The following is a 57,671-nucleotide window of genomic DNA, read 5'->3' as shown; positions in this document are numbered from 1 at the left end:
TTTATATTAAGAGAGCGATATGAAGTTAAAATGGATGGGATTATCTTTGGGGTTATTGCTGTTGCCTAAAGTGCAAGCGGCTGAAGTACCCGTATCAGATACCATTCCGCAGGAAACCCCTGCTAAGGTACAAATCACCTATGATGATCCCCGCGACCCGTTCGAAGGCTTTAACCGTGCGATGTGGGATTTTAACTATCTCTATTTAGATAGATATTTATATCGTCCTGTTGCCCATGGTTACAACGATTACGTTCCTATGCCTGCTAAAACGGGCATCAATAATTTTGTACAGAATTTAGAAGAACCGAGCAGCTTAGTAAACAACGTGCTGCAGGGAAAGTGGGGCTGGGCGGCGAATGCGGGTGGACGCTTTACGATTAACACAACTGTTGGTCTATTAGGTGTCATTGACGTCGCAGATATGATGGGCATGAGCCGTAAGCAAGATGAGTTTAACGAAGTGCTTGGTTATTATGGCGTACCCAATGGACCTTATTTCATGGCACCGTTTGCGGGTCCTTATGTCGTGCGAGAACTCGCGTCTGATTGGGTTGATGGTCTATACTTTCCCTTGTCTGAGCTAACAATGTGGCAAACCATTGTTAAATGGGGACTTAAAAATCTTCACTCCAGAGCATCTGCGATCGATCAAGAGCGACTCGTTGATAATGCACTCGATCCCTATGCCTTTGTCAAAGATGCGTATTTACAACACATGGATTATAAAGTCTATGATGGTAATGTTCCTCAAAAACAAGATGATGATGAGTTACTCGAACAGTATATGCAGGAGCTAGAGTAACCAATAGGCCGTACTTGACAGCATTTGTCTTTAGTATGCAAGTGTTCGCCTTATCGAATAACGTTATCGGTATGTTCACTTGAGTAATGGCAATGCGATGAATTCTATTCAGGAACTTTTATGGCGTTAAATGGTGTCGCGGTTCTTTTAGTTGAAGATGATCCTGTGTTTAGACAGATTGTTGCAAGCTTTCTTGATAGTAGAGGCGCGCAAGTTACACAAGCCTGTGACGGTGAAGAAGGATTATCATTTTTCAAATCGCAGCACTTTGATGTTGTTCTTGCAGACTTAAGCATGCCTAAGCTTGGTGGGCTCGATATGCTTAAGGAAATGACAAGGTTAGCGCCACTGGTTCCTTCAGTTGTGATCTCAGGTAATAATGTCATGGCTGACGTTGTTGAAGCCCTAAGGATTGGCGCCAGTGATTATCTCGTTAAGCCAGTATCCGATTTATTCATCATCGAACAAGCCATTAAGCAAAGCCTGCATAATTCCTACATTGATGATACCCAAGCCGCGGATTTTGAAGCCCTATCCCATCAAGAGTTAAGTGATAACCTCGCTTTACTTGAGCAAAGTGTTGCCGCGGCCAAGCAAGTGCAGCAACAATTATTCCCCGCTTCAAACATCAGTTACCCTGCCGCCAAAGTTGACTACAGTTTGTATAAAAATAGTGACATTAGCAGTTACTTTATTGATTCAACAATGGTCGGCACTGATCACTTGATCATGTATATGGCGCATTTATATCCCGAAGATAATCGAGCCGCTTTTGCCTGTGTTCTGCTGAGAAGTTTTGTTAATCAGAAGCTTAAAGATTTTCGAAATGGCCAAAGCCAAAGCATTATTGAACCATTCAATATGATGAGCTATTTGAACGAACGTCTAGTTAAATCGGGGCTCGATATCAAAGCGGATATGATTTATGTCTCTATTGAGCTAACTAAGTACCGTGCTGCTATCGCACAGGCTGGGAAGGGACTGCGTTGTTATCTGCGTAATGACGAGGGATTAAGCCCGCTAGCGCTTTCAGAGAGCCTACAGCTGGGCGTATTAGATTGGGGTAAGCCGAGCATTCAGTTCCGCAGTATTTTACCGCAAGAGCAGTTGTGTATTGCGACCAGTGAGCCTGAACATAAACAGGCTTTGCTTGATAATAAATTTAAGGGATTGGTTTACGATGCCGCAATGCCCGAAGGTGGTTTCCTCCAGTTGAGTCTTTAGCTCGTCGCTTACGTAATTATGAAGTTAGTATTCAGTTCAAACAAGACACAACGAAAAACGCCTTACTATTGGTAGTAAGGCGTTTTTGTTTTTACGGTCGAATAGCTAATTAGCGTTTTATTGCTTCATGCTCAGCAGTTATAGCAATTTCACTTTCTAATATTTCAGCTTCAGTCTGATGCTTGCTTTCAGCGCCATGCATCCAGTCCACTAATTTATCAGCCATAAAATACAGAATAATGCCTGAAAGTGCCGCTGTAATGGCAATGCCAGAGAAGATCGCCATTGCATTCGCCAGTTGTTCTTCTTTTGCACCGCCATGGCCGATGAATGAGCCAACCACACCGCCAATCTTGTTGGCAGCAGCAACGAATAGGAACCAAGCGCCCATCATCAAAGATGCGATACGCAGTGGAGCCAGTTTAGTCACCATAGACAGACCGATAGGTGATAAACAAAGTTCACCCATAGTGTGGAAGAAATAAGCGCCCACTAACCACCACATGCTCGATTTGACTGATGCATCACCGCCCATCTGCATTACAGCGCCTATCATAAATAGGAAACCGATCGCGAGTAGAAACAGACCAAGTGCAAATTTCACTGGCGAGTTAGGCTCATTCTTACCTAAGCGGATCCAGATAGAAGCAATCACAGGGGCAAATAATACGATAAAGATAGCGTTTAATGATTGGAACCAAGTTGTCGGAACTTCAAAGGTACCGACCATACGATCGGTGAACTCGTTAGTGAACAAGTTCATTAAACCGCCCGCTTGTTCAAAACCAGCCCAGAAGATAATAGTAAATAAACCCATTACCATGATGACCTTAATACGGTCACGCTCGACTTTTGTGAGTGGTTCTTTACGTATTTCGCCTTTTTCTTCCGCTTTTTGTTTTTCAAGCTTAGCGGCTGGCACTCTGCCTATATCGCCTAAATACTTCTGTGCAAACAAGAATTGGATAATTAGAGAGAAGATCATACCTACACCAGCACAGAAGAAACCTGCTTGCCAGTTGTTAACAAATACTTCTTGTCCGTCTACGATAGCCGCGTGTCCGAAGCTAGTGTAAGCCCAAGCCACAATAAAGCCTGAAAGTGCAGCACCTAAGTTGATACCCATGTAGAAAATTGTAAATGCGCCATCACGACGGTGGTCGCCTTCTTCGTATAGATCCCCCACCATAGTGGAGATGTTTGGCTTAAATAAACCGTTACCTAAGATAAGAGTGCCTAGGCCGATATAGAACACCGTTGTTTCTAAACCTGGGATCCAGCTATGCGGCGCGGCAAGTAAGAATTGGCCGGCAGCCATTAAAGCACCACCCAAATAAATGGCTTTACGTTGGCCCAAAATGTTATCGGCTAACCAGCCGCCGATAAGTGGCGTTAAGTAAACTAAACCTGTGAAGGTACCATAAAGTGATAATGCTTCAGCTTGAGTCCAACCTAGACCATGCCCGCCGTCACTCTGTACTTTATCAACTAAATACAGCACCAAAATGGCGCGCATTGCATAATAACTAAAACGTTCCCAAAGTTCTGTTGTAAACAGCAGGAACAATCCCTTAGGATGCCCAAGCATCGTTCCTTGTGGTTTTGCTACGCTCATGAAGTCTTCCACCTTAAGCTCGTGATTGCCTGTGGGCCCCTGAAACAGGATGATGTCACCACAGAAAAATGGTTGTTGCTCGTCCCAATATCGCCTGCTGGTTTAATCAGCAATCAATTAACACAAATGCATTCATTAATTGTTGAATAACCGCTAGTTACGTATGGGTTATTGTTACGTTCTTATAATAAAAGTAATGTATTTAGCTGTAAAATGAGTATTTTCGCTAAAATCCCACCTTATATACCCCTTAAAAGCAACCAAAGTCAATTTTGGTAAGCTAAGTGGTGACATTATCAGCAATATAGTGTTGCTGTGATTTTAGATGTGAACTCGCTAATGTAAGTAGGCGTTGTATGCATACCGAGCGAGAGGCTGGAATAGGCGAAAAACTACTTCCATCGACTTAAGCATCTTTGCTATGATTGCGACCCGTGAATGGACGTCACTTAAAATAGGGTAGTGAGATTAGCGTATGAAGGCATGGTACCTTTTGTATTGTAAGCCTCGTAGTGAAGCGAGAGCGCAACAAAACTTAGCACTTCAAAATTTAGAGACGTATTTACCTATGGTCTCTGAAGAGAAATCTCAACGCGGGCGGAAACAGGTCTGTCGTGTACCACTATTCCCTAATTATTTATTCATCAATTTCGACCCAAGCCAAACAAGCGTTAGGCAGGTCCACTCTACTCGTGGTGTGAATCGAATCGTTAATTGTCAAGAAAAAATGACGCCCATTGACGACAGAATTATCCATGCCATTCGCATGAAAGAATTAACGCCTTCCCAAACGGTATTAGCCGAAGCATTAGAGCTAAAAACTGGGGAAAAAATTCGTTTTACAGATGGGCCATTTGTTGATCTAGAAGGTATTTTTCAAGAAAAATGCCCCAATAAGCGTTGTCATGTTCTATTCAACATTATGGGACAAATAAAGACAGTTACAGTGCCAGAGCAAAGCGTTGAAAGAGTTTGCGGTTAAGTAAGTGATGCAAGCGACATTGTAAGAATTACGATGATGTGTTTGTAGGATATTAGCTATTTTTGCGGTTCATGTTTTTTGCCTGCAATTTATGTAGGTCATTTAAGACATTATAAATCAATGGTTTATTTTGAAGTTGTTGTCTTGTTTGGTTGCAAACTGATGTTTGAAATTTGAACAAGCAGCTTGTTTTTGTTTGTTAATTAACCAGCTAAAACTGAAAGTTTACAGTAAACTTGTAAAACTCAATGTTGTGATAATGTTTTAATTATCTGGCTAGCCCACAGTGGAGGCTAGCTTAGTGTTTAAAGTGGGTATTGAGGCGAATACGATAATTAGTCTAGTTAAGCTATTTTGTTTTTGCTTACCCAAAGTAGAAATTGCTCGGCGTGTTTTCTCAAAAGTTTGATGATGTTACTCGCTAGGAATACTAAAGGATTAGAGCCTTACCATTCTTTACAGTAAAGAATGCTATAGCTTTATTGCTTGAAAAATATGAATTTTCGCATCGCGAAGGGCAATATAGAAGCCGCAATCTATGGGCGGTAGCGTGCCTGAAAGGCATTATGTATTTCAGTTTATGTAAAGACTTCAAGCTGTTTACTGCTCAAATGTAGAACGAATTGTGCTACATCTAAATTCTAAAAAATAAGTTTTGCCCCCATTTTTATAAACGGAGATATCTGGTGCTACGACAAGTCAAAAAATTCATCATACTAGGCATAAGTGCCGCGATTTTGATGGGCGCGCAGGCTAATGCCATTACGCCATCTCCGCAGATGATCGAGCAGTTCAAAGCATTACCTAAGTCTGAACAAGAAAGATTAGCACGCCAATATGGTGTTGACCCTTCAATGATAACTGGGGCCGCTGCTACAGCGACAGTTGTTGAAAATCCTACAGTAGTGACTCCGCGCGCGGCGAAAAATAACGTGGTTGACCAATCGGAAAGCGACCAGCTAAATCAAGCGACTAAGTCAGAATCTACGGTTGAGGCAATCGAAGACAAGAAAGAAAATCAACTCAAACGTTTTGGCTACGACCTCTTTGCGGGTTCACCAAGTACATTTGCGCCAGTTAGCGATGTGCCTGTGCCCGCTGAGTATATGATTGGTCCTGGTGATAGTCTGAATGTTCAGTTGTTCGGTAAAGAAAATAACCAATACACATTAACAGTGGGCCGTGATGGTGCCATTCAGTTTCCTAATTTAGGGCCTATATCGCTAGTTGGTTTGAGTTTTGCTGAGGTGCGCGAATTATTACAGCAAAAGATTAGCCAAAGCATGATCGGCATTGAATCAAATATCACTATGGGCGAATTACGCTCAATCCGTATTTTCGTTGCTGGTGATGCTTTCCAACCAGGCTCTTACACAGTTTCAAGTTTATCGACAATTACTCAAGCCCTATTTATCTCTGGTGGCGTGAACCAAATTGGTAGTTTACGCAACATTCAAATTAAGCGTGCTGGCAAAACGGTAGGCCACTTAGACTTATATGATCTTCTGCTTCGCGGGGATGCCTCTGGGGATATTCGTTTACAATCTGGTGATGTCGTGTTCATTCCCTCTTCAGGTGGTTCAGTAAGTGTGATGGGGGAGGTTCGTCGTCCCGCTATTTATGAACTCAAAAATAATGAAACAATGGCCGATGTTATTCGCATGGCGAGTGGTCTAAACCCAGGCGCTTATCCTAAAGCAAGTACGGTTGAACGTTTCAGTAACGAATCAGTTAAAACCGTAATCAGTGTTGATTTAACCGAAAATGCGGGTTTAAACACCTTAGTTAAAAATGGTGATCTTTTAAATGTAAGATCGGCCTCAAGCCGTATCGATAATGCGATTACTGTCGCTGGTGCTGTCGTTCGACCTGGTAAGTATCAATGGACGAAAGGTCTGACAGTTGCGGATTTACTTCCTTCAATTTGGGGGGATCTCACCATTTCTGCTGATTTAGATTATGCCTTACTAGTACGTGAAATAAATCAGCGCGGCGATATTCAAGTTGAGCGGATTGCCCTCGGACGAGCAATAGGTGAGCCTAAATCACATTACAATCCTCAATTGAATCCGCGTGATTCAATCATAGTGTTTGATTATGCAGACCGCGAAGCGTTACTAAAGCCAATAATTCAAAAACTTAGAGAACAAAGCCGTTTTGGCGATGCTGCTAAGTTGGTCAGTATTAATGGAAATGTACGTTTTCCTGGCCAATATCCCATCACGATTAATGCTGATGTTAAAGAGCTACTTATCGCTGCCGGTGGTTTAGAGGAAGGCGCTTATACACTTGCAGCGGAATTAACTCGCCAACAAGTATCAGAGCAAAATGGGGTGTCAGTTGAGCATGTGCAGCTGAGCTTAGACCGCGTAATGCAAAATGATCCATCTGCAAATATTAAGCTACAAAGCCGCGACATTCTAACTGTTCGCACCCTTCCAGATTGGCAAGATACTCGTTGGGTAACCATTAAAGGGGAAGTCAAGTTCCCCGGTACCTACAGCATTCAACGCGGTGAAAGCTTAAAGGATGTTCTTGCTCGTGCTGGCGGCTTAACGAGCGATGCGGCTCCTCGCAGTGCGGTATTTTTACGTAAATCGGTAAAGGATAAAGAGCAGCTTGAGTTATCAAAACTCGCAGATGAATTGCGCCGAGAGATAGCTGCGAAAGCGTTGACCAAAGATACGCCAACTATTGGCTATAACGATTCACAGCAGATGCTCAATGAGCTCGAGAATGTCAAAACGGTAGGTCGATTAGTTGTTGATATTAATGCCATAGAATTAGGGATTGATAGCGCAAACCTTATGCTTGAGGATGCCGATGCTTTGTACATTCCACCGACCAATCAAACGATTTCAGTTATGGGTCAAGTTCAACACCCTAGTACGCACAGATATAAGCAAGGCTTAACTTTCGACCAGTATCTCGCTTTATCCGGCGGAGCACGTAAACGTGCCGATGAATCACGCTCTTATGTACTGAAAGCTGATGGCTCAGTCCAAATGCCTGAATCATCTTTTTGGTTTAATGGCGGAAGTGCCATGGAACCAGGCGATACCATAGTTGTACCATTAGATACTGAATATAAAGATAACCTAACACTTTGGAGCCAAGTCACTGGGATTATCTACAACACAGCTGTCGCAGTGTCTGTAATCTCAGGGCTGTAGCAAAGTTTGAGGGCGTTGCTCCGCAACTTCTAGGGCGCAGTACAAAACGCTGCTGCTAGCAGCGAAGCGCCCTTGCTTCTAGCAATCGCTCTGCTTTTCCACGGAGGTACCATGACTGAGCAAGAATTTAACCGTTGCAAGATGCAGTTGTTGAAATTGGCTGATGCAGATAAGCAAATAAACGCGCTTTGGCTATACGGTTCGCACGCTAAGGGATTGGCTCATGAGCACAGTGATTTAGATTTAGCTGTGCAGTTTACCTCCTTTGAGCCAGATATTTTTGCTCGGCGTATGCGTCCCGAGATGCTTCTACTGGATTGGCAGCAAAGTTTACAGCTACGTGATGGCCAATTGTCGGTGATTGACCTTATGCAAGCACCCATTCTGCTTGGTATCGAAGTTCTACAAGCCAATACCCTTTGGTATTGCCGTGAGCGAGGTTTAATGCTGCAAGGTGTGGGGAAAATCATGTCGCGATATGAAACCGACTATCTACAGCAGGTAAAAACTACAGCAGTGGGTGATACATGAGCGATAACATAAAACATGACGGGTATTTAGCGGCAATGCGTGTCCATGTGCAGCAGTGCCAAAGTGATTTAGAAGAATTGCGTAACCACTTTTTGCAGGCACCACTTGATAAATATCAGCGTTTAGCTTTACAACGTTTAATGCAAATAAGCATTGAGTCAGCAATTGGTATTGCCAAACATTGGGCGCAACAAGTAAATCAACGTCCAATATTGGAGGCCTATCAAGCCTTTGATATTTTAAATAACGCAGGCTTACTTAAAGGCAATGCGCCTTGGCGTCAGATAATCGGCATGCGTAATGTGTTGGTGCATGATTATTTGAATCTGGACGAACCATTGCTAGAAGTTGTCATCCGCCAGCAGTTATACGCGGTAATTTTTGATTTTTGCTATCAAGGATTAGCGGCGCTAGAACGGCCTTCGGCCTGCTAGTACGCCACTGCATGTAGGCCCTAGGCCCTAGAAGCGCAGCGTCCTAGTTTCTGCTTTTAAGGAGCCCCAATGCGATTCGAACAACTGGATGTTTGGAAACGCGCTTGTCGCCTTTCATGTGATGTATATAAGGAACTTAAAAATTGCCGAGATTATGGGCTCAGAGATCAGATGACCAGAGCGGCAGTTTCTATTCCCTCAAACATTGCTGAGGGGGAGGAACGTGAGTCGAATGCAGAGTCCGCAAGATTTCTTTATTTTGCAAAAGGCTCATCTGGGGAACTGATTACTCAGATATATATTGCGATAGAAATTGGCGTGATAGACAAGCAAAACGGAATGACTCTTATCAAAGAGGCTAAAGAAATTTCAGCAATGATTGCTTCTTTGATAAAAATACGAAAAGGCAGTGTCCGAGAAGAGTCCGCAGATTATAAAAGTACTTAAAAACTAGGACGGCCTTCGGCCTCTAGGACGCAGCAAAAAGCGCTGCTGCTAGAACGCTCGCAAGCTCGCTCTAGGCCCTAGCAACTAGCACTTAGGACGCTTCGCTCTCGGTGCTAGCCCCTAGAAGCGCAGCGCTCTGCTTTTCCTAACACCTTCTTTAAATATCTTTAAGCTTTCCTAGGGCCTAGCACCTAGGGCCTAGAACCTGAAGAACCAATGAACACACAAATTACTCAAAATCCAAATACATACCAATCCGACGCTAGATTTCCTCAAGTGCAGGAAAACGAAATAGATCTCCGCGAGCTTTTTTCGGTTATCTGGCAAGGCAAGTGGTTAATTATTGCTATTACAGTACTATTTGCTATTGCTTCTGTGGTATTTGCAATAATGCAACCCAATATCTATAAGTCCGAAGCCTTATTAGCCCCAGCGGGTGAAGAACAAGGTGGGGGCTTAAGTGCATTGGCCTCGCAATTTGGGGGCTTAGCCAGCCTCGCTGGGGTAAATTTAGGGGCTAAGGGCGGTACCGATAAAACCCAGCTTGCTATTGAAGTATTAAAATCCCGTCAATTTACCAGCGATTTTATCCAAAAACACAATATCCTTGCTGATTTAATGGCGGCTGAAAAGTGGGATAGAGATCAAGATAAAGTTATCTATGATGAAGATGCCTATAGTGAAGCCAGCAATGCTTGGGTGCGTGAAGTTGAGCCACCTTTTAAACCTGAACCCTCAATGCAGGAAGCTTATAAAGAATTTAGTAAAATCTTTTCTGCAAATAGTGATAAAGAAACGGGAATGGTGACGCTATCCGTAGAACATTTATCCCCAACGGTTGCAGAGCAATGGGTCACTTGGTTAATTGAAGATATTAATAAAGTGATGAAAGAGCGCGACGTAGCAGAAGCCAATCGCAGCAGTGAATTTTTAAATAAGCAAATCGCCTTAACTAATGTCGCTGATATTAGAACCATTCTGTATAAGCTAGTAGAAGAACAAGCTAAAACCATAATGTTTGCCGAAGTACGCGATGAATATGTGTTTAAAACCATAGACCCTGCGTTTGCACCAGAAGAAAAGGCTAAACCTAAACGTGCATTAATTTGCGTATTAGGCACTATGCTCGGCGGTATCTTAGGTGTGATGTTGGTATTGGTCAGGCATTTTATTAGAAAATAATATAGCCTAGTGTTTTCTTTTGTCTGCCTATTGCGAGTTTTTTTAGAAAAGTGCCAAAAAAGGTAAAACCTTAGTTTTACAAGTGATAACGCTTACTTAGAAACAAGATTGCTTGTCTCAAAATGGATAAAAAGTGTCTCAGCCAGCTTTAAAAGGTTAAGATATAAAAGTGTAGTATTTCAATTTCTTTTTAGAAATTATTTTAAATTAGGTGTGAAGTAATGATAAAAAAGAAAGTTCTTACGGTTTTTGGTACTAGGCCAGAAGCAATAAAAATGGCGCCATTGGTACATGCATTAGCCTTAGATCATCGTTTTGAAGCGAAGGTATGCGTTACGGCTCAGCATAGGGAGATGTTAGATCAAGTTTTGTCATTATTTGATATCACCCCAGATTATGATTTAAATCTGATGAAGGCTGGGCAGACGTTAAACGATATTACCGCCCGTATTTTGCTTGAGTTAAAACCAGTTCTGCAAGAATTTAAACCTGATGTTGTGCTTGTTCATGGTGATACCGCAACGACTTTTGCGGCTAGTTTGGCAGCATACTATGAACAAATTGAAGTCGGTCATGTAGAGGCTGGATTAAGAACTGGTAACATCTATTCGCCTTGGCCTGAAGAAGCTAATCGACGTTTAACGGGAGTGTTAACAAAATATCACTTCGCACCTACTGAAACATCCAAACAAAACCTAATCAAAGAGAATTTTGGAACTGAGGATATCATCGTAACGGGTAATACTGTTATTGACGCGTTATTGATGGTGAAAAATAAAATTGAAAAGGATGAAGATCTTAAGCGAACGCTTGCGTTACAGTTTCCATTCTTAGATAAAGAAAAGAAGTTAATATTAGTCACTGGCCATCGGCGTGAGAGTTTTGGCGGTGGTTTTGAACGAATTTGTGAAGCTTTAGCTATCACCGCTAAAGCCAATCCTGATGTGCAGATTCTTTATCCGATGCATTTAAATCCCAATGTTCGCGAGCCTGTGAACCGCATTTTAGCTGATTTCGATAATATTATTTTAATTGAGCCGCAAGAGTACCTACCATTTATTTATCTGATGATGCGCAGCCATATTATCTTGACAGATTCGGGGGGCATTCAAGAAGAGGCCCCTTCACTGGGTAAACCTGTATTAGTCATGCGTGATACCACAGAAAGGCCTGAAGCAGTAGAAGCGGGTACCGTTAAGTTAGTTGGAACAGAAGTCTCCAAAATTGTAGAGGAATTAAACATATTGCTTACAAATAGTGGTGAATATGAAATAATGAGTTTTGCACATAATCCTTATGGTGATGGGATGGCGTCAAAAAGAATACTCGAATTATTGGTATGATAAGAAATTATGCATACTCGGGATTTTCATTTTCGTTTCGATTAGTTGCTAATACAGTTGTTTATTTAATAGCCGCAAGAATATATGGTCCCGTTTTATTTGGTGAGTTAAGTATTGCTTTATTAGCAGGTAGTATTCTCACTCTTGTTTCTGATTTGGGCGTCCATCAGCGTTTTTTTAAAAGTGTTGCAATAACAGACGATGTTGAAACTAAAGAAAATATTAATTTAAAGTTTTTATTTACGATTTTTTGTATTGTCTGCTTGATTATATCCTTTATCTTTTCTATTAACTATGTGGTGTTGCTAGTCGGTATGTCATTTATAATAAATGCATATTATGATTTCATATTAACGGATATGCGGGCTAAAGGTAAGTTTGCAGATGAGCTAAAGTTTTCATTATTAAATAATATGATTTTTACTTCATTATGTCTTTTTGCTGTTTTGAGTAAAAGTAGTTTAACGGTTTTTGCATTTTGTATTTTTATATCAAGAGTATTAAGTTTTACTTTTATAATATATAAGCTTAGGTTGTCTAGTTATTTCTCTTTGAGTTATTGTTGGAGTTTTGCAATACTTTCGAAGCAATTTAGCTATACTGTAGATTTCTTATTGACTAATGTCTGGCAGGTATTGGATGGATATTTAGTTAGTTTGTATTATAATTCAATATTCGGTATATATAGCTCATACACACGAATTACTAATGGATTGAGTACTTTATCTGCTGTTGTGGTTAATGTTATATTTAGAGAAATAGCTAATGAAGCAAAAGTAGGTAAGCATAAATCTTTACTTATTGGAACCGCGTTTTTTATAGTTATTAGTTTTTTATTGTTTTGGCTATTAAGTGTATTTGATAAGTATTTGATCTTAGCTGTTTTAGGTGAGGAATATGTCGCGTATTCATATTTGTTACCGCTGATGTTTGTTCCCATTTCCTTGAAATGGATATCTAGTTGTCTGGGAATTTACATGGTTGTAACAGGAAGGATTAAAAAAAGAGTCGTAGTTCAATTGCTAGGTTTGACAGCCTTTTTTGCATTGACTATTTTTGGTCTATTTTACGGTTTAGACATTTCCATAATTGTGTATGGCATAATATTATATTATTCAATAGTTCTATTGGGTTATTTGTTTTTGTTTTTGAGAATCATTAAATGAAAGTAAAAATAGGTTTTTTGTGGCATAATGTATCTTCAGGTAATTTAGGTGTTGGTGCTCTTTCTATAGGTAATATGATTTTAGTTAATCAGGTTTGCCGAAATTTAGGAATTGATGCCGAGTTCTTTACTATTGGTGATAATGAAGTCACTTGTGAGACGAATAAAGAGTTAGTAGAGCTTCAAATAGGTAGAAAATTTGAGCATATAACAATAAGCGTTAAAGAGTTGATTACTAACCCTATAAAGTTAAAATCGTATATTAAAATGATAAAAGATTTTGATCTGGTTTTAGATATAGGGGCTGGTGATAGTTTTTCTGATATATATGGTAATCGCCGATTTTTTATTCAAGTATTCACTAAAATCGTTAATGCAGTATTTGCTCGTAAATCCGTTTTGTCACCTCAAACAATTGGTCCATTTAAATCTAAATTTGCTGGAATGATATCTAGATTTATTGTCAGAAATACAAATTTAGTATTTGCAAGGGATGATATCAGCTTTCAGGTAGGTAAAGCGTTTGGTGTTTGTCATTTAGGCACTGATGTAGCATTATCTATGCCTTATTCTACTGTTCATGAAATTACAGATAAGATTAAAGTTGGGATTAATGTTTCTGGATTACTTTGGAATGGCGGATATACAAGAGATAATCAGTTTGGATTGGCTCATAATTATAAAGATTATATTAAGGGGCTAATAGAGAATTTCTTATCAATTGAAGGCGTTGAAATTCATTTGGTTTCTCATGTAATCGCTACTTCACCAGTTCAGCAAATTGAAGATGATTATACTGCCTGTAACGAAGTTGCTGAATTATTTCCAAGCTGTATTGTAGCTCCAAGATTTACTAATCCTATTGAGGTGAAAAATTATATAAGTAACTTTGAGTATTTTACTGGTGCAAGAATGCACGCTACGATTGCAGCTTTTTCAAGTGGTGTACCTGTTACTCCTTATGCTTACAGTCGTAAATTTAAGGGCTTATATACGACTTTGGGTTATAGTAAGGTTTTAGAAGCTAAAGAATTATCATTGCAAGATGCAATAAAAATGAATATTGACCATTTCATTAATCGCAAAAAAATAAAGTTAGAGCTTCAAGGTTCAACAGATAAAAAGAATCAGTTGACTGGAAAATATACAGATGCTTTGGAAGGGATGTTAAAATATTAATATGGATGTGATTCAGAAGGTTTTAAAGAAAGATTTATGCACAGGCTGTGGTCTGTGTTCATCAATGTTTCCTGATAAAATTATTATTAATAAATTAGAATATAATCGTCCTGTATGTAGCAGCAAGTTGAACAGACATGAGCAGGCTATTTTCAAAATGGTTTGCCCAGGCATAAATCAGGCAAGTATAAAAACTAATTTTAGCCACCCAATCTGGGGTCCAATTGAGCAATGTTATATTGGCCATTCAAATGATAAAGAGATCCGCTATTTAGGTTCATCTGGTGGTATTGTTACTCAAACGCTACTTTATGCGCTGGATAATAATATAGTCGATATTGTTATTCAGATAGGCGTCGATAAGCATAATCCGCTAGAGAATATATCTAAAGTCAGCAGGTCTAGAGATGATTTACTTGAGGCTACAGGATCACGTTATAGTCCTGCATCACCATTGGAGCATTTTTTGCAGACTTTAAGCGATAATCCTAACAAAAGGATTGCATTTGTTGGTAAGCCGTGTGATTGCGTAGCTCTACGTAATTTAATGTCAATAGACAATAACGTAAAAAATGCTGTTAAATTAGTTGTCAGTTTCTTTTGTGCAGGAACACCTAGCCGTTTTGGAGTTAGAAAGGTCGCTGATGCTTTAAATTATAATATTGATAGGCCCGTTGAAAATTTCTTTTTTAGAGGTAAAGGCTGGCCGGGAAAAACAACTTTAGTACAAAATAGTATCGCTACAACAATGGAGTATTCTCGCTCTTGGGGAGAAATTCTTGGCCCAACAATCCAAAGCAGATGTAAACTTTGTGCAGATGGTACCGGAGAGGTTGCCGATATTGTAAGTGCTGATGTATGGCATTCTGACGACAGGGGTTATCCTTTGTTTACCGAATCAGATGGACAGGGACTTGTACTAGCAAGAAGTGAGGTCGGTAAATCTATCGTAACTAAAATGATAAGTGAAAATATAATAACTGTTGATGACTATAATATTGAACAATTATCTAAAGTTCAAGTGACACAATTTGAGAGAAAATCAACAATTTTAGTGCGTTATTTGGCTAAGCAGCTAGGTAGCCTAACTTTTATTAATATGCCAAATCAAAGAGCATTAAAAGCTGCAAAATATGCAAAACTATATAAACACTTACGAGTTTTTGTTGGTTCATTCCTTCGTGTAATAAAGGGGCGAATGTGATTAATATAATGATTTTAAATTGGAATAGTTCTGCGGATGTATTAACTCTTTTATCCTCTATACAAAAATCAAATTATAAAGAATTTAGGGTTATTATTATTGATAATTTTAGTGATGACTCTAATGCCTTAAATTCAGTAAAAAAAACTTTTCCAGAAATAGAAGTCCACCTGATTTTTAATGAATCAAACTTCGGATATGCTAAGGGAAATAATTTAGGGTTCAGTTATCTCGAAGCTAACGAATTAGACGGTGATGTTTTAATTGTAAATCCTGATGTGAAAATTAGTGTTAATACTTTGCAAGAGTTGGTTTTTGCTAAGAACCAATATAATAACATTGGTGCGGTAATGATAAGAACTTTTGATGAATCGGGTGTTTTAATTTACGACAAAATTAAGCTTACTGGTTTTAAGCAGTCTTATACTGTATTGCCAATCAATTTTAAAGGTACAGATGAAACTGATTATTGTGCCGGTTCTTGTTTTTTATTAGACCGTAACCTTATTCGAAAAATTGGTTTATTTGATGAAGACTTTTTTTTATATTGGGAAGAAGTAGATCTATCTTTAAGGATTCGTGAATCTGGTTATAAATTATTATGTACAACTAAATCAAGTATCACTCGAAAATCAAATTCTTTAGATAGAGGCGTAAATGCTTATTATTACTATATTAGGAATAGCTTTATTTTAAAGAGGAAATGGCCTGTTGAATGTAATAGTTTGTCACACTTCTCATTTATAGTAATAGCAATATTATCTTCGTTAATTAATGGTTTTAAAAAAAGGGACTTTAGATTTATTAAAAGTTCAACAAAAGGTCTTCTGGACGGTATACATGGAAAAAGTGGCGTTAGGGCATCATAAGCTACTAAATTACGTAATTGTACTGTTGATTTTTATCAGCGCATCACCATCACTAGTAGGTGGATTTTTAAGTAAATTTGCTATCATAAATTTAGTATTAATTAATTTATTTTTTTTTAAAGTTAATAGACGTATTTTTTTTATTATGTTTTTTATTGCTTCACTTTTTTTAGCGAAATACTTTTTAGCAATTATAAGTGATAGTGATAAGGTTGATTTATACCCTTTGGTTGTATCTTTGCATTTTTATTTTATGGTTTCTTATCCTTTTGGTAATAGGGTGTACTTTAACTCTGTAAAGGTTGGTATTGGGTTGTGTTTTTATTTAGGATTTATAGCTTCTTTAATATCTCTTATTATAGGTGAACAATTTTTTTTATTTTCCTTAGCTAACAAGGGGCTGCCAAATGTTTATGCCTTTGAGGGCTTTACTACCACTCCACAGGCATTTGCATCTCTTGCAGTTTTAATGTTAATTTTAAATTATAATATAAGGAGTCAGGTCAGGAAATTATTTCCTTTTTTAGGTTTGCTATTTTCTATAAATAGAACACTCTTCTTTGGGAGTATTTTAGTTTTTTTTTATAGATCTTTATTTTATTTGCTCCCTGTGTTTTTTTTGATTTTTATTTTTCTTGGGATGTTCTCATTTGATGCTAAATTATTTACGTTACAAACTTTACTAAGTCGTATTGATATGTTGATTAATGTTAGTTCAAGCTTTTTCTCGATGGATATTTTTAATGTAATTTTTGGTACTTTTAACTCGCCCAATTTTGAAGTGCATAGTACTGGTACAAAATATATTGAGAATGGTGTTATGTTTATTCTCTATTACTTCGGTTTGGTTGGATTCTTTATCTATTCGATTTCAACCTGTTTATTTGCTTATATAATAACCAAACATCGATTTGAATCTAAGACAAAAATTTTAATTTATTTCATTTTAGTGGCAACTATAGTTCCAATGCTTACTCATGAATATCTTTATATTTCATTTTACATATCGTTAATATTTGTTGTTAATCAAGTTTTCTATGCAAAATATGATCAAAGGTAGTGCGATGAAAGTACTTTTTATTACAAGGCCTACAGTTTTTTCAGGGCCAGGTGGGGATACAATACAGTTATTGAAGACCAAAGAGCATTTAGAGTTGCTCGGTGTTACAGTAGATATTGCAGATGATAAAGAACCTGATTTTATGGGGTATGATCTAATTCATTTTTTTAATCTTAGAAATCCGCAAGATATCCTGCAGTATGTATTTAAAGTAAAACAACTTTCTATCCCAACAGTACTCTCTACCATTTGGGGTAGTTATAATGAATGTGATCGGAAAACGCGAACAGGTTTTCAGAAGTGGATTGCTAATAATGTTTCTGAATACACCCTTGAGTATCTAAAAACTACTGCCAGAATTATTTTAAATAGAAATTTTCATTCTGGTATGTTGCGCTATCTATTTAAAGGCCATTATCGTTCACAACAATTTATTGCCCGAAATATAGACGTGCTTTTGCCAAATAGTCCGACAGAACTTGAGCGTGTTGTTTCTGATATGAAACTAGATTCTTTTAATGGATTATGGGTGGCTAACGCTGTTGATACCTCTGTTTTCGACTCTTCAAAAAAGTTCTCTGGTAAATATAAAGAATTTGAGGGCTGTTTGCTTAGTGCTGCACGTGTTGAAATACGAAAGTGTCAATTAGATATTATCAAGGCTGTAAAAGATTTACCCTATAAATTAGTTATCGTAGGTAAGCCAAGTCCCAATAGTAGAGCATATTATGATGAATGTGTTCGTGAAGCGGGCCCTAATGTGGTGTTCATTAATCATGTCGATCAAGATGAACTTGCTGAATTATACCATGTTGCTAAGGCTCATGCGTTAATTTCATGGATGGAGACACCAGGTTTATCATCCCTTGAGGCTGCAATGATGAATTGCAATGTACTTGTTACTGACCGAGGCGATACAAAATTTTATTTTGAAGATTTTGCAGAGTATTGTGAGCCTGGTGATGTAGAGTCAATAAGACATGGTATTATTTCTGTCATGAACAAAGAATTTAATCCTGATTTTAAAAGCATGATTATTTCAAATTTTACTTGGCAGCATACTGCTCAACAAACTTTCGAAGCATACCAACTAGCTTTACGGTTAAATAACAAAGGTTAATATGAAGATTTTAGTAACAGGTGGTGCAGGATTTATTGGTTCTGCAGTTGTTCGACAAATAATTAATAATACTACCGATGCTGTAGTTAATATTGATAAATTAACTTATGCAGGGAATTTAGAATCACTTGCAAACGTGGCTGTAAGTGATCGTTACACCTTCGAACAAGTTGATATTTGTGACCGTGCTGAACTCGATAGAGTCTTTTCACAACACCAACCTGATGTAGTTATGCATTTAGCTGCAGAGTCGCATGTTGATCGTTCAATCACTGGACCTAGCGATTTTATCCAGACCAATATTGTGGGTACTTATACCCTACTTGAAGCCTCGCGCAATTATTGGCAGCAACTTGATGCTGAGCGTAAAGCAGCATTTCGTTTCCATCATATTTCAACCGATGAAGTCTATGGTGATTTGCCACACCCGGATGAGCAAGAAGGCAAAGCTGTAGATCAAGAATTACCACTATTCACTGAAACGACCCCCTATGCTCCTAGCAGCCCATATTCTGCATCCAAAGCCTCAAGCGATCATTTAGTGCGTGCTTGGCTTCGCACCTATGGTTTACCGACCATAGTGACCAACTGCTCTAACAACTATGGGCCTTATCACTTTCCTGAGAAATTGATCCCGTTAGTCATCCTCAATGCGCTTGAAGGCAAGCCATTGCCTATTTACGGTAAAGGCGATCAGATCCGCGATTGGCTGTATGTTGAAGACCATGCCCGCGCACTTTACAAAGTAGTTACTGAGGGCAAAGTCGGTGAAACCTACAATATTGGTGGTCACAACGAAAAACAAAACTTAGAAGTGGTCCAGACCATTTGCAGCATCTTAGATTCATTAGTGCCCAAAGCTACGTCTTATGCCGAGCAAATCACCTATGTAACTGATAGACCTGGTCACGATCGCCGTTATGCCATTGATGCTTCTAAAATGAGCTATGAGCTAAATTGGCAACCACAAGAAACTTTTGAAACAGGTTTACGTAAAACAGTTGAATGGTATTTAGCTAACCAAGAATGGTGCCAGCATGTTCAAGACGGTAGTTATCAACGTGAGCGTTTAGGCATTTAATCCTTTTCACCACTTTTTTTATGCCCTTATTTTTCTTTAAACCTAGGGCTTATTTATCTAGGAGCTTATTTTTAATGAAAGGAATTATTTTAGCTGGTGGTTCTGGTACGCGTTTATATCCATTAACTCGTGGCGTTTCAAAGCAATTATTACCGATTTACGATAAACCAATGATTTATTATCCGCTTAGCACTTTAATGCTCGCAGGGATAAGAGACATATTGGTGATTACTACTCCAGAAGATAACGATAGCTTCAAACGATTATTAGGTGCTGGGTCAGATTTTGGCATCAAGTTAAGTTATGCTGTTCAACCATCTCCCGATGGTTTAGCTCAAGCTTTTATCATCGGTGAAGAATTTATCGGTGACTCGAATGTTTGCTTAGTGCTTGGTGATAATATTTTTTATGGTCAATCTTTTTCAAAGACACTTAAAAATGCTGCGAGTCGCCGAACGGGAGCAACTGTTTTCGGCTATCAAGTCAAAGACCCCGAACGTTTTGGCGTAGTTGAATTTGATGCTGATATGAAGGCGATTTCTATTGAGGAAAAACCAACGCAACCTAAGTCATCTTATGCTGTGACTGGACTCTATTTTTACGATAATAAAGTGGTGGAATTAGCGAAGCAGGTTAAGCCTTCACATCGTGGTGAGCTTGAGATCACTACACTTAATGAGATGTATCTCAAAGCAGGTGAGTTAAATGTCGAGCTTCTTGGTCGTGGTTTTGCTTGGCTAGACACTGGAACACACGAGAGCCTGCATGAAGCATCCTCCTTTGTGCAAACCATTGAGCACGTTCAGGGCTTAAAAGTGGCGTGTTTAGAAGAAATAGCCTATCGCAATGGCTGGTTAACTGCAGAACAACTTAAAGAACTCGCGAAACCCATGCTTAAAAATGACTATGGGCAGTATTTAGCACAGTTAAAATAGTGTTGAGTGCTTTGTGTTGAATGTTGAGTTTTCTGTCTCAGCATTCAGCATTCAGCATTCAGCATTCAGCATTCAGCATTCAGCATTCAGCATTCACTCAGAGCTCATAATTAGCAATTTAACACTATGAAAATATTAGTCACCGGAAGTAATGGCCAAGTAGGTAGCAGCCTAGTAAAACTCTTAAACCAGATGCCAGAGATTAAATCTTTGGCCGTAGATCGTGAGCAGCTTGATATTACTGACTGTGAAGCAGTAAACAAACTGGTTAATCAATTCAAACCTGATGCCATTATTAATGCAGCGGCGCACACGGCTGTTGATAAAGCAGAGCAAGAAGTCGAACTTTCATATGCTATTAACCGTGATGGTGCACAATTTTTAGCCCAAGCTGCTAACAGTGTTGGTGCAACCATACTACATATCTCAACCGACTATGTATTTGCAGGCGATAAAGTTGGTGAGTATATTGAAATTGATGATGTTGCACCGCAAGGAATATATGGTGAAAGCAAACTTGCTGGCGAACTAGCTGTTGCTGCGGCTTGCCCACGCCATATTATTATACGAACTGCTTGGGTGTTTTGCGAAACAGGTAATAACTTTGTCAAAACTATGCTTCGTTTAGCGCAAACCCGAGATGAACTCAGTGTAGTAGCAGATCAATTTGGTGGCCCAACTTATGCCGGTGATATTGCCAATGCGCTTATCTTAATAACAAAAACTGTGCATAAAGGAAATAACAATTACGGAGTTTATCATTTTGCGGGGTTCCCTCATGTCAGTTGGCATCAATTCGCCTGTGAAATATTTAATAAAGCAAATGAGCAAAACGTTTTCAGTAATGATAATTCTAAACGGATACGAGTTAACGCCATAGCAACTGTCCAATATCCAACCCTAGCTAAACGTCCTGCTAACTCTAAATTGAATTGCCAGAAAATTGAGCTGTCATTTGGTATCAAGCCCAGCAATTGGCAAGTGGCTTTAAATAACTTAAAGGGCTATGTTTAAATCATAGTAGTTGCTTATTTCACTTGGAACGTACCCTTTGCATTCACAATTAAAGAAAAATTATACACTACTCATATGAAGATAATTGATACTAATATTCCTGATGTAAAAATCATCGAGCCAACGTTGTTTGGTGATGAACGCGGTTTTTTTATGGAAACCTGGAACCAGAAACAATTTGAAGAGCTAGTAGCAGGTAGGCCGACTAATTTTGTACAAGATAATCATTCAAAGTCGAAAAAAGGTATTTTGCGCGGTCTACATTATCAAACTAAAAATACTCAAGGTAAATTAGTTAGAGTTGTTAGTGGTGAGGTATTTGATGTTGCTGTAGATATTAGAAGAAACTCACCCACATTTGGTCAATGGGTTGGCGAGTATTTATCTGCTGAGAATAAACGCCAGTTATGGATACCAGAAGGTTTTGCACATGGTTTTTATGTAACCAGTGAGGAAGCAGAATTTGTTTATAAGTGTACCAACTACTATAATCCATCTGCTGAGCAATCAATTCTTTGGTGTGATAAAGATATTGGAATTCATTGGCCATTAGTTGCTAGTCAGCCATTGTTATCAGCTAAAGATATTGCTGCGCTGAACATGTATGAACAGGATTTGCTTTAATGAAGAAAATTGCAGTTATTGGTACTGTTGGTATACCAGCGTGTTATGGTGGTTTCGAGTCATTAGTTGAGAATTTAACTAGTTATTCAAGCTACAATGTAAAATATCATGTTTTTTGTTCAAGTAAATCATATGCTGAGAAGTTAACAGAATATAATGGGGCAAGCTTAAGTTATATCCCGTTAAGTGCAAATGGTATTCAAAGTATTCCATATGATATCTGTTCGCTAATTTATTGTCTTTTCAAGAGGCCTGATGTTACGCTGATTTTAGGTGTTTCAGGTTGTTTGTTTCTCCCAATATATCGGTTATTTTCAAACTCTAAAATCGTTACTAATATCGATGGTTTAGAATGGAAACGTGAAAAATGGGGCAGTCTAGCTAAAAGGTTTTTGAAACTATCTGAAATGATTGCGGTAAAATTTTCTGATGTGATTATAACTGATAATAAAGCTATCGGTGATTATGTTGATGCTGAATATTCCAAAAGCAATGTAGTTATTGCTTATGGTGGTGATCATGCGATTATTAATGATGTTGATATTGGGCCAGTTGAGGATTATTTTTTATCTTTATGCCGAATCGAACCTGAAAATAATATTCAGATGATCTTAGAAGCATTTTCAAATTGTCAACAGAAATTAAAGTTTGTTGGTAATTGGGATGCTAGTGAGTTTGGTCGAGAACTTAAAAAGAAGTTTTCAGTTTACCATAATATTCAAATACTTGATCCTATATATGATATAAATCTGCTGTATAAGTTAAGGAGTCAGTGTAAGGGTTATATTCATGGGCATTCTGCAGGAGGTACGAATCCATCTTTAGTTGAGGCTATGCACTTTGAAAAGCCAATTTTTGCCTTTAATTGTAATTTCAATCAATACAGCACAGAAAATAAAGCATTATATTTTTCTTCTTCTCAAGAACTTAATGATAAAATATCATTTGCCACTACAGATGAATTAGCTATTATTTCTACTGACATGAAGGACATTGCTGAGAAACGTTATACATGGAGAGTTATTAATAAGATGTACGAAGAGACATACCTTTAATTTTAAGATATTAAATTATAATGCAATATCCATGTAAGTTGTTTTTTTATTTTTAAAATCTGACTCTATAATTAATGTTAATTTTTTCTTACAATAGCATTGCAATTAGCATCCTTAAGTTATTAATAATCAAGTCTGTTGGAGTTTGTTTGTATTCACTTTGTCACTCAGTGCTCTCTTCCCATTTGATTATATTATGGTTATTAGTTTTTGCGACAGTCTTACTTTTAAAATAAGTAATCTTTTGCTTGCTGTGTTAGATTGCTAACCCTTTATTTGTTATATTTAGTCTTATTAAGTTTACCCAACATTGCTTGCTGAAATTAACGTTAGCGATTTTAGCAGGCGATAGTGTTAGTGGGGTATATCTCGTTTCTTGATGGGGCTGTATAGCTTTATTGATGGACCACATTATATTTCAGCCTTTTTATACTACATAATTATTGAGTAGTTTTATGTCAGCAGATATCGCCGTCTTATTTGTTTTTATTATCTCTTTTATCAGTTTGTTTGTGTTTCGCAAGATCGCTAAAAAAATAGGGTTAGTTGATAAACCTAATGAGCGTAAGTATCATACGGGTCAGATCCCGTTAGTAGGCGGGATCTCGGTTTTTTTTACCATTATGCTTACATTGCTCTTAGTGCCTGAATTATTGTTGGCACCTAGATTGTTTGTTGGGTGTGCCTTTATTCTTGTCGTCATCGGTGTGATTGATGACCGCTATGACATTAGTTTTAAGTTTCGTCTTGCAATTCAGGCAGCCATTTCGTTGACAATGATTGTACTTGGTGAACGTAGTTTACATAATTTGGGCTATTTGATGGGCAGTGATGCCTTACATTTACCAGAATCCGTCAGCATATTGTTAACGGTTTTTGCCGTTATCGGTGCAATCAATGCCTTTAATATGGTAGATGGTATAGATGGTTTATTGGGGGGGTTAGCATCAGTCACCTTCGGTGGCTTGGGGATCTTGTTTTATCTACATGGCATGCATAGTTTTGCCACTTTTTGTGTACTGCTTGTGACTGCTATGCTGCCTTACATCATGCTCAATTTAGGCTTTCCGTTTGGGCGGCGTTTTAAGGTGTTTATGGGGGATGCTGGCAGTATTTTTATCGGCTTTACTGTGATTTGGTTACTGATTGTTGCAAGCCAAGGTGAGCGAGCAACGGCTATCCGCCCAGTGACTGCGTTATGGTTAATTGCACTGCCGCTGATGGATATGGTGTGCATCATGATCCGTCGCATTCGTAAAGGCCAATCGCCGTTTAAGCCAGATCGAGAGCATTTGCATCATATTTGTCAACGCTTGGGGTTATCATCCCATATGTCATTATTAGTTATTTGTGCTGCTGCAAGTATGATGGCTGCAATAGGAATTTGGTCTGAGCTTGCTAAAGTGAATGAAACTATTATGTTTTTTGGATTTTTGGCCACTTTTACTTTGTATTTTATCGTTATGAATAATATATGGCGGATTACTGCATTTTTGCGTAGAGATTTTAAATTTACTAAGTCTATTTAATAGCTTAAATCGAGCAGTACATTTTCTGTTGCTTCATGGCTTATCTGTTTCAGCTGTTACTGCTATAATTCTGTGTCATTTTTTTGAAATAAAATGTTATTAAAGTCATTTTTATGATGATGTATTTGGCTTAAGGAAGAGATTATGGAATACCTCATACCACTTGTTACTGTGTTTTGCTTAACCTGTGTTGCGATTAAAGTGTTTAACCCCATTGCTCAACGGGTTGGTTTAGTTGATTTACCAAATGAACGTAAGTTACATGTCGGTGCTATCCCTTTGATTGGCGGCATTTCTATTTATTTTAGTGTGCTACTTGTTTCTAGTATCGTCATCGAGCAGAGTCAAGTTTTTAACCTATACCTGATTTCAGCGGCGTTAATCCTTTTTCTAGGTGTCCTTGACGACAAATATGATCTTTCTGTACGGGTGAGAATGGCTGCTCAGGTGATTACTGCATCCATATTGATTTTTGGTGCAGGACTGTATTTAACATCATTTGGTCATATCCTTCATTTTTTTGAATTTAGATTAGGCTATGTAGGCATTGTTGTTACAGTTTTAGCCGTAATTGGTGCAATCAATGCTTTTAACATGGTTGATGGTATCGATGGTTTAGCAGGCATGCTGAGTTTAGTTACCTTTTCATCTTTAGCTTTTTTGTTTTATTGGGCTGATAACAGCTGGTTTATGTTACCTCTGTTGTTTATTGGCGCGATTGTTGGGTATTTGCTGTTCAATTTGAAATGGCCGTTTCCTTCTTTCGAAAAAATCTTCATGGGTGATGCGGGGAGTATGCTAATCGGTTTGACAGTCGTTTGGATGCTTGTAATTGGTACTCAACCTGATACCAGTGTGTTTAACCCTGTTACCGCGTTATATTTAATTGCTATTCCGCTCATGGATATGACCGCAATTATGTATCGACGCGTAAAAAAAGGCATGTCGCCATTCAGGCCCGATCGTGATCACTTGCACCATATATTCGAGCGTGCTGGCTACAATCGTAAGCAGACATTGATCCGTATTTCATTAGCGTCTTTATTGCTTGCTGTTATCGGTGTAGCAGCTGAGATTTTTCATGTTCCTGAATCGATTATGTTTGTTACTTTTTTAGCTATTTTTGCAGCGTACAATTGGGCTCTATCTAATGTATGGCAACTATTGATTTGGATTCGTAAATAATAGCTCCTATAAAGAGTTTGTTTCAAAATGCCAATTCAGTTGAATTGGCATTTTGCTTTTTATAATTTGTTAAAGGATTTTTATGTCTAGGAAGTATTTTGGTACTGACGGTGTGCGTGGCAAGGTCGGTGAGTTTCCAATTACGCCTGATTTTGCGATGAAGTTAGGTTGGGCTGCTGGCACTGTGCTTGCGTCCACTGGCACTAAAGAAGTGCTGATTGGTAAAGATACTCGTAGTAGTGGCTATATGCTTGAGTCGGCAATGGAGGCGGGATTTTCAGCAGCAGGGGTAAATGTGGCTTTGATTGGCCCTATGCCGACACCCGCGGTTGCGTATTTGGCTTCCACATTCCGTGCTGACGCAGGGGTGGTGATCAGCGCATCACACAATCCATTTTATGATAATGGCATTAAGTTCTTTTCTAATTCCGGTACTAAGTTAAATGATGCGCAGGAACTGGAAATCGAAGCCTTGTTAGAAAAGGCGCTGAACCAGAATGCGATGCAGTGTGTTGCCTCAGAAAAACTCGGTAAAGTGCGCCGTATCGATGATGCTGCTGGTCGTTATATTGAGTTCTGTAAAGGCACATTCCCAAATCATTTGTCTTTAGCGGGATTGAAGATCGTGGTTGATAGCGCCCATGGCGCCGCATATCACATCGCCCCCAATGTTTACCGTGAACTCGGTGCTGAAGTGATTAGCATCAATGATAAACCTAACGGCGTGAATATTAATGATCACTGTGGGGCGACGCATTTAGACAGTTTGCAAACTGCGGTTATGGTACATGAAGCTGATTTAGGTATTGCGCTTGATGGTGATGCCGACCGTGTCATGTTTGTCGATCACAATGGCCATGTAGTTGATGGTGATGAGATTTTATTCATCCTTGCTCATGCTGCCCACAGCAAAGGTGAAATGACGGGTGGCGTGGTTGGTACCTTGATGTCAAATCTTGGCTTAGAGCTGGCGCTTAAGCAGATGGATATCCCTTTTGTTCGCGCTAAAGTGGGCGACCGCTATGTCGTTGAACAACTTAAGCGCACAGGTTGGCAACTAGGCGGTGAGGGGTCAGGACATATTTTGAGCTTGCAGCATGCTTCAACGGGTGATGGCATAGTTGCATCCTTACAGGTACTTAAAGCTGTATTAGAGTCCCAGAAGAGTTTATCTGAGATTAAAGCTGGCATGACTAAACTTCCCCAAGTGTTAATTAATGTACGTTTAGCTACGGCTAATGCCGATAGCATTTTAGCGACGTCTAGTGTTCAGCAAGCCGTGATTAAAGCAGAAGAGATTTTAGGTGACCAAGGGCGAGTGTTATTGCGTAAATCGGGAACAGAGCCACTTATTCGCGTAATGGTCGAATCTACCAATAATCTTATGACGCAGACTCAAGCTGAATATATCGCGGATGCGGTTCGAGCAGCTTAAACCTTAGGGCTATTAAAGCTAACGGTTATACGTGTTCATTCAGGTATTTATATGCTGAATTTTTAAGCCAGAAAGTTGTATACTTTCTGGCTTTTTGTTTTCTGCTCTTTGCTTGCAGATTAGCCGAACACTCATTACATGTGACGCTGGTTCATCGGTTTAGCTTTGGGCTACATGTACTTTAATATACGGATAAATTTATTTAGTTTTTTACAGTAATCTTGCTGATAGTGATGACTAACTTGCCAAGCTATTTATAACTATAAAAAACTGATCCTGTTAATGGTGCTTAACGCATTTTCTGGGAAGTACTTACCTCTGGATAGCAATGATTAGCCAGTGCACTGATGTAATTCTGATTATGTCTGTTTTACTTTTTAATTAAAGGCTTTGTTGGCGGGATTAATAATAGTGGAGACACTACTGAGCAGAGTAATCTTGAGGTCGAACACTGACCTTGTGCTTTGCTAGAGGAAGTTAGTGCCCACTTATTTGCTTTATGATTTGCAGGCCGTAATGGTGACGCTAAGTAATCGACTTGGCGTTGTCGTTGTTAACTTTATATCTTCGCCTGGTCTAATAATAAGCATGTCGTATGGCATGATCTTGATGAACTTGCCATTGTGCTCCCATGTCATTGTATCTAAGCAGCAGAGTAGTTGGATGATAGTTGTGTCAGCTTCAGTCTTATGGTGCTCACTTTTATTGTTGTTTGTGGTTGCAGCATGTTCTTCTATAAATATGCCATCAAAGTTAAGCCTTTGAGTATGCGCTTTAAATACACCGCGTTTGGTCATCACATTGAAATCAATAACATTATTGCCTAATAGTTGACTTGTTATTGAGGTTTCGCCTGCAAAGCAGAAGGCACTGTCTATAGGCGTGAGTCGTTTATATTCAGTTGTATCTGTGTCTCCCAGTATTCTTTCTTCTCCCCCAAGGTCATTTATCTGTTTTTCCCCTTCATGGTTATCGATGCTGAGTTGAACACCGTCACCTTCTAGGATAACCAGTTGTCTGTCTATGCCAATAAATGAGGAAAAGGGTCCGTTGCTGCTAATGCTTGCTATGCTGATCCGATAATCGAATTCAGTAAGTTCTGCATTGATGGGGGAAATAAGTAGCTGTTTTGTGCTCCCACCGCCATTTTTCCATGGCGTTGATGGGCAATCTTGATAGCGGATCAATTGCGCTTGTTTATTTAAAGTCATTCCTTTTTCTCTGTATTTTAACCTGTGGCTTAATAACAATGTCGTTCGCTCATCCTTGAGCCTTCTATTAGTTCCGTGATTGAGCTGAGTACATTTGATGTTTAGAGGGGTACTGCACGATTTTACAATCGAATAGCTATGTTCCTCTCTTCAAACAAAAACTCTGTTACTGTTTCTTTTTCAATACATAATTAGCGGCCAGATCGCCAGTAATTCTTTGGCCTTCAGTATCTAACATGATCAGGTGATTCTCGCCGACCAGATATTGTGTGCCATCATCCAAGGTGATTTTTTGGCCTTTCTCATCCCACACCGCTTTGCCTATCAATTTAAAAATCTTCTCATCTTTACCCAAATAAACTGTTTCTTGAACAAAGCGATTATCAGCTTGTAATGTGATCAGGGTTTGAATGCCTTCACAGCTGGCGCAAGGTAACACACCTTCATAGCTGCCTGCCCAATCGAGCGAATTTTGACTGGTATCGCCGACAGGGACGGTTGTAGCGGCTTCTGTTTGAACTTGGGCTGTATTAACCGCAGCGTTTTCTTTTGAGGCTTCTGAGCAAGCCGTGGTAAATAAGGCCAGCAGTGCGATGTAACATAGTGATTTGTTCATAGTGGCTCCAATAGCATTTCAGGGTGTTATGGATTAAGTGTATTCATCATACCCGTCAAGGTTGGCAGAGCCTAACTTTGACTATTCCTAATTTATAACAATAGGTTAAGTTTTGTGTATTTGTATTCCACGTGGCGAGAGTGTTAGTGATTAGCTTAAAGTCTGTAACTAATAAGATGATAATTTATCCTTTGAAACTAGTCACTTTCGAGATTGAATCTATACTAAAGCTTAACTATTCATCGTAGACGGTGGTTCTGTGGCGTTATTTAAGAAAAGTGCTGATGTTATCGAGGATACATCCCATAAGCCTAAACAAGGCATTTGGAAAGTTGCCATTATTGATGATGAGCCTGGGATCCATGAGGTGACTCGATTTGCCCTGAAAAATCTGACCTTAGATAATCGGGTATTACAGTTCTATTCCTGTTACAGCGCCGCTGAAGGCTTAGCGTTACTTCAAACCGAAACGGATATCGCATTGGCTTTTATTGATGTGGTCATGGAAACCGACCATGCTGGGTTAGAGCTAGTTCAAAAAATCCGTACTGAATTAAATAATCACAGCACCCGCATCATTTTACGTACGGGCCAGCCGGGACAGGCGCCTGAAGATCAAGTGATTCGGGATTTTGATATCAATGATTACAAAGCCAAAACAGAACTTACCGCAGCTCGGCTTAAGTCTTGTGTCTACACTTCGCTGCGTTCGTATCGCGATATTAAAATTATCGAGCAAAGCCAAAAGGGGATGGAGAAAGTCATTGCCGCCTCAACCTCTGTGCTTAAAAGCCATACATTGCATAATTTTGGCAGTGCTGTACTCGAACAGACCCTGCAGTTACTCAATCTTGAAAGCTCAGCCCTGTATCTCACGAGTTACCATCAAGACCTTTACCTCGATACCCAAATGAACCTACTGGCCGCCACGGGCGATATGGTCAGTTACTGTGAAGGTGGCAGCGTTGAGACGCTACCAGGGGATGTACGTGAGTATATTATTGAGGCTATTGCGCTAAGAACTTCGCTCGTGCGTGACAATATTTACGTTGGATTTTATGAGCTAAGTGGCCATGTCACCAGTATTTTATATTTGCAACACGACACTAAGCTAACGGATTTTCAAGTCAGTATTCTTGAGCTATTTGCGGCCAATGTGAGCTTAACCTTCGAGAATTTGTCGGGCCGTGAAAATGTACAGCAAACTCAAAGGGAGCTGATTTTAATCATAGGCGATGCCATTGAACAGCGCAGTAAAGAGACCGGGGCCCATGTACGTCGGGTTGCACGCATGACTGAAATGCTCGCGATTGCCATCGGCATGCACGCGGACTTTATCGAAACGATTCGTTACGCCGCGCCTTTGCACGATGTAGGTAAAATAGGTATCCCTGAGAGTATCTTACATAAGCCAGGCAAGCTTGATGCCGAGGAATGGGCGATCATGCAAACCCATGCTGAGAAAGGCTATAACTTGCTCGCAGGCTCAAATCGTATCATTGCAAAAATGGGTGCTCGAATCGCTTATACCCACCATGAGCGTTGGGATGGGCAAGGGTATCCCCGTGGAATTGCTAAGGAAGATATTCCCATTGAAGGCCGACTCATGGCGATTGTCGATGTAATTGATGCCTTGCTTTCCAAGCGCAGTTATAAAGAGGCGTGGTCAGTCGATGCGGTACGAGAGTATATTTTGGTGCAATCGGGTAAGCAGTTTGACCCCGTATTGTGTGAAGCGAGTTTAAAACTGTTAGATGCGTTTGCCTCCCTACATATCCACATTCCGGACGAACCGCTATGACCCGAATGCTTGATCGAATCCTATTTGATGTCAGTAAGTCTCAGGTTATTGATGAGGGCGATCTCATTCAAGCCTCGCAACTTATAGTGAGTTCAATCTGTAAGGGATTACAGATCACGCGGGCGGGCATTTGGTTGTTTGGTCAAGGTAATCAGACTATCGCTTGTTATTATTTACTCGACCACCAACAGCCGCAAGAAGCGTTAGTGCTCACTCGCGCGCAGTTTCCCCATTACTTCAGCTTACTCGACAATGAGCGCACCATTGTCGCTAATAAGGCGCAAACGGATCCTGCCACCAAAGAGTTTGTCGACACTTACCTGAAACCGAATCAGATCACCTCTATGCTGGATAGTCCCATTCGTCACCACGGCAAAATGGTGGGGATTATTTGTTCTGAGCATCAAGGTGAGGCGAGGGAATGGACGCGGGATGAAAAGGCGTTTGCTTCGGCACTGGCCGATCTCTTTGGCCGAGCCATGAGTGCTAAAGAGATCCTCGAATACCAACAACAGCTCAAACTCATTAATACCGATTTGGAGCATCAAGTTGAACTACGAACAACCGAACTCGAGACGGCCCTATCGACCTTAAAATCGACCCAAAAGCACTTAATTGAAAATGAAAAAATGGCCGCCTTAGGTAGCTTAGTCGCCGGTGTTGCTCACGAGGTTAATACGCCACTGGGTATCGCGGTAACATCCGTGACCCATTGTTTGGATGAGTTATCGCTACTTAAAGGGTCATTCGAGAAAAACGACCTCGATGAAGATAAGTTTGTCAGTTTTATCAATACAATGCAGGACGGTTTATGTTTAATTGAGCGTAATCTTTCCCGCGCCGCAGAACTTGTTCATAACTTTAAACGCACTGCCGCAGATCAATCGATATTGGAACGTGAGCGCTTTAATTTAAAGAATTATATTTTCCAAATATTTAGTTCGTTAAAGCCCTTAATGCGTAAGAAAAACATCACCTTAAAAGTCGAACTCGATGACAATGTTTTTATTGATTCTTACCCCGGCGCCATCGCTCAGATTTTTACCAACTTAGTTGCTAACAGTTTTCGCCACGCTTTCCCTGATGATTTTGTCGGAGATAAACAGATTGTCATTGTGGTTGAAAAGGAGGGAGCACAGATCAAGATGACTTATCAAGACAATGGCATCGGCATGTCCGATGAGGTGAAAGCCAAAGCATTCGAGCCATTTTTCACCACTGCGCGCCAAAGTGGTGGCACAGGTTTAGGGATGTCGATTATTTATAATCTGGTCACTCAAAAGCTCAATGGTAATGTTTCTCTCTTCTCAGCGCCGAATCAGGGGTTACGTATTGAGATATTTATCCCCGAGCAGTAGCAAGGGTGTAGGTTGGTGAGCACTAGGTTCAGCAAATGCGCTTATCTTTATGGAACAGAGGATTCATTCATCTTATAGAAGCTAAATGGCTTTTAGTGCTTGGAATACAAACGGCTATTGCGCCATTATTTTCGTTAATCGACTGACTCATCTGCTGTCATCCGTTCTTCCGGCTCGTCGTCTTTTATATGCTACAATCTGGACACTTCACCTAGCTTATCAATCTTAAATATTTCAATGAGAAAAGGCATTTTACTGGCGGGCGGTACGGGCTCGCGTCTTTATCCTATGACGCAGGTTGTCTGTAAGCAATTACTGCCCATTTACGATAAACCTATGATTTATTATCCACTTGTCACCCTGATGCAGTCTGGTATTCGAGACATCTTGATCATTTGTACTCCCCACGATTTGCCGCTATTCCATGCATTACTCGATAAGCAGGTATTTGATGAAATGTAGCGCAACTGAGTTAGCCGAAGTGTTGGTGTTTGAACCACAAGTCTTTGGGGATGAACGCGGTTTCTTTATGGAGACGTTTAGGCAATCCTATTTTGATGCCTGCTTTGCACTGCGGGGATCCGAGTCATTTGTGTTCGTGCAGGAGAATCACAGTCGCTCGCAACGTAATGTCCTGCGAGGCTTGCATTTTCAACGGCGTAAACCGCAGGGTAAGTTAGTGCGGGTCTGTGCAGGGAGCATTTTTGATGTGGCCGTCGATATAAGGCCCGACTCGGCCACCTATGGGAAATGGGTTGGGCGAGTGCTATCTGCAGAGAATCATCTGCAAATGTGGATCCCACCAGGCTTTGCTCACGGTTTTTATGTTCTCAGTGATTATGCTGAGGTTATTTATCAATGTACCCAATATTATGATCCTGAAGATGAAAGCGTTGTCGCTTGGAACAGTGCAGAGTTTGCCATTGATTGGCCATTAATTACCGCACCGATTTTATCAACGCGAGATAGCCTCGCCAGTACTCCATCATAAAGCCAATCACGGTTTGTATTAAATGGAATGACAATGAGTTTATTATTTTCGCCTTTAACCTTAGGTCAACTTGAGTTAGCGAACCGCATTATTATCGCGCCAATGTGTCAGTACTCAGCAGAAAACGGCCAAGCAACTGATTGGCATACGATTCATTTAGGGAGCATGGCGTTATCGGGCGCGGGAATGCTCATTCTTGAGGCTACCGCCGTTCTGCCCAATGGCCGAATTTCCTATGCAGATTTAGGTCTATGGGATGACAAAACGGAAGCTGCCTTAGATAAAACTCTCAAGTCTATCCGTAAATACTCAAATATGCCGATGGCGATACAGCTTGCCCATGCGGGGCGTAAAGCATCAACTCGAAAACCTTGGGAAGGTGGCGGCGCTATTGCACCCGACGAACATAACGGTTGGCAGACGATAGCGCCTTCCGCGCAGGCCTTTAATGAAGGCACTACATTACCGAGTGCGATGACCTTTGATGAAATTGATGAGCTTATCTTGGCATTTGTTAGTTCGGCGCAAAGAGCCGAACGATTAGGGCTTGATGCGATTGAAATTCATGCTGCCCACGGTTATTTGCTACACCAATTTTTATCCCCGCTATCGAATCAACGTACCGATAAATATGGTGGCAGTTTAGAGAATCGACTGAGCTTGTTGTTGGCCGTGTTTGACGCCATAAAGGCTGTGATAGCGCCTAAAATGGCACTCGGTGTGCGGATTTCGGCAACCGATTGGGTCGAGAACGGTTGGGATTTAACCCAAAGCCTAGTATTGGCAAAAGCATTAGAGAGCAGAGGCTGTGATTTTATCCATGTCAGTACTGGTGGGTTAAGTCCGCTGCAACAAATTCCAGTCGCTGAACACTTTCAAGTGCCTTTTGCCGAAGCCATTAAAGCTGAGGTAAACATACCTGTGATTGCCGTGGGCTTAATCACAGATGCTAATAAAGCGGAAACGATTTTGGCTCAAGGGCAGGCCGATGCTATTGCGCTTGCTCGCACTATGCTCTATGACCCACATTGGCCTTGGCATGCCGCTGCAACATTAGGTGCAACTGTTAAAGCGCCGCCACAGTATTTACGTTCATCGCCCCATGGGATCAAGTCACCGATAGAGTAGAGTGCGTAACTTGCTATTTATCAGTGGCATTAAGTCCTCGATTTTTTAAACCGTTTTTAGTTTTAACTACGCACTCACTATTTCGCAGGTTCAACACTCGGTCTGGTATACCAAGGTGCTCGCGCATCTGTGACATCAAACAAGTTGTACTTACGTCCAAGCATTTGACCACCGTCACGGGTCAGTGGCATCCAAGACAAGAAAGCACGACTTTGAGTCGATTTTATGGTCATAAGATCGAATGGGATGGAAATATAGAAGCCCTTGGTAAAGCTGCCTTCGCCGTATTCTTCTGCTGATAAATTGGTTTTAGTCGCAAAGGCACCGACAATAACACCGCTATCAAACTGTTTAGAGAAGTCAACCGTCACGCCTTTATCTTCGGTAAGATACTGCCCTGCGCTCACTCTAAGTAAAGTATTGGGGAACCACTCCGGCTGGTAATAAGCCGTTGCATGCCCAGTCACAACACCGGTTTGCACTCGATAAGCCCGATTGGTTAGAGGATCAACTTGGTTTTCGTCACTAAAGAAACCGAACATACTGTCGGGATCTCGCTGTTTTGCATAGTTAATATCAAAACCAAATGCCCATTGGCTATTGAGTGGACGATAGAGAAATTCTGTCCCCACACCGCCATACATCATCTCTAAATAACCGCCATAGGCTTGGTAGGAAATGTTATCACTAAGATTATCCATCCATGTCAATTGGAGGTTATTAACCCGCACCGGGTTATCATGAACGTATTGGCGTATTAACGTTCTTACTCGTTTCAAGTCGGTACCGTCTGGTGGTACGTCATATAAAAACTTATCGAAGTTATCGTATAAGTTGAGATAAAGAGAACCGCCAAACTCGAAATTATCGGTAAACTTATAGTTTGCACTCCCAGTAACACCGATATTAAACATGTAGAAGCCTTCTGAGCCTCCGAAGGATTGCACCATAGTAGGAGCAACATCGAAGCCTAGTTTATCCAGCCAATCTTCATCAGTACGCGTTACTAACTCACCTTGGGGTAAGCGTGGGACAACAACTTGACTCGCATCAGTAACCTTAGCATTGAGGTAACCAAAGCTGGCTACTTGGGCAAATTTTTCTGCATCAATACGCGTTTCTGTAATCGGCTGGCTATAATGGGTCTCAATTAAGCGATACTCTTTGATTTGAGTCAGATCGCTATTATTGGCAAGTATAGTGGCTGCCCTTTGGTGTGCTTCATTTCTATCACGATATTTAGTTTGCTCTCCAACCACGGTAATACTGTCAGAGTCGAGGTAAATTTTAGCGTTGCTATAGCCTGAAATTGTTTGCAGATCCTGCGCAACCTTATTCCAGTCAATTGTTGTTTTTAACATTGCTTCTTTAGGCTGAACGATTAAATGAGTGTCAGCTATTTCTGCTTTGATGTGTAGAGTGGTGTCAGCCGTCACAATGATATTTTCTGAAGGGCTAACACTATCTAATGGAATATTGGCTGTTTGCACATGCGTTAATGGTGCCGCTTGTATTGGCTTATATTTAGCTGCAGCAGGATCGCGCTTTATCTGAGTTAAGGTATTGAAATTCGTTTGCAAACTAAAACCGAGCGTCCAAGTGTTACCACGTTCATAACTTAAATGCAGATCGCCCCAGTCACCAAATCGATACAGTAAACCATAGTTGAATTTGCTGTCCTGTGGCATAGCAATACCACCTCGAACAACAGGGAAGTCGGATTGATAATCGTTGCCGTCATATTCAAGCTTTAGACGCAACGGTTCCCATGGAGTTTGATACTCAACGCCACCGAATAGTGCAGCACAGCCCTTAAACCAACGCTGATAATCAACCGTTCCCCCTTTACCGCCATAGGAAGTGTCACGATCGCAGTTATAGTTAAGATCTTTTTTATCTGAAGTTAGGTTACCGCTATTGCCGATATAGCCCCAACCTATGCCCAGAGTGAAGTCTAGTGGGCCAACCCGTTTAGTCGCTGCAATAAACTCGCCATCGAACAAGCCTGTTCCGCCAAAGTCGCGCACACCGAAAGATGTTTCTGGAAGCCAGTTTGTTTCTTCAAGCAACCGAACTTTAAAGTCAATACCTTTATCTGTGTATTTAGTGTTACCACTGAAACTGGGATCGCTGCTATAGAGTAAATCCTGTACCTGCGTATAACGAACAGTGGTCTCAAACCAAGGAAACAGTTGTACTGAGGCTGTGAAGTGCTGGTAGTCGTCGTTATAGCTAGTCGCAAAATTAAACTCGCCTTCAGGCGCCATACGGCCTGTGGGCATTTGCATTAAACCAACACCACCAAAATCCGATTGTGAGGCTAACAGTGTTGGATAGGAAAATTCATCTGCAGTTACCTGGAGTAATGGTAATAATGCCAAAGACAGTGCAGATAATCGGCCTAAGGTATGGATTGTGTGGCTAGACTTTTTCATTACAGAGCCCGATTCCTGAGTAATTCAACAATGTTTTCATTCAGTTGAGTGTAGTCATAAAATAGACTTGAAAACTCAACGTAGATACTTGCTCCAGGAGCAATATCTTGCTCTTGATGATTCCAATAAGCGATGGGTTGTTTTATCGCTTTGCCATCTGGTTGAATAATCCACACTGTGCTTGTTTCTGCATTATCGAGTAACCCTGCTTGTTTGAGGTAATCTTTGCTAGTCTTTTGGCCTTGCCATGCCAAATCCCCTGACTGTGCTACAGCACCAAGCACTGTGACAGTGCTTGGACGAGGCGGTAAGACTAATAGGAAACGACCATCAATTAGCGAATTGTATGAATCATTGATACGAATAAGGTCAATATCCAGAGGCTGCATTACGCGCTGCCCAAGTTGTAGACTGCGAATAAGTTGTGCGAGCTTAGCCAGTTTTGCGATGTAAGCACTGTCGTCTTTTACTTGGCCCATTTTAGCTAACTGGCTCAAGACTTGCTGACGTTTCGTTTCTAAAGCGGCGGTATTTTGAATATCGAGTAATGCCGCACCTAACCAATAAATAGGAACAACCTCTTTATTCGTGGTTTTATTATATGCTGGGAGTTGCTGTAATCCGTCTTGTACTATTTGTTCTATACGCACTGCTGTCGGATAGTTTAGTTGAACCTGAGCATCCTGATTCGTAGATGTACTGATGAATAACTGGGTTTCAGCATGAACGGTTGCTGTTAGTGCTGAACTAAGTACAAGTGCCAATGGCGCGATGTAATATCTCATAATGGTTCCACTAAGATGCAAATGGCTTAAGTAAAGTTATATCGATAAAAGGCAGATTGGGTGCTATCTTCTGGCGGCTTTTAATGACGTGCCCATTATCCGGTTTTAACCAAAACTCATTTAAATATTGAATATTAAGACCTTCAACAGATACTAACTCGCTGTAATGCAATGCTTGAGTGGGAGTATCATTTATGAGTATCTTTTCCTCAGCGATAAAATCAAACTGTGAATTAAGTTTATACCCATAATGGTAGCCGGGCTGCCAATCAAGCGTGCGAGTCCAAGTTTTAGGTGTGCTATTTAGATGCAGACCTAGGAGAATAGGATCGGGTTCTGAACTTTCAATCGCGGCTAAATTGCCTGTGAGCAGACTATGAGTTCTCACCAAACGCCCGTTCACTGTCACTAACATTGCTTTATCTGCAGAGAGCCATTTTAGTTCCATTGCTTCTGGCGCTGGTCTGACAATGGTGAGGGTGTGTTTTGGTTCTGCTAAGGCTAAAACAACAAATGCTTGAGGTATATCTTCTATCTTGACATAGATGCTGGCGTAGGGATTGGCTTCTATTTGCTCGGTAGTGAGCTTAATATCGCTCTCTCCAATTAAAGCTAATTTAATCGTATCGTTTAGGGCGCTAATTCGTTGACTACAGCCGGCAATACCCATTAATGCAATTGAGGCTGTGAGTAAGAGTAATTTTTTATTTATACGCATCCGAGTTGCTTATTCTCAATAGTAATAAATATCTAATGTAGAGATATCTGAGACTTATTTCAATAAATGAAGTGATTCTCACTTTCTCTAAACGAGCAAAAAAAACAACCGCCAATAGGCGGTTGTTTTATAGCTGCACCAAACGGATTAGTTGGTACCAGTAGTGTTGCTATTAGAAGTTGTAACTGGGTTGCCATCAGAGCTGTTAGATATTACAACTGCGCCAGCAATTGCAGCTGCAGCAGCTACACTACCAGCAACAATAACACCAGTGCTAGTGCTTGCAGCAGTACCTGTACCGGCAGCTTCGCCGTCTGCTGCATTTGCAGCCATAGAGCTTAATGCTGTTATTGCAACGATAAGTGCTAGTGAAGTTTTTTTCATCGTGATTCCCTTTTAGAAAAAATTTAATTAAGTGATTTTAGCTAATCTAGTAAAACATGATAGGGGATACTAGCTAAATGATCAATCTTAAATCCTAGAGAGGATTCAGGCTTTCGATTGAAATTTTGCTTAGCTATAAACTAAGCCCCTTTATTTTAATGAGTTGTATCATTCATCTTAGACTTGAACAGCTAAACAAACTCACCTTTATAAATCTGCTTTAGTCAATGAGTGCTGCATTATAGCTGTTAGCGATGAGGTTCTGCGCTATTTTCTGATTTTAAACCAAAAAAGGCTTTAAGTTCGTCGATTTGCTCCATGGCATCTTTGTAGCCTAGGTCGATCAACGCGCTGGTGTAGGTTTTTTCGAATAGTAGGTAAGACACGATACTCGAGTCGGATTGTCTATCAATACCAATAAAACCGAGTAAGGTTTTTACTGCCCATGGCATGTCATCGTAGAAGCGGGCGGCAATTTTACTGAGGTCTTCGCTGGGCTTGATGACTAAGGTTTTAATCGGATGTAAGGCGAGCTTGTTACGGCTTGACTCGGGGATCAGGCTTAAGGTGTTATTGATCCTTTCGAGCCGCTCAAGGTCACTGTTTAAGGTATCTGAGAAGATAGTATCGAGCAGATGGCCCGCTATGGATGCGGTTTTAGGGTGATACTCCAGTTCCATTGGGAAGTGTTTGTGTGGACTCTCTAAGTTAATGACTAAGAGTTTTTCAGCGCCTAAATGGATAGGACTTGAGAGCGGTGCCAGCTGGTGGACCGAGCCATCGCCATAATAGGCTTGATTGAGTTTGATGGAGGGGAACACCATAGGGATGGCCGAACTGGCGAGTAGGTGTTCAGTGTTGAGCATCATACGTTCGCCGCTGCGTCTAGCGCGGGTCCAGTTTTCGATATCCCGTGAAGCTTGGAAAAAACTCACCGAGCGTGAGTTGTTGTAGCAAGAGGCATCGACGCTGAGGGCGGTGAGGGCGCCGCTGCGAATATTACGATCGATGCGTTTAAAATCGATTAATTCATTGAGCAGTTTTCGAAGAGGATCGTTATCGAGCAGACTGCCAGCGTCGGTATTAACCTTATCATCCTGCATGCCTTTGAGTGCCATTTTACCAAGGTGACCAAGCACGCCAGTGATGGATGCGCGATACACTTTGCGAGTTTCAAAATGGCGCCATACCCATTCGAGCTTTTTGACGCCAAGATGAAAACAGGAAGCATGGGTGGCAATGGAAGTGCCATTAATGGCACCTGCCGAGGTGCCACAAATGATTTTAAAGGGAATGCCATGATTACGCGGATAAAGCTGAACCAGTGCTTTTAGCACGCCGACTTGATAGGCGGCTCTTGCGCCGCCGCCACCTAAGACTAATGCAGTTGATGTAGGCAATCTTCAGACTCAATTTATTGTTTTAATAGTTTTATTAAAGCAACGCCCCCCTATAAAAAGCAAGTCGGTAGACTCAATTAGTTGCAAATTTCGATTTATAGTTTATTCGATTGCTGCAATATTTCGCTTTAGACAATTAATCCGCTGTAATCTTGATTGTTTGGCTGAGGCCAAAACAATGCTCTGCTGTTGGAAACTTAGCGGTTCTTACTTCTCTGGCGTATTCGGCGCAGGCGTGAGTGATTAAGGAGCTTAGGTCGATATAGCGTTTGGCAAATTTAGGCGTGTAGTCAGAAAATAAGCCTAAAATGTCCTCAGTTACGAGCACTTGACCATCGCAGGCGGGTGAGGCGCCAATGCCGATTACGGGGATTGAGACTTCTGCCGTTACTGTGCGCGCCGCGAGCTCGGATGTACCTTCAATTAGTATGCTAAAAGCGCCTGCTTGCTCAAAGTTTTTTGCTAAACGAACGAGGGCTTCGATGGCGGCGGCATCCCTTGCTTGGGTTTTAAATCCACCCAATTGATTGACGTGTTGCGGCATTAATCCTATGTGTGGCATCACAGGGATCCCTCGCTGGGTTAAAAAGCGAGTGGTGTCGAGCATCTCTGCACCACCCTCGAGTTTTACCGCCTGCGCGCCAGTACGTATCAATACTTGACTGGCATGTCTAAAGGCTTGCTGAGGCGATTCTTGATAACTCCCAAAGGGCATATCGATAATCACGCAGGCATGTGCTGCGCCGCGAGTGACAGCAAGACCATGGTTAATCATCATTTCTAAGGTAACCCCTAGTGTAGCGTCTTGCCCATAAACCACCATGCCGACGGAGTCGCCGACGATAATCATATCAACATGGGGATCGATAAGTTCCGCCATCGGTTTTTCATAGGCGGTGAGGGCGACTATTGGCGTTTTACCTTTCATTTTCTGTAAGGTAACGGGCGTAACCCGGTTTTTATTCATGTGGATGCTCATGTCATCTCCAATTCGTTAAATCTGAGAGGGCATGTTAGTGCTTGCTGCTTTAGCGTTAGCTCGATAGATTGACTTAATATCTAGATAAAAAGACACTTCTACACAGAAAAGTGCTTTTATACGAAGAGGCGCTTTATATACGGAAGAGGCTCGATAATACGAAAAGAAGCTTCGATATAAAAATCACCTTGGGCGATAACACCTTGAATCAAGTAACTGACACTCCTTTATCTCAGCAGCACATCACTCAGTACACTCAGGTCGCACCTTCACGTTTAGCCGCCGCAGGGCTAAGCGCGTCCATCATGTTACTTAAACGAACGCTCAAGCCGTTTGAACATGTGCAGCGCCATCGTCATTCTTGGGGACAGGTCATTTATGCCAGCCAAGGTGTGTTGAGTGTGATTACGCCAGCGGGGCGTTACATAGTGCCGCCTGAACAAGCGGTGTGGGTGCCTCCCTTTGTCGATCATGAGGTTATCGCGCTAGGTCAGGTGCAATTGAGCAGTCTGTATTTGGATGAAACCCAGATCGGCGGTTTTCCACCCGACTGTACTTGTTTGAGTGTGAAGCCTGTTTTGCAGTTGTTACTGCAAGAGGCTAATGCCTTGATGAAGAGTGAGGCTGGGCTGATTGATCCCGATTTTAAGGATAGCGTCATGCGACTCTTGATGGTGATCCGTGACTTTATGGTGCTCGCACCTAAGGTAGCCTTGGATTTACCTTATCCTAAGGATAAAAAATTACTGCGCATTACAGAAGCTTTGCTTACGGATCCGAGCGAGCAACGTACTTTGGTGGATTGGCAGCGGGAGGTCGGCGCCTCGGCCCGCACGTTAGCGAGATTATTTAAACAGCAAACAGGGCTGAGTTATAGTCAATGGTTGCAAAGGCTTAGATTGCAGGTGGCGATTCAAATGCTCAGTCGAGGTGAATCTGTGCTCACTACAGCGTTATCTTTAGGTTATGCCTCGGGTTCAGCCTTTGGTTATATGTTCAGACAGTTGATGGGCGTCGCTCCGAGTCAGTACCTGTTAGCGCAAAGTACCTTGCCAAAAGTACAGCGCCAAAAATAAGAAGATAAACAGCCACAGATAAAAAAGCAATGTCGTGAGTGATCGACGAAGGTCAATAAAAGTCCAATAAAAAACGCACTTAAGCTGGGCTTAAGTGCGTTTCGTTTTGATCGTTAAACTTTTCTAGATTTCGCGTTGAGGCTTAGCCTTTCACTGCGTTTTTCAGGAAATCGAGCAGTTGATCAAATGGAATATCTTGCTTTTCACCGGTACGGCGGTTTTTGTATTCAAATACGCCAGCATCGATATTGCGATCACCAATCACCACAGTGTGTGGGATACCAATCAGTTCCATATCGGCAAACATCACGCCTGGGCGCTCTTTACGATCGTCCAGTAACACGTCGATACCCGCTTCGTTTAAGTCTTTGTATAACTGCTCGGCGATATCGGTTACGCGGTGCGACTTGTGCATGTTCATTGGCAGAATGCCCACGCTAAATGGTGCAATCGCTTCTGGCCAAATGATGCCACGGTCATCGAAGTTTTGCTCGATGGCTGCGGCCACGATACGGCTTACGCCGACGCCGTAACAACCCATCAATAGCACCTGTGACTTGCCGTTTTCGTCAAGTACAGTCGCGTTCATCGATTTAGAGTAGTTAGTACCCAGTTGGAAAATATGACCCACTTCGATACCGCGTGCCATAGCATAAGTACCTGAACCATCTGGTGTTGGCTCGCCTTCGACTACGTTACGGATGTCGGCAACTTGTGCTGTCGGCAGATCGCGTTCCCAGTTGATACCAAAATAATGTTTGTCATCCACATTCGCACCAGCAGCAAAATCGCTCATCACGCTAACGCTGTGATCGATAACGATAGGGATGTTAAGACCGATAGGGCCAAGTGAACCAGGACCTGCGCCAATGGCGTCACGGATCAGCGCTTCTGATGCCATTTCTACTGGTGATGCCACTAAGTCTAACTTGTCGGCTTTGACTTCGTTGAGTTCATGGTCACCGCGAACAATCAGTGCCACTAACGGCGTCGCTTCTGATGCGCCCACGACGATCAAGGTTTTGACAGTTTTAGTGATATCCAGATCAAACTGCTCAACCAATTCAGCAATGGTCTTTGCATTTGGGGTATCGACTAAACGCAATTCTTCAGTGGCTGCGCCGCGAGGCTCAGTGGGCACTGGTGATTCAGCTTTCTCAATGTTAGCCGCGTAATCGCTGCCCGTTGAGTAAGCAATTAAATCTTCACCGCTTTGCGCTAGCACGTGGAACTCGTGTGACATGCTGCCACCGATAGAACCTGTGTCAGCTAATACTGGACGGAAGGCTAAGCCCATGCGGGTTAGAATGTTACTATAGGCGTTGTACATGGCCTCATAGGTTTCATTCATGGTATCGACGTCAAGGTGGAAAGAGTAGGCGTCTTTCATCAAGAATTCGCGTGAGCGCATCATGCCAAAACGTGGACGAACTTCGTCACGGAATTTGGTTTGGATTTGGTAAAGGTTCAACGGTAACTGCTTGTATGAGCTGACTTCTTTACGGATCAGGTCTGTGATCACTTCTTCGTGGGTTGGGCCCAGTACGAAGTCGCGATTGTGGCGATCTTTAAAGCGCAGCAGCTCGGGACCAAACTTTTCCCAACGACCTGTTTCTACCCACAAGTCTGCCGGTTGCACCATAGGCATTAGAATTTCAATTGCACCGGCTTTGTTCATTTCTTCACGAACAATTGCTTCGACTTTACGCAGTACACGTAAGCCCGTGGGGAGATAGCTATAAAGGCCCGACGCATTACGACGGATCATACCCGCACGTAACATTAATTGATGGCTAATGACTTCTGCGTTGGCAGGAGTTTCTTTCTGTGTTGATAGCAGGTACTTGCTGACGCGCATTACCGATGTCCAAATTTGAGTTGAATGGTCGCCATTTTATCACCTGCTTTGATGATGTCACCTACGTATTTAGGTTAAATTCAACTAGCTGGGAGATTAATAGCATTTTTTGATGTTGGATAACGGATAACGGATAACGGATAACGCAAGGAAGAGCGCTATGCTGTTAGATGCTAGTATCAAGATTATCCTTACTGCTTACTTATCCCGCCTATCGCCAATCACTTTGGCGGGGTTGCCTGCCACTATCGCCCAGTCGGGCACATCTTTCGTCACTATACTGCCCATACCCACCACAGCGTGATCGCCAATGGTCACACCATCGACTATGCCTGCTTGAGCGCCAATCCACACATCTTTACCAATAACAATGCCTTTGGAGTTGGCAGCTTGTTGATAAATGGGCGTATCTGGCGCCATGCCATGGTTGAAGGCATAAATAGTGACATTATTAGCGATGCGAGTCTGGCTGCCAATCTGAATACCGACTCTGCCGCCATCGAAGGAGCAACCATGATTAATTGCCACTTCGTCCCCTAGCGTGATTGGGCCGTGTAAAAAACAGTCGGCGGCGATCATGCAGCGATTACCCATGCGGATATCACGATTGGGTTCGGCGAATAACTGCGCTTCGGGTGCAATAAAACAGTGCTCGCCGATGTTGACCGTTTCGAGGGCACAGAGCTTTGCTTGGATCTCATCCTGCCAAGGTTTTGCCCAGACTAAATGTTTCTCTTTTAAAGAAAAATACAGCCACGGCATCCAAGAGAGACGCTTTTTATGCTGGCTTTGATAATCAGGCAAAGATGCCGACTCTGATCTAGGCGTTGGCGTAGACATTTAGCCACATTTCCCCGGTTTGAGTTCTAATACTAAGATGTATTCTTGGTCATTATCATCGACCGCCATTTGCCAGAACACATCTAAATCATAGAGGGCGACTTGATATAACTTAGGATCGTCTTTGGCTTTTTTATAGGCGGGGCGCGGATCTTGCCCCAAGACTCCGCGGATAAGCACGGCTAAATCTGTGTAGGTTTCCTGCTGGGCGTAACGTTCAATCTGTGCCTTGGCATTGTCGGAATACACCACTGAAATCAGTTTAGGGGCGTCTTGAGCAATGCCGCCGACAGCATCGGTAATCGAATCAGAGAAAGGAATGTAAGGCTTAATATCGATAATCGGCGTGCCATCGACCAGATCCATACCGGAAATTTCGAGGCACACTTTGCCCTTGCGTTGTACTACGCCGTGCAGTTTTACTACTGACTGGCCTATACCATTAGGGCGAAAAGTGGAGCGAGTGGCGAATACGCCGAGTTTTTCATTGCCGCCTAATCGCGGCGGCCGCACTGTGGTTTTCCAACCTTGGGCAAGATTCTCATGGAAGCAAAATAGCAACCAGAGATGGGAATATTGCTCTATGCCACGCACCGCATCGATATGATTTACATGGGGTTCAAGTTCGACATAGCCGCGGGCCTCAACGAGTCCGGGTTGTCTTGGAATGCCAAACTTTTGTTTATAGGGCGTGCGGCATGTCGCTACTGCGATAATTTGGTTGGTAAATGTCATGCAAAAAACTACCTAAAAAGATAAATATAACAACCGCCTAAGTTCATCATTCTAAACTCATCATTAAGGCCCATCTTTGAGCGCTAATTATGTAGCGTTAGCCATGAAGCGTTGGTCATGAAACATTAGCCATTAAGCGGTTGATACGGGCAATCTCAGATCATCGAATAGCGAGCAGTTTGTTTGCTCAGCGTGGGACTTACTCTGCGGTAGCCGTTTTAACTGCTTGGCCGACGCACAGGGCGCGGCTGATACAACCTGGGGCGGCTTCATCTAACATCACACATTGTTTGATGATAATGCCGTTAGCGCCTTTATCTGCGGCGTTACGGCGGGCTTCGGTTCTGGCATCGGCTAATGACGCAGGTACGCTGTTGACATCGGCCTGACAGGATTCCCCTTGGACCAAACCTTTTAATTCGTAATGACCTTTTGGCAAGGTATCGCCTTCATAAAGGGTGACATCGGATGCCTTGAAATAGTCATTGATCGCCTCACCGTCCAAATTACTGTTAAAACTGTAGTCGCTTGCACAGGCACTGAGTAGGAGCACTAATGCACTTGAGAGGATAATTTTCATGGTTTGACCTGAGATTGAGGGGAAAACTGCGCAGCCTTGGTAGGCTGCGCCGATGCGATATTATTATCTGAGTAAATTCTACCGCTTAAGGTACTTTTGATAAAGCTGCTGATGGCGATTATTCAGATCTATCTGCCGTCCTTCAATCCAGATAGCCTCTATCTTATTGGTCATAGGGTCGAGAATGTCCCCCTCGGACAGTACAACACTGCCTTGGTATCCCACGGCAATCGCCCCTAACTCCTCGACACCTAACAGTTTTGTTGCATCTAAGGTGATGGACTTAAGCGCTTGCTCAGGCGTTAAACCATAGGCGGCGCTATAACCTGCCGCATAGGGTAAGTTACGGCTATTCCAGTCCGATGAGAACCCAAGGGCGAAGGGAATTCCTGCATTAGCGAGCAAGGAGGGGATTTTAAAGGGTAAATCCACTGGCTCATCTTTACGCTTAGGCAGACTCAAGGTATGAGGATAAATGACCCCCGCCTTAACTTCCCTCAGGCTTGAGGCCAAACGCCATGCATCGTATCCGCCGACAATCACCAATTTGAATTGGTATTTTTTCGTCAAGGCAATCACTTGCTCAATTTGGCCAACACTGTCGGCATGGGCAAACAGTGTCGCTTTACCTTGGTATAGCGGCAACATGGCCTGCCAGCGAAGGTTGTTGGTCGCGGACTGTGGATCTTCATCCTTGGTTTTATCTTTGCCCTTGGCTTTATCACTTAAGAAATAGCGATAGCCATCCTCAAAGGCGATATTGAGCTTGTCGATCGCCAGCTGATTTTTCTCGATGGCCTTGGCTTTCTCTTTTTCATCTTCAGGCATGCGTTTGATTTGCGGCCAGTAGACATGGAACTGCCCAGCACTGGGGGTCAGCGCATCCTCAATCGTCCACGCATCAAGATTCACCAGTACCGATTGCCCAGCAATACCATCGCCGCTCGGGACGATTTGTGCGTGGGTAATGCCGTTGAAACGTATGGTCGGGATGAGCTCAGAATCTGGATTGTAAGCCGTGGCTGTGCTGATCTGCGGATTGATATAACCCACCTCGGCGTTATCAACCGTGGGGCGGCTCATTTCAATTTCGACCAAACCTAAGCTGGTGTCTAGGGCGATTAAGCCCGGATACAAGTGTTTACCGCTGGCATCGACGACTTGAGTGTCATTGGTTTCTGCGGTTGCACTGTTGATTTGGTTGGTGAGTTGAGGCCCAACGGCCGTGATCTTGCCATTTTCAATCAAGACATCAGTGTTGCTGAGCACGCCTTGACTGACTGTGTGCACAGTGGCGTTTTTTATCAGTACGCTGCGGCTTTGTTTAGGAGTCGGCACGATATCGTTGGCCATAACTGGGGCCAGCGTGGTGCAAATCACGCCCAGTAGCGCCGCAAACAAAACGGGTTTAGATAAATGTTGCATTATTTAGCTCCCTCATGAGTGTGGCCCCATGCTTGATAGTGGGTGTCGCAGTGCCACTGTGGCTCGTTTAGTGGCGTGACTTTTTCACCCGCTTTGGCTTGATCATCACTGCTGAGAATTTTTTGGATCAGTGCGGCGCGCTCGTTGACTACGGCGAGCTGGGCGGCTTGGTCTTGGTCGCGGTCAAAGTAGCGTTTTCCTTCAACCCATGCCTGTGTCACTTTGGCGTAAATCGACAGAGGCTCTGCGTTCCACAGCACGATATCGGCCATTTCCCCAGGGGTGAGTGAACCCACAAATTCATCGACTCTTAATTGCTTGGCCGGATTAATAGTGACCATGTTCCAAGCATCTTCCTTCGACATATTGCAATACATCATAGACTTAGCCGCTTCTTGGTTGAGTCTGCGCTGCATTTCATAGTCGTCTGAGTTTATGCTGGTGGTCACGCCTTTGTTTTGCATCAAACACGCATTTTGTGGAATTGCGTCGTACACCTCAAACTTATAGGCCCACCAATCGGCAAAGGTCGAAGCGCCAGCGCCATGGGCGGCCAGTTCACTCGCCACTTTGTAACCTTCGAGCACATGGGTAAAGGTTTGCACTTTAAAGTGATAAGCCTCGGCTAAGCGGATAAACATCAGGATTTCTGACTGCACATAGGAATGAATGTGCACATCACGCTGCTGATTTAATACTTCGGCCACTGCTTGCAGACGGTAACTTGGGCGCGGTGCAACGGTTTTTTTCTTATCGCTGGAGCGCAGGTCATCATAGGCTTTTAACGCATTTTCATAGGCGATGGCGGCATCGAAGGTCTCTTCAAATAACGCTTTGACTCCCATACGCGTTTGCGGGAAGCGTTGTACAAATTTCTCTCCCCAGTTGCTCTGCTTAACGTTTTCACCAAGCGCGAACTTGATACTGGCGGGCGCGTTAGCAAATTTAAGTTGCTCGGCCGTTTCGCCCCATTTCATTTTGATCAGTTGCGATTGGCCGCCAATAGGATTGGCGCTGCCGTGCAGAATTTGTGCGCTGGTGACGCCGCCCGCTAAGGCGCGATAGAGTGAAATATCGTCGGGATTAATCACATCACCAATCCGTACCTCAGAGGTTACGGCATCCGTGCCTTCGTTGGTGCCACCATTAATGGCGATATGCGAGTGTTCATCAATAATGCCCGCAGTAAGATGCTTACCCGTTGCATCTAGGACTTGATAACCAGAAGGCGTACTGAGTTGCTGGCCAATTTTTTCGATGCGGCCATTGGCCATCAAGAGATCTGCATGTTCGAGAATGCCTTGCTTATCCGAGGTCCACAGGGTGGCATTTTTTATGTGCAGCTTCTCAACCTTAGGCGCTTCGCTCAGTCCGTAAGCGACGTTAGGGTAGGTGAGGTGACTCACTAGACTCGTGTTGGCTTTATCCTTGGGCGTTTGATTGTCTTCTTGAGTGGCATTATCAACCGCTGCAGTTTGCGCTATCGCAATACCGGCAACATTTGTGGTGCGACTCTTAGCATCGACCATACGGCCTTGAATACCGTCATCGGCCATCCACAGCGTAAAGCGGCTAAGACCATTGATGCCTGCGGCGCTCAAATCGGCAGTAAAGCTTAATCGACCGTCGTCATCTAATTTAAGTTGGGTGAGCGCGATACTTTGCTCGCCACTGCTTAAGCTGCCTTGGATTTTGGGTTTATCACCTTTGCTCGCATCTTGCAGCGATAAATCCAGCGTGAGATTATTGAGGCTTAATTGGTAATCCCCCAGTAATCTTGCTTGGGGCAGTGAGCGAAGACTTTGCTCCTGACCTTGCAACCAAACACTGTAGATCTGACCTTCTTTAAAAATATTGCCCTTAGTAACTACAAAGTCTGCCATGTAACCGGGTGCGAGTTTGCCGGTAAAATCGGCGGTGCCTGTCATCTCGGCGGCTTGGGTGGTCAGTGCAGCTAAGGCTTGCTCTTCACTCAAACCTTGAGTAATGGCTTGGCGCAGGCGCGGCCAAAAAGCATCGGTCTTAATACCAAACTGTGTTAGCGCGAAAGGAATACCTGCTTTGGCAACTTCTGCTGGATTGGTTGGCGCACGTTCCCACTGTCTTAAATCCGCCAGTGACACTTCGCGATCGGCATCATCTGTTCCAACATCAGGCGCTTGCGGATAGTTTAAAGGCAAGATTAACGGGTAGTTCAGCGCCTTTAACTCATTGATGCGCGAGTATTCTTGACCATTACCGAGCAGGTTGGCTGGCAGTTTATGTTCTTTGAGTAAATGGGCGGCGCGCAATTGATCGTTGAGATTTTTGGTTTCAAAGATAATTTGCTTATCGGTTAAATTATCTAAGCGCTCAAAGGCGATATTAAATTCGACTTGATTGTTTATTGCGCCATTGGCCGATTTGTTTTTATTTTGGTTATACCAATTGGCGTCGGCAAAGGTTTGTCTAATAAGCGCAATACTGCCCATTAATGATGACGGATAATCTTGTTCAGATGAGCCTTTATCAAATGCCATAAAAGGTTGACTACGGGCGCGATAAATCACTTCGTTGGCGGTTTTGTCTGCTAATGACAGACTGACAGCCGTCCCTCGGAAGATTCCGTCGAGTTTGCTACTTTGCACACTCGTAAAGCCATTATTGATCCACTCTTTCGCGCGTTCTTTATTGGGATAAACGTAATTAAACCATTCTTTTTCAGAATGAATTGCGCCATTGTCTGCATTGCCGCCGATACGTTTAATATCGTAGACAGGACGAGTGAGCCCAAGTTTTGGATATTCGAACTCAATCCCATAATCGGTGAAAGGATCGATAAATCCAGGGTAAATAGTATAACCACTCAAATCGATTTTAAATGCGCCAGCTGGAATGTCACCGTGCTCAATAATGGCTTTAATTCGATTATTTTCAACCAATAAAGTGGCATCGCTTAAACGCTTACCCGGCGCAATCATTAATTCAGCATGGGTAAAAGCCGTGAGTTTATTTGAGGTTGTCCCTGTATTGATTTGGGCATATGTGGTCTGTGAGACTAAGCTAGCGATCATGCTGCAGCTTATAATTATCTTATTGTTTATCTGCATTATTTTATTCAATCGAGTGAGGGTGAATAAAGAGTAACTGAAAGCAGATGTAAATACTAAGGTTGAATTGTAACGCAATTTGAGTGGGAATGAGGCGTGAGATTTACGCTTGTCGTTTTAGATTGCAGCCAATAATGGATATAAAAAAGCCCGCAATGAATGCGAGCTTTTATGCAAATGGGTGTTGGTTACTCGAGCCGCCACACCGAATTGGATTAGATTAAGAAATCTTCCATAGAACGACCTTTGTTGATCTCGTTCTTAAATACGGTTGGCATACGGCCTTGGCCAGTCCACTGAACCATTTCACCGTCAACTTCGATTTGGTATTTAGCTGGACGAGGAGCGCGTTTCTTCGCGGTTGCTTTAACAGCTACGCCACCTAAGTCATCAATTGATAAACCAACGGCTTCCATTTGTTGACGGATTTCTTCAATCTTAGCATTACGAGCTGCCATGGCTTGTTCTTCTTCCTCAGCCATAGACTCGCGTTCTACTAAAATTTTATCTAATTTGTCGGCTAAATCACGTAACTCTTCAACGCTAAGTTCTTTAACTGCTGCTTTAAAACGACGGCCGTGAGTTAATATCTCTAAAAATTCGCTCATATCTATTTTCGTCCCACTCTAATTTTTAATACAGGATAATGGTGAACAACACCTAAATGATAGAAACTAATATAGCTCGAATCAAATAAAATTATGCGTTTTAAGTAAATTAAATATTATTTATATTTTGAACTTTTCTTATTTACTCAAATAAGTGTCCAAAAAAGTAGCCGTTGCGCGGATTAAAAAATGCAAACAGGCGTTTGACTTTGGTTGACGTTAACGTTAACAGGACGTAAAGTTGCTCTATCCTGCATTGGTATTAACCAATGTTTTGTCCATGTACATGAAAGTGTAGGAAGGAAACCCTATGAAAGTATTGGTGCCCGTTAAGCGCGTTGTTGATGCCAATGTGAAGGTCAGGGTCAAAGCTGACAATACAAGTGTTGACACTGCAAACCTAAAAATGGCGTTGAACCCTTTTTGTGAAATCGCAGTAGAAGAAGCGGTTCGTTTAAAAGAAGCGGGTAGCGCTACTGAAGTGGTTGTTGTCAGTATTGGTAACAAAGCCGTGCAAGAACAATTACGTACCGCGCTAGCATTAGGCGCAGACCGTGCGATTCATATCGATACTGAAGAAGAACTCGTGCCAGTATCTATCGCCAAATTGCTCAAAGCGGTACAAGACAAAGAACAAGCTGAACTGGTGATTTTTGGTAAGCAATCTATCGATGGCGATAACAATCAAACCGGCCAAATGTTCGCAGCGCTGATGGATATGCCACAGGCGACCTTTGCTTCTGAAATCAAATTGGAAGGTCAATCTGTGCAAGTCGCTCGCGAAGTTGACGGTGGTATGCAAACCTTACTTATGCCGCTACCTGCAGTCGTGACTGCCGATCTACGTTTGAACGAACCTCGTTATGCTTCACTGCCTAACATTATGAAAGCTAAGCGTAAGCCATTAGAAGTTTTTACCGTGGCCGACTTAGGCGTGACGTTAAAAAGTCACCAAACGGTTGTGAAGGTCACTCCGCCAGCAGAACGTAAAGCAGGCATCATGGTAGCGTCGGTAGCTGAGCTAGTTGAAAAGTTAAAAAATGAAGCGAAGGTGATCTAAATGGCCATTTTAGTATTAGCTGAACATGATAATGCCGCACTGAAACTCGATACGGCAAAAATCGTCACTGCCGCCCGCGCCATTGGCGATGAAGTGCACGTATTGGTTGCGGGTCACCAATGTGGCGCGGTTGTCCAAGCTGCACAAGCGCTACAAGGCGTTAGCCAAGTGCTTGTTGCCGATGCCAGCGTGTATGAAGCGCATTTAGCGGAAAATTTTGCCAAATTGCTGGTGGACTTAGCGCCAAACTATGGCCACATTCTGGCTTCTGCTTCGAGCTTAGGTAAGGACACGCTTCCGCGTGTGGCAGCATTATTAGATGTTGCGCAAATCTCTGAAGTCATTACCGTCGTCAGTGCGGACACTTTTGTGCGCCCTGTGTATGCGGGTAACGCCTTAGCGACAGTGCAAAGCCATGATGCCATCAAAGTGATGACAGTACGCGCCAGTGCTTTTGATGCTGCGCCAGAAGGTAACTGCGCGGCTGTGACGACACTCGATAAAGTGTTTGAAGCGAGAACTCAGTTTGTTTCTCAATCCTTGACGGTATCAGCCCGTCCAGAATTAGGTAATGCTGGCATTATCGTTTCTGGCGGCCGTGGTATGGGCAGTGGTGAAAACTTCGGCATGTTAGAGCAACTTGCGGACAAGCTCGGTGCTGCGGTTGGCGCATCACGCGCGGCAGTTGATGCAGGCTTTGTGCCTAACGATTTACAAGTCGGTCAAACCGGTAAAATCGTTGCGCCTAACTTGTATATTGCCGTAGGGATTTCTGGCGCGATTCAACATTTAGCGGGCATGAAAGACGCGAAAGTCATCGTTGCTATCAACAAAGACGCGGAAGCGCCTATTTTCCAAGTTGCCGATTATGGCTTAGTTGCCGATTTATTTGAGGCGGTTCCTGAGCTGATCACAAGTCTCGGTTGATTTAAACTGTGATCCAGGTCACATTAAGTGGCTTTGCGCTAGCATCTGCTAAGCCGCTTATGTTTTTATGTGCCTCACGCCCGCGTACGGGCGTTCTTAGAAGTAGAGGCGCGCCAAATATTAGTAGTGATCAGTAGGGTGATTCCGTTGATCGATTGCGAAAGGATTTGGTGCCGAAGTGGTTCGATTTATCACGATCAACTGCTGGGGTTGTACCTAATAGGTGCAACACTGCCATAGTATTTTCCGATACGGATATTGGAAATAGTTACTATGGAGCGCTACTGATAGGACAGGTGACCTTGGGTATCTATTGCCTTTCCCCACCAGTTCAGTCGCCCTCCATTCGTATTTAACGAAGATAATAATCAATGACTGTTATGAATTATGCCGATTCGGCACTTTCCTTGCTGCCGCCTGCGGTGGCTATTGTGTTGGCGATTTTAACTCGCCGTGTACTGCTTTCTTTGGGGTTAGGTATTTTAATTGGTGCTTTATTGCTCAATCAATTTTCACCTGTAGCGACGGGTGAATTTGTATTTAATGGCGTTAAAGGACTTTTTTGGACGGGCGAAGGCCTTAATTCGTGGAACTTATATATTCTCGGTTTCTTAATTGTACTGGGAATGATCACAGCGTTAATTACTGTCAGTGGCAGTGCGCGGGCTTTTGCCGATTGGGCTCGTTTACATATACGTAATAAACGTGACGCTAAATTATTAACCATGTTTTTAGGGTGTGTGGTTTTTATTGACGACTATTTCAATAGCTTAGTCGTAGGTTCGGTCGCTAGGCCTGTTACCGATCGTTATTATATTTCCCGTGCTAAGTTAGCTTATTTATTAGATTCGACTGCGGCACCTGTGTGCGTTATTTCACCAGTATCAAGTTGGGGCGCGTATATTATTGCACTTATTGGTGGAATATTAACGGCCCATGGTTTTGCTGATACGGGCCATTTGAGTATTTTTATTCAAATGATCCCAATGAACTTCTACGCAATCTTCTCTTTGTTATTATTACTTTTCGTTGTCTTTATGGGATTAGATGTTGGGCCAATGCGCGAGCATGAACTCAATGCCCAACGTGGTAATTTATACGATGAGTCAAAGGGATTACCGCCTGGAGCCAATGCGGATTTACCTGAGGCCGAAACCGGTAAGATCTTAGGTTTATTCCTGCCGATTACAGTATTGGTATTTGCGACCCTGTATTTTATGATCAACAGTGGCGCTCAAGTACTTGCCACTGAAGGGATTGAATTTAATATTATTTCAGCGTTTGAGAAAACCGATGTCAGTTCATCCCTTTTCTTTGGTGCATTAATCGGTTTAGCGATTTCGTTGATATTGAATTTAGTCCAAGGCGTTGAGAAATCAATGATAGTCAAAGGCATAGTGCAGGGCGCTCGCTCTATGCTGCCAGCGATTTATATCCTGTTATTTGCTTGGACTATCGCAGGCGTGATTGGCCAGCTCGAAACCGGCAAGTTTATGGCGAGTCTCGCGACGGGCAATATTCCGTTCGCCTTTTTGCCAGCCCTAATGTTTGTGTTAGCGGGTATTACTGCGTTCTCAACCGGTACTAGCTGGGGCACGTTCGGTATCATGTTGCCGATTGCTGCGGATATGGCGATGGGAAGTCACACTGGTATGATGCTACCTATGCTTGCTTCTGTGCTGGCGGGCGCGGTATTTGGCGATCACTGTTCACCGATTTCCGATACCACGATTTTGTCGTCTACGGGCGCGAGTTGTCACCATATCGACCATGTGGTCACTCAGCTACCGTATGCATTGATTGCGGCGTTTATTAGCTTAACGGGTTATGTCGTACTTGGATTTACTGAGTCAGTTGTCGCAGGTTTAGTGGCCTGTAGTGTGGTGTTTGTGGTTAGTATCATAGTGCTTAAAATCAAATCTAAAGGCGCAATTAGCTAAACGTTAATTGAAACCTTGCACGGCAAAGATTCACTACGAATAAGTCAAAATAAATCAGCCAGCATTATGCTGGCTGATTTATTTGGTTAATGTTCTATCTCTATCTCTATCTCTATCTTTAACCTAATCGCATTAAGGCTATCAACACTGAATTTAAAGTGCCTGTTGCTTAGTTTTTTTGTAGCTTAAAGTGTTTGGTCTAGCCCGCGGCGTTTAAGTAATCCTTGTGTGGTTGGCTCTTGTCCGCGGAAGTTTTTGTAGGCTTCCATTGGCGCTATGCTATTGCCCACTTCACGAATGGTTTTGCGGTACTTCATGCCGATTTCACGATTGAGCCCGCCTTGGGTTTGAACATAGGCAAAGGCATCCGCCGCTAAAATCTCACTCCACATATACGCGTAATAACTTGCCGAGTAACCGCCGGGGAAGGCATGGGCAAAATAGGTCGACTTATAACGCGGCGGTACGGCGCTGATATTTAAGCCGTGCTTTCTCAGGGCATTGGCTTCAAAGGTGGCCACATCTTGCAGTGGTGCATCTGGGCTTAATGAATGCCACTCCATATCCACTAATGCGGCGGCCATGTATTCCAGTGTGTCAAATCCTTGGTTAAAGCTGCCAGATTTCAGCAGTTTTTGCAGCAATTCGTCGGGAATGGGTTTACCAGTTTCATAGTGTTTCGCGTAGTTGGCTAGCACTTTGGGATGGGCCGCCCAATCCTCTTCGAAGGTTGATGGGAACTCGACAAAGTCCCGTGAAACCGAAGTGCCCGCCAGACTTGGATATGTCACTTTGGAGAACATGCCGTGGGTGCCGTGGCCCATTTCATGGAACATAGTAGTGACTTCGTTATAGCTGACGAATGTGGGTTCACCCTCTGGCGCTTTCTTGATGTTCATCACGTTGACGACCACAGGTTTAGTCCCTTCGAGGAAGGATTGACCGACGAACGAACTCATCCAAGCGCCGCCGCGTTTGCCTTCACGGGCAAAATAGTCGGCGTAGAAAATGGCCATGCTTGAGCCATCGGCATCAAACATTTCGTAGGCTTTCACATCGGGATGGTAAACCGGTAAATCTGGGCGAGGTTTTAGGGTGACGCCATAGAGTTCTTTGAGGGTGTAGAACACGCCATCTTCGAGGACGCGGTTAAACTCAAAGTATGGGCGAATGCTATTACCATCAAGGGCATATTTTTCTTGGCGGACTTTCTCGGCGTAGAATTCCCAGTCCCATGGCGCCAGTTCAAATTTGCCGCCAGTCTTGTCGATCATGGCTTGAATATCGGCCGCTTCTTTCTCTGTATTTGCGACTACGGCTGGCACCATAGAGCCAAACATGCTGTAAACCGCTTCTGGTGTTTTGGCCATTTGCGGCGCTAGGCGATAACTGGCCCAGTTTTCATAACCTAATAGCGCGGCACGCTCGGCACGTAATTGCGCTAAACGAGACACTAAAGATGCGGTTTCGTTTTCACCCGTTAAGCCACGGTTAGCAGAGGCTTCCCAAATACGTTGGCGCAGTTCACGGTTTTCCAGTGACGCCAATACGGGCTGACGAGTGGTGTTGGTGATGTTGATCAGATACTTGCCATCGTGACCCGCCGCTTTAGCATCGTTTGCGGCTGAAGTGATGTCGCTGTCAGTTAATCCTGCAAGTTCATTCTTTGACTCCACGACCACGGCGATTTCTTTAGTTAAGCGCAGTAAACGCTGGGAAAACTCATTGGTCAGTGTCGATTGTTCTTCATTTAATGCGCGGATCTTCACTTTCTGCTCATCAGTCAGCTTAGCGCCCGCCATGATAAAGCGTTGATGATAGACCTCAACCAAACGCACGGCTTCTGGGGTTAAACCTAGGTTGGTGCGATCGTTATAAATGGCTTCGATGCGGGCAAATAGCGCTGGGTTTAAGTTGATATTGTCCGAGTGGGCCGCCATTTTGGGCGCCATTTCACCTTGGATTTTACGCAGTTCTGGATTGCTGTTAGAACCCGCTAAATTATAAAACACACTCGATGCGCGGCTGAGCAGGGCGCCACTTTTTTCCATCGCGACAATAGTATTATCGAAACTGGCCGCGGCGGGATTATTCGCAATCGCGAGGATTTCTTGATAGTGCTCGGCCATGCCTTGCTCTAGTGCAGGTGTAAAGTGCTCATTCTTGATGATACTAAAGTCGGGCGCTTGATATTGCAGGCTACTGACTTGAAACAAGGGGTTTTGGACTTGTACCGACATGGCGTTAGGGGCTTTGCTTTCTGTGTTGCTACAACCTGCCATAAATCCGGCGGTGAGCGTGGCGCCGATGGCGATGGCAATAAAACGTTTACGCATAATTGAGTGACTTCCTTTGAATTGTTGTTTTTTTAGGACTGTAACGTTAGTAACTTAAATGTGACTGAAAATGGCTTGTTATGGGGCTGTATCTAAATAAAAAGGAGTCCCGTGTTGATGAGACTCCTTTGGCGATTTCCTTGCAGGGAAAATCGGTACCGCTTTTTACTGACTATTTAATCATGCGATGATGAAATGAC

48 protein-coding genes, 1 pseudogene and 1 riboswitch are annotated in these 57,671 nt (G+C 42.4%); of the genes and pseudogenes, 32 read left to right on the top strand and 17 right to left on the bottom strand.

Going from position 1 to position 57,671, the window contains the following annotated elements; all coding sequences use genetic code 11:
- Nucleotides 1–19 precede the first annotated feature (19 nt).
- Both FW758_RS16275 and FW758_RS16270 read left to right on the top strand, forming a co-directional pair.
- Nucleotides 20–805 carry an MlaA family lipoprotein gene (locus tag FW758_RS16275; RefSeq protein WP_446445933.1) on the top strand — a complete coding sequence of 262 codons (786 nt, stop codon included), beginning with the start codon at nucleotides 20–22 and terminating at the stop codon, nucleotides 803–805.
- A gap of 120 nt (nucleotides 806–925) precedes the next feature.
- Complete coding sequence (locus FW758_RS16270) at nucleotides 926–2,029, top strand: response regulator (protein WP_311991493.1); 1,104 nt, start codon at nucleotides 926–928, stop codon at nucleotides 2,027–2,029.
- A 109-nt stretch (nucleotides 2,030–2,138) separates the two neighbouring features.
- Here the strand turns inward: FW758_RS16270 and FW758_RS16265 are convergent, their stop codons facing one another.
- A complete protein-coding gene (locus FW758_RS16265) occupies nucleotides 2,139–3,644 on the bottom strand; it encodes a peptide MFS transporter (RefSeq protein WP_446445932.1) in 1,506 nt (501 codons plus the stop codon).
- A 475-nt stretch (nucleotides 3,645–4,119) separates the two neighbouring features.
- On the opposite strand from FW758_RS16265, the gene rfaH reads away from it, so the two are divergent.
- From rfaH to glmM, 21 genes are all read left to right on the top strand, one after another.
- Nucleotides 4,120–4,626, top strand: coding sequence for a transcription/translation regulatory transformer protein RfaH (gene rfaH, locus FW758_RS16260; RefSeq protein WP_006085591.1), 507 nt, complete (start codon nucleotides 4,120–4,122; stop codon nucleotides 4,624–4,626).
- A gap of 686 nt (nucleotides 4,627–5,312) precedes the next feature.
- Nucleotides 5,313–7,799 (top strand): SLBB domain-containing protein, encoded by a 2,487-nt coding sequence (locus FW758_RS16255; protein ID WP_446445931.1) that lies wholly within the window; start codon nucleotides 5,313–5,315, stop codon nucleotides 7,797–7,799.
- 111 nt (nucleotides 7,800–7,910) lie between these two features.
- The gene (gene mntA, locus FW758_RS16250) at nucleotides 7,911–8,330 is read left to right on the top strand and encodes a type VII toxin-antitoxin system MntA family adenylyltransferase antitoxin (protein ID WP_311898031.1); all 420 of its coding nucleotides are present in this window, start codon (nucleotides 7,911–7,913) and stop codon (nucleotides 8,328–8,330) included.
- A complete protein-coding gene (hepT, locus tag FW758_RS16245) occupies nucleotides 8,327–8,764 on the top strand; it encodes a type VII toxin-antitoxin system HepT family RNase toxin (RefSeq protein WP_220777718.1) in 438 nt (145 codons plus the stop codon). The genes mntA and hepT overlap by 4 nt, the downstream gene beginning before the upstream one ends.
- 69 nt (nucleotides 8,765–8,833) lie before the next feature.
- Complete coding sequence (locus FW758_RS16240) at nucleotides 8,834–9,211, top strand: four helix bundle protein (protein ID WP_240129361.1); 378 nt, start codon at nucleotides 8,834–8,836, stop codon at nucleotides 9,209–9,211.
- A gap of 216 nt (nucleotides 9,212–9,427) precedes the next feature.
- The gene (locus FW758_RS16235) at nucleotides 9,428–10,393 is read left to right on the top strand and encodes a Wzz/FepE/Etk N-terminal domain-containing protein (protein ID WP_446445930.1); all 966 of its coding nucleotides are present in this window, start codon (nucleotides 9,428–9,430) and stop codon (nucleotides 10,391–10,393) included.
- Nucleotides 10,394–10,614: 221 nt separating this feature from the next.
- Complete coding sequence (wecB, locus tag FW758_RS16230) at nucleotides 10,615–11,736, top strand: non-hydrolyzing UDP-N-acetylglucosamine 2-epimerase (protein ID WP_446445929.1); 1,122 nt, start codon at nucleotides 10,615–10,617, stop codon at nucleotides 11,734–11,736.
- Nucleotides 11,733–12,902 (top strand): hypothetical protein, encoded by a 1,170-nt coding sequence (locus FW758_RS16225; RefSeq protein WP_446445928.1) that lies wholly within the window; start codon nucleotides 11,733–11,735, stop codon nucleotides 12,900–12,902. Before wecB ends, FW758_RS16225 begins: the two co-directional genes overlap by 4 nt.
- Nucleotides 12,899–14,080 carry a polysaccharide pyruvyl transferase family protein gene (locus tag FW758_RS16220; protein WP_446445927.1) on the top strand — a complete coding sequence of 394 codons (1,182 nt, stop codon included), beginning with the start codon at nucleotides 12,899–12,901 and terminating at the stop codon, nucleotides 14,078–14,080. Before FW758_RS16225 ends, FW758_RS16220 begins: the two co-directional genes overlap by 4 nt.
- Before the next feature lies 1 nt (nucleotide 14,081).
- Nucleotides 14,082–15,284 (top strand): Coenzyme F420 hydrogenase/dehydrogenase, beta subunit C-terminal domain, encoded by a 1,203-nt coding sequence (locus FW758_RS16215; RefSeq protein ID WP_446445926.1) that lies wholly within the window; start codon nucleotides 14,082–14,084, stop codon nucleotides 15,282–15,284.
- Nucleotides 15,281–16,153 carry a glycosyltransferase family 2 protein gene (locus FW758_RS16210; RefSeq protein WP_446445925.1) on the top strand — a complete coding sequence of 291 codons (873 nt, stop codon included), beginning with the start codon at nucleotides 15,281–15,283 and terminating at the stop codon, nucleotides 16,151–16,153. Before FW758_RS16215 ends, FW758_RS16210 begins: the two co-directional genes overlap by 4 nt.
- The gene (locus FW758_RS16205) at nucleotides 16,125–17,213 is read left to right on the top strand and encodes a hypothetical protein (RefSeq protein WP_446445924.1); all 1,089 of its coding nucleotides are present in this window, start codon (nucleotides 16,125–16,127) and stop codon (nucleotides 17,211–17,213) included. The genes FW758_RS16210 and FW758_RS16205 overlap by 29 nt, the downstream gene beginning before the upstream one ends.
- A 4-nt stretch (nucleotides 17,214–17,217) precedes the next feature.
- On the top strand, nucleotides 17,218–18,333 hold the full coding sequence (locus FW758_RS16200) for a glycosyltransferase family 4 protein (protein WP_446445923.1): 1,116 nt from the start codon (nucleotides 17,218–17,220) through the stop codon (nucleotides 18,331–18,333).
- A gap of 1 nt (nucleotide 18,334) precedes the next feature.
- Complete coding sequence (gene rfbB, locus FW758_RS16195) at nucleotides 18,335–19,414, top strand: dTDP-glucose 4,6-dehydratase (protein WP_446445922.1); 1,080 nt, start codon at nucleotides 18,335–18,337, stop codon at nucleotides 19,412–19,414.
- 74 nt (nucleotides 19,415–19,488) lie between these two features.
- A complete protein-coding gene (gene rfbA / locus FW758_RS16190) occupies nucleotides 19,489–20,349 on the top strand; it encodes a glucose-1-phosphate thymidylyltransferase RfbA (RefSeq protein WP_446445921.1) in 861 nt (286 codons plus the stop codon).
- Between the two features lie 126 nt (nucleotides 20,350–20,475).
- Nucleotides 20,476–21,363, top strand: a complete 888-nt coding sequence (gene rfbD / locus FW758_RS16185; protein WP_446445920.1) for a dTDP-4-dehydrorhamnose reductase — start codon at nucleotides 20,476–20,478, stop codon at nucleotides 21,361–21,363.
- Between the two features lie 75 nt (nucleotides 21,364–21,438).
- A complete protein-coding gene (gene rfbC, locus FW758_RS16180) occupies nucleotides 21,439–21,987 on the top strand; it encodes a dTDP-4-dehydrorhamnose 3,5-epimerase (RefSeq protein WP_446445919.1) in 549 nt (182 codons plus the stop codon).
- Nucleotides 21,987–23,042, top strand: a complete 1,056-nt coding sequence (locus FW758_RS16175) for a DUF1972 domain-containing protein (protein WP_446445918.1) — start codon at nucleotides 21,987–21,989, stop codon at nucleotides 23,040–23,042. The genes rfbC (FW758_RS16180) and FW758_RS16175 overlap by 1 nt, the downstream gene beginning before the upstream one ends.
- A gap of 455 nt (nucleotides 23,043–23,497) precedes the next feature.
- The gene (gene wecA, locus FW758_RS16170) at nucleotides 23,498–24,571 is read left to right on the top strand and encodes a UDP-N-acetylglucosamine--undecaprenyl-phosphate N-acetylglucosaminephosphotransferase (RefSeq protein ID WP_446445917.1); all 1,074 of its coding nucleotides are present in this window, start codon (nucleotides 23,498–23,500) and stop codon (nucleotides 24,569–24,571) included.
- A gap of 144 nt (nucleotides 24,572–24,715) precedes the next feature.
- Entirely contained in the window at nucleotides 24,716–25,756 is a 1,041-nt protein-coding gene (gene wecA, locus FW758_RS16165; RefSeq protein ID WP_446445916.1) for a UDP-N-acetylglucosamine--undecaprenyl-phosphate N-acetylglucosaminephosphotransferase, read from the top strand.
- Nucleotides 25,757–25,838: 82 nt separating this feature from the next.
- Nucleotides 25,839–27,191 (top strand): phosphoglucosamine mutase, encoded by a 1,353-nt coding sequence (glmM, locus tag FW758_RS16160; RefSeq protein ID WP_446445915.1) that lies wholly within the window; start codon nucleotides 25,839–25,841, stop codon nucleotides 27,189–27,191.
- Between the two features lie 497 nt (nucleotides 27,192–27,688).
- Here glmM and FW758_RS16155 read toward each other — a convergent pair whose 3' ends face one another.
- Nucleotides 27,689–28,402, bottom strand: a complete 714-nt coding sequence (locus tag FW758_RS16155; RefSeq protein ID WP_446445914.1) for a HutD/Ves family protein — start codon at nucleotides 28,400–28,402, stop codon at nucleotides 27,689–27,691.
- A 166-nt stretch (nucleotides 28,403–28,568) separates the two neighbouring features.
- Complete coding sequence (locus FW758_RS16150; protein WP_446445913.1) at nucleotides 28,569–29,018, bottom strand: copper resistance protein NlpE; 450 nt, start codon at nucleotides 29,016–29,018, stop codon at nucleotides 28,569–28,571.
- Nucleotides 29,019–29,277: 259 nt separating this feature from the next.
- Between FW758_RS16150 and FW758_RS16145 the strand changes: the two genes are divergently transcribed.
- The 5 genes and pseudogenes from FW758_RS16145 (at nucleotide 29,278) to FW758_RS16125 (ending at nucleotide 34,296) form a co-directional block, all read left to right on the top strand.
- Nucleotides 29,278–30,819 (top strand): DUF3369 domain-containing protein, encoded by a 1,542-nt coding sequence (locus tag FW758_RS16145; protein ID WP_446445912.1) that lies wholly within the window; start codon nucleotides 29,278–29,280, stop codon nucleotides 30,817–30,819.
- Nucleotides 30,816–32,177 carry an ATP-binding protein gene (locus tag FW758_RS16140; protein WP_446445911.1) on the top strand — a complete coding sequence of 454 codons (1,362 nt, stop codon included), beginning with the start codon at nucleotides 30,816–30,818 and terminating at the stop codon, nucleotides 32,175–32,177. The genes FW758_RS16145 and FW758_RS16140 overlap by 4 nt, the downstream gene beginning before the upstream one ends.
- Before the next feature lie 237 nt (nucleotides 32,178–32,414).
- Nucleotides 32,415–32,612 (top strand): annotated as a pseudogene (locus tag FW758_RS16135) (sugar phosphate nucleotidyltransferase); the annotation flags it as partial.
- Between the two features lie 16 nt (nucleotides 32,613–32,628).
- Nucleotides 32,629–33,168: a dTDP-4-dehydrorhamnose 3,5-epimerase gene (gene rfbC, locus FW758_RS16130; RefSeq protein WP_446445910.1), complete on the top strand. Its 540-nt coding sequence runs from the start codon at nucleotides 32,629–32,631 to the stop codon at nucleotides 33,166–33,168.
- A 33-nt stretch (nucleotides 33,169–33,201) separates the two neighbouring features.
- On the top strand, nucleotides 33,202–34,296 hold the full coding sequence (locus FW758_RS16125; protein ID WP_446445909.1) for an NADH:flavin oxidoreductase/NADH oxidase: 1,095 nt from the start codon (nucleotides 33,202–33,204) through the stop codon (nucleotides 34,294–34,296).
- Between the two features lie 77 nt (nucleotides 34,297–34,373).
- Here FW758_RS16125 and FW758_RS16120 read toward each other — a convergent pair whose 3' ends face one another.
- From FW758_RS16120 to panB, 6 genes are all read right to left on the bottom strand, one after another.
- Nucleotides 34,374–36,731 carry a YjbH domain-containing protein gene (locus tag FW758_RS16120; protein ID WP_446445908.1) on the bottom strand — a complete coding sequence of 786 codons (2,358 nt, stop codon included), beginning with the start codon at nucleotides 36,729–36,731 and terminating at the stop codon, nucleotides 34,374–34,376.
- Nucleotides 36,731–37,516, bottom strand: a complete 786-nt coding sequence (locus FW758_RS16115; protein WP_446445907.1) for a capsule biosynthesis GfcC family protein — start codon at nucleotides 37,514–37,516, stop codon at nucleotides 36,731–36,733. Before FW758_RS16115 ends, FW758_RS16120 begins: the two co-directional genes overlap by 1 nt.
- 10 nt (nucleotides 37,517–37,526) lie before the next feature.
- Nucleotides 37,527–38,234: a YjbF family lipoprotein gene (locus FW758_RS16110; protein ID WP_446445906.1), complete on the bottom strand. Its 708-nt coding sequence runs from the start codon at nucleotides 38,232–38,234 to the stop codon at nucleotides 37,527–37,529.
- A 147-nt stretch (nucleotides 38,235–38,381) separates the two neighbouring features.
- Nucleotides 38,382–38,618: a hypothetical protein gene (locus FW758_RS16105; protein WP_446445905.1), complete on the bottom strand. Its 237-nt coding sequence runs from the start codon at nucleotides 38,616–38,618 to the stop codon at nucleotides 38,382–38,384.
- Nucleotides 38,619–38,866: 248 nt separating this feature from the next.
- A complete protein-coding gene (locus FW758_RS16100; RefSeq protein WP_311989348.1) occupies nucleotides 38,867–40,018 on the bottom strand; it encodes a patatin-like phospholipase family protein in 1,152 nt (383 codons plus the stop codon).
- Between the two features lie 136 nt (nucleotides 40,019–40,154).
- A complete protein-coding gene (panB, locus tag FW758_RS16095; RefSeq protein ID WP_446445904.1) occupies nucleotides 40,155–40,997 on the bottom strand; it encodes a 3-methyl-2-oxobutanoate hydroxymethyltransferase in 843 nt (280 codons plus the stop codon).
- Between the two features lie 188 nt (nucleotides 40,998–41,185).
- On the opposite strand from panB, the gene FW758_RS16090 reads away from it, so the two are divergent.
- Nucleotides 41,186–42,073 (top strand): AraC family transcriptional regulator, encoded by an 888-nt coding sequence (locus FW758_RS16090; protein ID WP_446445903.1) that lies wholly within the window; start codon nucleotides 41,186–41,188, stop codon nucleotides 42,071–42,073.
- A 142-nt stretch (nucleotides 42,074–42,215) separates the two neighbouring features.
- On the opposite strand, the gene FW758_RS16085 is transcribed toward FW758_RS16090, so the two are convergent.
- The 7 genes from FW758_RS16085 to FW758_RS16055 all read right to left on the bottom strand — a co-directional run bounded on the left by FW758_RS16085 (nucleotide 42,216) and on the right by FW758_RS16055 (nucleotide 51,208).
- Nucleotides 42,216–43,931, bottom strand: coding sequence for a proline--tRNA ligase (locus FW758_RS16085; RefSeq protein WP_226058902.1), 1,716 nt, complete (start codon nucleotides 43,929–43,931; stop codon nucleotides 42,216–42,218).
- Nucleotides 43,932–44,129: 198 nt separating this feature from the next.
- Nucleotides 44,130–44,771: an acyltransferase gene (locus FW758_RS16080; RefSeq protein ID WP_446445902.1), complete on the bottom strand. Its 642-nt coding sequence runs from the start codon at nucleotides 44,769–44,771 to the stop codon at nucleotides 44,130–44,132.
- Complete coding sequence (tsaA, locus tag FW758_RS16075) at nucleotides 44,772–45,506, bottom strand: tRNA (N6-threonylcarbamoyladenosine(37)-N6)-methyltransferase TrmO (RefSeq protein WP_446445901.1); 735 nt, start codon at nucleotides 45,504–45,506, stop codon at nucleotides 44,772–44,774.
- Nucleotides 45,507–45,705: 199 nt separating this feature from the next.
- The gene (gene rcsF, locus FW758_RS16070; RefSeq protein WP_446445900.1) at nucleotides 45,706–46,086 is read right to left on the bottom strand and encodes an Rcs stress response system protein RcsF; all 381 of its coding nucleotides are present in this window, start codon (nucleotides 46,084–46,086) and stop codon (nucleotides 45,706–45,708) included.
- Between the two features lie 78 nt (nucleotides 46,087–46,164).
- Nucleotides 46,165–47,511 carry an amidohydrolase gene (locus tag FW758_RS16065; protein ID WP_446445899.1) on the bottom strand — a complete coding sequence of 449 codons (1,347 nt, stop codon included), beginning with the start codon at nucleotides 47,509–47,511 and terminating at the stop codon, nucleotides 46,165–46,167.
- Complete coding sequence (locus FW758_RS16060; protein ID WP_446445898.1) at nucleotides 47,511–50,600, bottom strand: amidohydrolase family protein; 3,090 nt, start codon at nucleotides 50,598–50,600, stop codon at nucleotides 47,511–47,513. The genes FW758_RS16065 and FW758_RS16060 overlap by 1 nt, the downstream gene beginning before the upstream one ends.
- 215 nt (nucleotides 50,601–50,815) lie before the next feature.
- A complete protein-coding gene (locus tag FW758_RS16055; protein ID WP_006082339.1) occupies nucleotides 50,816–51,208 on the bottom strand; it encodes an H-NS histone family protein in 393 nt (130 codons plus the stop codon).
- A 310-nt stretch (nucleotides 51,209–51,518) separates the two neighbouring features.
- Between FW758_RS16055 and FW758_RS16050 the strand changes: the two genes are divergently transcribed.
- From FW758_RS16050 to FW758_RS16040, 3 genes are all read left to right on the top strand, one after another.
- Nucleotides 51,519–52,268 carry an electron transfer flavoprotein subunit beta/FixA family protein gene (locus tag FW758_RS16050; RefSeq protein ID WP_006082338.1) on the top strand — a complete coding sequence of 250 codons (750 nt, stop codon included), beginning with the start codon at nucleotides 51,519–51,521 and terminating at the stop codon, nucleotides 52,266–52,268.
- A complete protein-coding gene (locus FW758_RS16045; RefSeq protein ID WP_446445897.1) occupies nucleotides 52,269–53,195 on the top strand; it encodes an electron transfer flavoprotein subunit alpha/FixB family protein in 927 nt (308 codons plus the stop codon).
- Nucleotides 53,196–53,290: 95 nt separating this feature from the next.
- Nucleotides 53,291–53,487, top strand: a riboswitch (Lysine riboswitch).
- Nucleotides 53,488–53,566: 79 nt separating this feature from the next.
- Entirely contained in the window at nucleotides 53,567–55,135 is a 1,569-nt protein-coding gene (locus tag FW758_RS16040) for a Na+/H+ antiporter NhaC family protein (RefSeq protein ID WP_071939629.1), read from the top strand.
- Between the two features lie 185 nt (nucleotides 55,136–55,320).
- On the opposite strand, the gene FW758_RS16035 is transcribed toward FW758_RS16040, so the two are convergent.
- Nucleotides 55,321–57,471: a M3 family metallopeptidase gene (locus FW758_RS16035; RefSeq protein ID WP_446445896.1), complete on the bottom strand. Its 2,151-nt coding sequence runs from the start codon at nucleotides 57,469–57,471 to the stop codon at nucleotides 55,321–55,323.
- Between the last annotated feature and the right edge of the window lie 200 nt (nucleotides 57,472–57,671).

The sequence above is a fragment of the Shewanella sp. 1180_01 genome (genome assembly GCF_052850535.1).
This window is presented reverse-complemented; position numbering and strand designations above follow the sequence as displayed.

Excerpts from the sequence above, each read along its gene's own strand:
- FW758_RS16055 (WP_006082339.1), bottom strand. The coding sequence starts at position 51,208 with ATGAGCGAATTTTTAGAGATATTAACTCACGGCCGTCGTTTTAAAGCA.
- rfaH (WP_006085591.1), top strand. The coding sequence starts at position 4,120 with ATGAAGGCATGGTACCTTTTGTATTGTAAGCCTCGTAGTGAAGCGAGA.
- FW758_RS16215 (WP_446445926.1), top strand. The coding sequence starts at position 14,082 with ATGGATGTGATTCAGAAGGTTTTAAAGAAAGATTTATGCACAGGCTGT.
- FW758_RS16240 (WP_240129361.1), top strand. The coding sequence starts at position 8,834 with ATGCGATTCGAACAACTGGATGTTTGGAAACGCGCTTGTCGCCTTTCA.
- FW758_RS16155 (WP_446445914.1), bottom strand. The coding sequence starts at position 28,402 with ATGACTTTAAATAAACAAGCGCAATTGATCCGCTATCAAGATTGCCCA.
- wecA (WP_446445916.1), top strand. The coding sequence starts at position 24,716 with ATGGAATACCTCATACCACTTGTTACTGTGTTTTGCTTAACCTGTGTT.
- rfbC (WP_446445910.1), top strand. The coding sequence starts at position 32,629 with ATGAAATGTAGCGCAACTGAGTTAGCCGAAGTGTTGGTGTTTGAACCA.
- wecB (WP_446445929.1), top strand. The coding sequence starts at position 10,615 with ATGATAAAAAAGAAAGTTCTTACGGTTTTTGGTACTAGGCCAGAAGCA.
- FW758_RS16060 (WP_446445898.1), bottom strand. The coding sequence starts at position 50,600 with ATGCAGATAAACAATAAGATAATTATAAGCTGCAGCATGATCGCTAGC.
- glmM (WP_446445915.1), top strand. The coding sequence starts at position 25,839 with ATGTCTAGGAAGTATTTTGGTACTGACGGTGTGCGTGGCAAGGTCGGT.
- FW758_RS16270 (WP_311991493.1), top strand. The coding sequence starts at position 926 with ATGGCGTTAAATGGTGTCGCGGTTCTTTTAGTTGAAGATGATCCTGTG.
- hepT (WP_220777718.1), top strand. The coding sequence starts at position 8,327 with ATGAGCGATAACATAAAACATGACGGGTATTTAGCGGCAATGCGTGTC.
- FW758_RS16235 (WP_446445930.1), top strand. The coding sequence starts at position 9,428 with ATGAACACACAAATTACTCAAAATCCAAATACATACCAATCCGACGCT.
- FW758_RS16115 (WP_446445907.1), bottom strand. The coding sequence starts at position 37,516 with ATGAGATATTACATCGCGCCATTGGCACTTGTACTTAGTTCAGCACTA.
- FW758_RS16040 (WP_071939629.1), top strand. The coding sequence starts at position 53,567 with ATGACTGTTATGAATTATGCCGATTCGGCACTTTCCTTGCTGCCGCCT.
- FW758_RS16035 (WP_446445896.1), bottom strand. The coding sequence starts at position 57,471 with ATGCGTAAACGTTTTATTGCCATCGCCATCGGCGCCACGCTCACCGCC.
- FW758_RS16205 (WP_446445924.1), top strand. The coding sequence starts at position 16,125 with ATGGAAAAAGTGGCGTTAGGGCATCATAAGCTACTAAATTACGTAATT.
- FW758_RS16225 (WP_446445928.1), top strand. The coding sequence starts at position 11,733 with ATGATAAGAAATTATGCATACTCGGGATTTTCATTTTCGTTTCGATTA.
- FW758_RS16110 (WP_446445906.1), bottom strand. The coding sequence starts at position 38,234 with ATGCGTATAAATAAAAAATTACTCTTACTCACAGCCTCAATTGCATTA.
- rfbB (WP_446445922.1), top strand. The coding sequence starts at position 18,335 with ATGAAGATTTTAGTAACAGGTGGTGCAGGATTTATTGGTTCTGCAGTT.
- FW758_RS16275 (WP_446445933.1), top strand. The coding sequence starts at position 20 with ATGAAGTTAAAATGGATGGGATTATCTTTGGGGTTATTGCTGTTGCCT.
- rfbC (WP_446445919.1), top strand. The coding sequence starts at position 21,439 with ATGAAGATAATTGATACTAATATTCCTGATGTAAAAATCATCGAGCCA.
- FW758_RS16120 (WP_446445908.1), bottom strand. The coding sequence starts at position 36,731 with ATGAAAAAGTCTAGCCACACAATCCATACCTTAGGCCGATTATCTGCA.
- rcsF (WP_446445900.1), bottom strand. The coding sequence starts at position 46,086 with ATGAAAATTATCCTCTCAAGTGCATTAGTGCTCCTACTCAGTGCCTGT.
- FW758_RS16125 (WP_446445909.1), top strand. The coding sequence starts at position 33,202 with ATGAGTTTATTATTTTCGCCTTTAACCTTAGGTCAACTTGAGTTAGCG.
- rfbA (WP_446445921.1), top strand. The coding sequence starts at position 19,489 with ATGAAAGGAATTATTTTAGCTGGTGGTTCTGGTACGCGTTTATATCCA.
- panB (WP_446445904.1), bottom strand. The coding sequence starts at position 40,997 with ATGAGCATCCACATGAATAAAAACCGGGTTACGCCCGTTACCTTACAG.
- FW758_RS16045 (WP_446445897.1), top strand. The coding sequence starts at position 52,269 with ATGGCCATTTTAGTATTAGCTGAACATGATAATGCCGCACTGAAACTC.
- wecA (WP_446445917.1), top strand. The coding sequence starts at position 23,498 with ATGTCAGCAGATATCGCCGTCTTATTTGTTTTTATTATCTCTTTTATC.
- FW758_RS16085 (WP_226058902.1), bottom strand. The coding sequence starts at position 43,931 with ATGCGCGTCAGCAAGTACCTGCTATCAACACAGAAAGAAACTCCTGCC.
- FW758_RS16220 (WP_446445927.1), top strand. The coding sequence starts at position 12,899 with ATGAAAGTAAAAATAGGTTTTTTGTGGCATAATGTATCTTCAGGTAAT.
- FW758_RS16080 (WP_446445902.1), bottom strand. The coding sequence starts at position 44,771 with ATGTCTACGCCAACGCCTAGATCAGAGTCGGCATCTTTGCCTGATTAT.
- mntA (WP_311898031.1), top strand. The coding sequence starts at position 7,911 with ATGACTGAGCAAGAATTTAACCGTTGCAAGATGCAGTTGTTGAAATTG.
- FW758_RS16065 (WP_446445899.1), bottom strand. The coding sequence starts at position 47,511 with ATGCAACATTTATCTAAACCCGTTTTGTTTGCGGCGCTACTGGGCGTG.
- rfbD (WP_446445920.1), top strand. The coding sequence starts at position 20,476 with ATGAAAATATTAGTCACCGGAAGTAATGGCCAAGTAGGTAGCAGCCTA.
- FW758_RS16175 (WP_446445918.1), top strand. The coding sequence starts at position 21,987 with ATGAAGAAAATTGCAGTTATTGGTACTGTTGGTATACCAGCGTGTTAT.
- FW758_RS16105 (WP_446445905.1), bottom strand. The coding sequence starts at position 38,618 with ATGAAAAAAACTTCACTAGCACTTATCGTTGCAATAACAGCATTAAGC.
- tsaA (WP_446445901.1), bottom strand. The coding sequence starts at position 45,506 with ATGACATTTACCAACCAAATTATCGCAGTAGCGACATGCCGCACGCCC.
- FW758_RS16265 (WP_446445932.1), bottom strand. The coding sequence starts at position 3,644 with ATGAGCGTAGCAAAACCACAAGGAACGATGCTTGGGCATCCTAAGGGA.
- FW758_RS16140 (WP_446445911.1), top strand. The coding sequence starts at position 30,816 with ATGACCCGAATGCTTGATCGAATCCTATTTGATGTCAGTAAGTCTCAG.
- FW758_RS16150 (WP_446445913.1), bottom strand. The coding sequence starts at position 29,018 with ATGAACAAATCACTATGTTACATCGCACTGCTGGCCTTATTTACCACG.
- FW758_RS16200 (WP_446445923.1), top strand. The coding sequence starts at position 17,218 with ATGAAAGTACTTTTTATTACAAGGCCTACAGTTTTTTCAGGGCCAGGT.
- FW758_RS16050 (WP_006082338.1), top strand. The coding sequence starts at position 51,519 with ATGAAAGTATTGGTGCCCGTTAAGCGCGTTGTTGATGCCAATGTGAAG.